This is a genomic window from Brucella sp. TWI559, from assembly GCF_039674265.1.
Lineage (GTDB): Bacteria > Pseudomonadota > Alphaproteobacteria > Rhizobiales > Rhizobiaceae > Brucella > Brucella chromiisoli.
The window spans coordinates 1-57,671 of sequence record NZ_JBDJNE010000017.1; the positions used below are offsets into that span (position 1 = coordinate 1).

Below are 57,671 nucleotides of genomic sequence, written 5' to 3' on the forward strand. Positions count from 1 at the left end.
GCCACCATCAAGCGCAATATCGCCCATGATTGAACCATCCGTGGTGCCGTCACCCAGCTGCAGAATGCCGCCGGAAACCGTCGTGCCGCCCGTATAGCTATTGGAAGCCGTCAGAACGAGCGTACCATTGCCCGCTTTGGTGAAAGCGCCTTTCGCCGCTCCGGCATTTTTGAAGACGCCGCTAAAGGTCGCAGTCTTGCTGCCATCAACAGAAATCGTCCCGCCACTGTTGGAAGTCAGAGTGATATCACGCGCTGAAATCATCGTGTTCGTGATCTTGAGCGTTCCACCGCTGAAGTTCAACCCACCAGACGCATCGCCAAGATTGCTGTCTGACGAAACCGACAATGTACCCGCGTTGATATTCGTACCACCCTTATAGAGGTTGGTGCCAGACAGAACCAGTGTGCCATCACCGAGCTTTGTCAGCGCACCGCCTGCTCCCAAGTTCTGATTGAGCGTGAACGTGTTGGACGTTTCGTCGATGTCAAATCCGCCGCCATCTGCGTCCCATTCAATGTTGCGGCTTGTAGTGTTCATATATGTCCCGGTGATCTTCAATATGCCGCCATCGAAACGCAATGCACCAGACGCTTCGCCAAGATTGTTGTCTGACGAAACCGACAATTTACCCGAATTGAAGTTGGTGCCACCTGTATAGGTATTATTCGCAGTCAGAACGGTCGTTCCAGTGCCTGCTTGCAAAACGCCGCCTGTGCCGGAAATAATACCGCGAAAGGAGATGGTGTCCATCCGGTTGAAGCCCAGCATACCGTTGTTCGTTGCATCCGTACCGGTATTCACACCGCCTTCAATACTGCCGGCTGTTCCACCATTGCCGATCTGCAGCACACCTTTTTTAATCATCCAATTCGCAGAGTTACCTGTCAACGACCAAACACTTGCGCCGTCTTTTATATTACTGGAAAATCCGCGATATTGTTCCGTACCAGATAACTCACTGGTTACATCAGCGGCGAATGTATCATTTAGGTCTCCGCCTAAGATGAATACGTTATTGGTACCATGCGCCACCACATCGCCGTTAATTTTCGAACCGGACTGAAGCTCAAGCGAATTGACACCGGAATCAAACCAAATGGCATAACCATCCGCACCGGCCATACCGTTGTTTTGCGAAGTCCCACCTTTACCTGCGGTAATTGTACCACTGTTGACTACATGAAGGGAATGCCCCATAATTCCGTTACCACCAGCGCCACCGTAACTTGTGGTAACTGTCCCAGCAGCTCCGCCATCCCCACCCATTATTATTCCGGCATTAGAGATAGTGGCAAGTGTCGCATATATTCCATATCCGCCTCTACCACCCCTACCGATCATGTACTGCCCTATTGGATTCGTTACTCCACCTGTGCCGGCGACTCCGCCATCCCCACCTTTTATTATTCCTGTATTGGAGATGGAGGTGCCTCCAATATATATTCCAGCTCCACCGTTACCGCCGAAACCATTTAGCCCACCAACATCACCTTGGGTATTCGTGTAACAGCACGAAAGAATCCCGCCTCCGTTACCACCTTTGCCGCCTTGAAGAACTCCAGCATTATCGATTAATTCGCCACCGGTATGAAAGTAAATAGCATGGCCACCATCACCACCACGACCTGCATCACCACCATAACCAATATTATCTATGGATGTATCGCCGCCATCTCCACCAGCCCCCCCCATTGCCACCAGTAACGTGAATGTCCTTATCATTTATAAGTTGAAGCGCTTTCATTGCAACAATACCATACCCACCAGCGCCCCCGCCCCCGCCGCCGCCAGCAAAGGCACTGTTTGAACTCGACATCATGGCAGGTGCGCCATAGATATTCCCTCCTTTACCACCGTTCCCCCCATTGCCAGCAACTAAATCTTGCTGATTTGTATAGTTCGTATTGACCGAATTTGCATTGGTACCTCCATTTCCTCCACCTCCTCCACCTCCACCTACAAAACGGGGTCCAGATGCCGCCCCATCTTGCCCCGCCAAACCGCCGCTATTAGCAATAACTGTAGATCCCAAACCCTGCGACGCTCGAGCATCAGCACCACGACCACCTGCACCACCGCCTGCCCCCCCACCTCCACCTCCAGATCCACCACTGCCTGACGCTTCACCATTCTTCCCATCTCCTCCTGCTTGATTGGGCGCACCACCAGCACCCGGCGCACCTGGATTACCTACTGCAGAACCGCCCCGCCCCCCTACTGACTGACTGAAAGTCGGGGTGACACACAGCAATGATTCAATGACAACGCCAAACAATAAAATGGAAAATACGTAACGCTTGCGATGTGATATATTAATCAATTTTACACCATTGAATTAGTGAAGATATAAACCTTGAATTACAACAGAATTGCGTATCTTTAAGTTTTATATAATTTAGTTCAACTAAAAATATAACTAACTAAATTAATACATATAAAAACGCATGTTATTATATTATATTTTAAATCAAATCTGTCAATAAAAATGAAATGTGCTTATATAAGTAAATTAATAAAATAAATTACATAATAAATTAGTTAATTATATATCTCCAATATTATTAAATATTCGAACTTTAAATTATGTTCTCATGGATCGTGATGAATTTTTGTCATGTGCAACAAGGATGAAAGCACTATGGATACCCTCCAATACTTCCAAAACCACGCATCTCATCAGAACAGAGCAACAGCAATCAAAAGCTCCGACCACAGGACGCGCGCGGCACTATGGGATCAACGAAAAGCCCTTGATGTCGTTGGCGACACGCAACCTCGCTCCATCCGGCACTCATAAAGATCGCTTCTGTTGAAACGGGCGTTGGCGCGCAGTCAGGTGATGAGCATCACGAAGTGATCGTCGCGGGCATGCCGAACCTGCATAGCCATGCGTTTCAATATGGCATGGCTGGCCTTGCTGAACGACGCGGCCCATCGGCTGACAGTTTCTGGAGCTGGCGCGAGATTATGTATAAGTTCGCGCTGACCATGACGCCGGAACAGGCGGAAGCGGTGGCCTTGCGGCTTTATGTCGATATGTTGGAAGCCGGATTTACGCGCGTTGGCGAGTTTCATTATCTGCATCATGATCGCGACGGTACGCCATATGGCAATATCTCGGAAATGGCGGGTCGCATTGTTGCGGCAGCGAAAAGCGCTGGCATCGGCCTGACCTTGTTGCCGGTGCTTTACGCGCATTCGACTTTTGGAGGTGCCCAACCCAATGAAGGCCAGCGCCGCTTTATCAATGATCAGCAGAGTTTCGCACGTTTGATTGAAGGTTGTCAGAAAGCCCTTTCTGGCTTTGATTGTGCAGTGCTTGGCGTGGCGCCGCACAGTCTTCGTGCCGTCACCCCTGATGAGCTGACATTCGCAGCATCGCTTTTGCCCGAGGCGCCGGTGCATATTCACATTGCCGAGCAGGTCAAAGAGGTTGAGGACTGTATTGCGTGGTCGGGCCAAAGGCCTGTCGAGTGGCTGCTTGACCATCAGGAATTGTCGTCACGCTGGTGTCTCATTCACGCAACGCATATGAGTGATGCGGAAACCACTCGCATGGCTCAGGCTGGCGCGATTGCGGGTCTTTGCCCAGTCACGGAAGCCAATCTCGGTGATGGCACGTTCAATGCCACCGTGTTCGACGCCAATGGTGGCCGGTTCGGTGTTGGGTCTGATTCCAATGTGCTGATCGGTATTGGCGATGAGTTGCGGCAATATGAATATTCGCAGCGTTTGTTGCATCGTGCGCGTAATGTGCTCGCGAAAAACGAAGGCTCGACCGGCCGTGCGGTGTTTGATGGCGCGCTGACAGGCGGCAATATTGCTATGGGCCACGAAGGCGATGGCTTGAAACAGGGTGCTTCGGCGGATTTTGTATCGCTTGATGTTGCGCGTCTGCCCCATGCAAAAGGCGATGCAGTGCTTGATGGCTGGATTTTTGCCGGTCGTGCGCGTGCCTCTGATGTGTGGGTGCGCGGCGTGAAACAGGTGGAGGGCGGACATCACCGCTTGCGCGATGCGGCAGAGCGTGCTTTCCAGAAAGTGATTGGCGAATTGCTGGATTAATCAAAGGGAACAAAGTGCAGGACAATTTATCCAGACCAAGTGAAGCGACCATATCGCTGCATCAGCGTATTCTGGATGATATTGAAACGCGCATTATTTCCGGCGAATGGCAGCCCGGTCATCGCATCCCGTTTGAGCACGAACTGACCGCGTATTATAATTGCTCACGCATGACCGTGAACAAGGCGCTGACGCAGCTGGCAAAAGCCGGTCTGATTGAGCGCAAGCGCCGTTCGGGCAGCTTTGTTTCGTTCCCGCAATCGCAAGCCGCGATTCTTGAAATTCATGATATTCGCGATGAGGTTGCAGCGCTTGGGCAACCTTATCGTTTTGAACTGCTGAAACGAAGTGAGCGGCTGAGCGGCCCTGCCGATGCCCGCCATATCGACATACCGCGCCATACGCCATTGATAGAACTCGTCTGCCGTCATTATGCAGGGAAGCGGGTCTTTGCGCTGGAAGAACGCATCATCAGTCTTGATGCCGTGCCGAGTGCAGCCGATACCAATTTTGCAGAGCAATCACCCGGTCCGTGGCTTGTTGCCTGCGTGCCTTGGAGCAATGCGCAGCATTCCATCCGTGCGGTTGTCTCAACCGAAGAGAACGCGTCGATCCTTGGCGTGCCTGCCGGTTCGCCTTGTCTCGTTGTTGAGCGCCAGACATGGAATGCCGACCAGCCCGTGACGCATGTGCGCTTCACCTATCCGGGCGATAGTCATGCACTGGTGGCAAAATTTACCCCTTCGCAAAGTTGAATTTAACGACATTATGTAATTCTATTTGCATAAGGTCTATTTTCGGTGAATTTTATTTTGAAATTCAGAATAAAAATTGGGGTCGCTTTAGCATATTTCATCGCAATTTTTATCAAGTTAAAAGCAATCATATATTTAGATGCACTTATGCTGCGATTTTCGCAAAGACTTCGAATGGCGAGCGGCTGTCATTTGCGAACTGCTTCTTACCTGTGCCCATAGTTTCAGGATTGTGTTTATAATCTCCACTCCAGCCAGACTAGCTCCGCCTTTATAAATGACAATTTTAAGCGCAACGCCATCGCTTGCGAGGGCTTTCTTAAAGAAGCACCATGCAGTATCGGGGTTTCCGCATTTTGACAGCATGAACTCAAGCGTTTATCCGTCACGACCACCAGCCCCGCGGTTCAATTTGGCATGGTCAACGTTCATACCACGATCAGCCATCATTTCCTGAAGATCACGATAGGAACCAGGATCGCCAGCAGAAATGAGAAATTCGCGACAGAATAACAAAACCGACGGCACTACACGCTGTCCAGATTGGTTCTCAAGGCGGACACCGACTTTAACGGCACTCGATCGGGCAATGTCGACAAAGCTCGCCCCGGAAATACAAAAACTGATTGAGTAATTTGTTCAGGATGCTGACCTAATGGGCGCTGCTGCTGATCTCACGGTCAAATCCATCACGAGCTTCATCCTGCAAGGGTTGGGTACTGTAACAGGCGGAACCGGAGCGGCTTGCGCGGGGAATGCTTACCAGAATAATGATCTAGGACCTCATGATTTGGAAGCCTATAAAAGGCCCCAGTTGTTTGATCCCAAACTCCCTAAATTGTCATCTCGGCTTAGGAACCTCCATTATTCCGCTCAAAATATTTTTCCAAAGATCAACTAATTTTCGACCAGTAGCTATTTCTGGATCAAAGCCCTGGTGAACCGCTATACCGCGCAGGACGGACAAAATGAGATGTAGCTTTAGGGTATCAGTCTCGTTCTCCGGTTCGAAGCCTACTAACAGCGATATGCGAAGATCGCGTATATCAACCCATCGCTTCATCTCGTCACGCAACCGCTGACCCAATTCATTGTCCAAGCGCGCTGCCAGCATCAATTCAATGGCAGCAATGTAACGAGTATCCGAGAAAATCGTCACCCATAGAGCTTCTGTCAGTTCAGGCAGCGTGTATCTGGTTTCATTGGGGTCAGCACCAAACGGATCAGCTATTTCCCAATCCTCATGAAGCTGCCGTAAAGCTGAAACGAGCAAATCGTTACGCGAGGGAAACTGGTGTGTAAGTGCACCACGCGAAACCTTTGCCTTTTGAGCGATCAAAGTCGTCGAAATGAGCCCATGTCCAACTTCAGCAAGCGCTTCGAGTGTTGCTTGGCAGACTCGTGATCGCGTCGATGACGACCGCTCCGCCTGTGTTTTTCTTCGGGAGTTTGTCGAATTTCGGACTCTAATCGGTTTCACGGAGCGATTCATACGGCGATATCTCTATAAATGACAATGCTAAAATTGCTGCCTCGATATTAAGCGAACTGCATCAAAAATCAACACAGGCAACCACCTGTATCCATTAAAATATAAGCTAAAACAAACATATAAGCGATTTTTCAACATAAAAACAAGCTGTACTGTTTTTATCTGGACAAGGCAATATCTCTGTGCAAGGATGCTGCCAATATACTTACTGTATACAAGTGCTGAAATGGGCGCATAATGGGGAACGAACAATGACGAGTTTTGTGTTATTTGGCGGCCAGATACTTGATGTTGACAACGGCGCTCTCAAATCAGGCATGGAAGTACTGGTTGAAGGCGAGCGCATCGCAGCGGTTAGCGACCAGCCTATTGATGCTCCTGGCGCTCAGAGAATTGATCTGGCTGGCCGAACATTAATGCCAGGGCTTGTTGATGCACATGTCCACGTAGCTGCGACCCTTGTCGATCTCGCTGAAAATGCCGCCTTGCCGACATCCCTCATAGCTTTGCGCAGCGTTAAAATCATGCGCGATATGTTGATGCGCGGCTTCACAACACTCCGCGATCTGGCAGGCGCTGATCTCGGCCTGAAACTTGCTGTCGATGAGGGCACCGTCGAAGCCCCTCGCCTCATTATCTGTGGCAAAGCATTGAGCCAGACAGTCGGTCACGGCGATTATCGGAAACGTTACGACAATCGTCCGCTGCATGAAGCCAGACTTGGAAGTCTCGGACGGATTGCCGATGGCGTCGATGAAGTACGCCGCGCAGCACGCGAAGAAATCAAGAATGGTGCGCAATTCATCAAAATCATGGCCAATGGCGGCGTCGCCTCACCCAATGATCCTATTCACGTACTGCAATATTCACGCGAAGAAATCTGCGCCATCGTAGAAGAGGCTGAGAACTACGGACTTTATGTTGCCGCTCACACCTATTCAGATGCCTCCATTCGCCGTGCGGTCGAATGCGGTGTTAAATCGTTGGAGCATTGCAACCTTATAACACCTGAGACGGCGCGACTGGCAGCAGAGGCCGGCGCAATCGCTTGCCCAACGCTCGTTGCCTATGAAGGGCTGGCGATGGAAGGTGCAAGCTTCGGTTTGAGTGCAGATTCCCAATCCAAAATCGATACAGTCCGCCGTGGTGGATTGGAATCTCTCGCAATCATGCGTGATGCTGGTCTGCCGATGGCATTTGGCTCAGATTTGCTCGGGCAGCTTCATAAATATCAGTCGATGGAGTTTTCGCTGCGTACGAGCGTATTGACGAACCGCGAAGTGCTGCATTCAGCAACACGCGTTTCGGCAAAGCTCTGCGGCATGGAAGACGAAATCGGTGTTATCAAGCCGGGCGCCTATGCGGATCTTCTGATTGTGGATGGCAACCCACTCGAAGACATCACCACACTCGAAAGACATGATGAGTGCTTAACTGCCATCATGAAGGGCGGCGTTTTCCACAAGAACACTCTGGCGGAGTAAGTCGAATGGTCCGGGGCAATTCTCTCACAGAACGCCTGGGACGATTGGGAGCAGCAACAATAATAGCATTCAGCCTTTCGCTGATGCTTCTGCCCCTTGTGCTTGTGTTCTGGCTCTCAGTGATCTCGAACGAGATACTGTCATTACCGGTTGAAGGCTATTCACTCCACTGGTTTTCAGAAGCATTTCGCCAACCTCAGTTTCTGAGTGGGTTTCTGCTTTCAATAGCTGTTGCGAGTTTTGCGATGCTGGCCGGACTGCTGGTATCGGTTCCTGCGGCAATGGTGATTGTCCGGCGCAATTTTCGTGGCCGCAGTGCCTTGATCCAGCTTTTGATGTCACCTCTCACTGTGCCAGCCATCGTGATCGGTGCGGCACTCTATGTGACGGTCGTTGAAATCGAAATTGCGTCAGGTGCGCCGATTGTCGGCTCAACCGGTGTTTTCGTGGCAGGTCATGTCTTGCTGACAATCCCCTGGTGTATCCGTTTGCTTCTCGCTTCGCTTGAGGGCGTCAACATGTCGGTTGAGGAAGCCGCAGCTTCACTTGGTGCCAAACCATCAACAGTTGTCTGGCTGGTGACACTGCCACTTATAAAACCGGGAATATTTGCAGCGGCTGTGTTTTCCTTCGTGGTCAGCTTCGGCAATCTTGAGGTTTCCATCTTCCTCTCAGGTCCCGGACAGGTGACGCTTCCGGTTGCGATGATGCAGTATCTGGAATGGAAAATTGATCCGACAATCGCTGCGGTTTCTGTCCTGCAGGTGCTCTTTGTGGCGTTGATGCTCCTGATTTCCAATCGCTTTGTAAACATTTCGAGGATGGTCTGATGGCTGACGTTCAAATTCAGAAATTGACCAAAACCTATGGGGCTTTCAAGGCCGTATCCGACATGACCCTTGACGTTCATGAAGGTGAGTTCCTTATCTTTTTGGGTCCATCAGGCTGCGGGAAAACCACAACATTGCGCATGCTGGCTGGCTTCATTGAACCGGATGCGGGAACGATGCGCCTTGGAAACAGAGACATTACCTTTGAACCGCCGCATCGACGCAATATTGGCCTCGTATTTCAGAACTATGCACTTTTCCCGCATCTGAGCATCTTCGAGAATGTAGCCTTTGGCCTGCGCCGCAGGAAAGTCGCAGAACCAGAGCTGAAAAGCCGCGTTAAGCACGCCCTTGAGCTGGTTGATCTTGCGCACCTGATGGACCGATTACCAAAACAACTTTCAGGTGGGCAGCAACAGCGTGTCGCTATTGCCCGCGCTATCGCAATTCGGCCCGACATGCTGCTTCTTGATGAGCCCCTATCCAATCTGGATGCACGGTTGCGTCTGCAGGTGCGTGACGAGCTTCGCAGCCTTCAGAAGTCGCTTGGCATCACGACAATTATGGTCACTCACGATCAGGAAGAGGCCATGTCGGTCGGCGACCGGTTGGTGCTTATGCGTTCGGGGTTGATTGAACAGATCGGCGATGCAGAGCAGCTGTATAAGCAACCCGCAAACCGCTTCGTTGCAGATTTTATTGGCCGTGCAAATTTCCTGAAAGGCAAAGCAAGCAGTGACGGCAACTTTATCACCGATGGAGGCGTGCGGTTTCAAGCAGCACCAAGCTCTAAGATAGCATCCGAGGTGCTTATCCGACCGGAAGCTCTGCGATTGAGCAAAGCGCCTTTACCTTCCACACAAAACAGTCAGACAGTCATTATCAAAAAGCATGTGTTCTTGGGCGGCATGGTCGAGATTGATCTGATGCTCTCTGATGGGCAGCATTTGACGGCCGTTACATCGCCGCGTGAACTCAATGAAGTGGGCATCGTTCTTACTCCTGAAAATTCAATCTCAATGAGCATCGCGCCGGAGGATGTCGTGCTGCTTTAGTCATTCATTCCTGAACGAGGCGATAGACCTCCGGGAATGCTTCATCAACGATCAATAGGGGAATTATCATGACAAAAATAAGCAGACGCACTTTTGGAATTCTCTCCGGCAGCCTTGTGGCTTCAACCATGCTGCCTTCGTTTGCCAAGGCCGCAGGCCGCGCTGTTGTTGGCACCTGGGGTGGCGATTACCAAAACCTGCAACAAATCAATATAGCAGATGGGAACCTTAAAGGCAGCGGGATGCAGGTCATATATGACCCGGCAACCGATACTGTACGAAAGGCAAAACTTCTGGCAGAGCGGCGTTTGCCACGCGGATCGATGGACATTGCGTGTCTCACCCGTCAGGGCAGCTTTGAAATGTTCCAGAACGGAATTATTGAAGAGCTGGATGAAACGAAGGTCCCTAATCTGAGCAAGGTTCTGCCGTTCATTCGCACCAACTACTCCATTCCGCATATCTATACGGGTCGGGTTATTCTCTACAATCCGAAGCAGGTAAGTCCTGCGCCAACGTCCTATGCCGACTTGTGGGACCCGAAATATGCAGGTCGCGTCGGTGTCATCGATCTTCAATATCAGACGACAATTGAATCTGCTGCAATGATTGCGGGTGGCAGTGCGTCAGATTACGAGCCGGGCAAAGCCAAATTGCTCGAACTGAAAAAGCAGGGCGTGAAAATCTACCCTACCAATGAGGCGCTTGCACAGGCACTGAAATCCGGCGAAATCGTCATGTGTATCATGTGGAATGCACGCGGCTATATGTGGAAAAATGCTGGCATTGATATCGAAATTGCCATTCCAAAAGAAGGCATCGCGCTCTATCTTTCGGATATGGCAGTGCCTAAGAACGCACCGAACAAGCAAGCTGCATACCAGTACTTGAACGCCATGCTTGAACAAGCACCGCAAACCGCATTTGCTGAGCAGATGGGTTATGCGCCAACAAATGCTGATGTAACGCTCCCCGCCGAACTCGCGTCTGCTATAGACTACACTGCGGAACAGCGTGAACAATTCGTGCTACCTGATCTTGAATACGTTGCGAAAGCAGATGCCGATCTGCAAAACTGGTGGAACAAAGAGTTCAAAGCCTGATGATCGCCACAACCTGTCTGGTTGAAGCCAGACAGGTTCCGCTCCAGCTTTTCTGGTACAGCCATGCAAAAAACATCTATCTCCGCTGCCGCACTTCTCATGCCTGCGACAGGGCTGGTCCTTATCTTCATGGCCCTGCCGCTGCTCTATCTGTTGCGTTATAGCTTTAACGACTTCGTGCCTGGCGAGTTCATGGTGCAAGGCTTTACTCTGGCGAACTTTGCAACATTCTTTACCGACACATATTACCTGAAAGGCATGGGCACGACCGTGCTCATGGCAGGATCAGTTACTGCAGTTTGCGTCATACTCAGCCTGCCTCTGGCAAACTGGGTTTCGCGACAAAGCGGTCGCCTCAAAACCATACTTCTTATGGCAATCATCCTGCCCCTGTTTATCTCAAATGCTGTTCGAGCGGCAGGTTGGATGGTTGCATTCGGGCAGACGGGCGTGCTCAATTTTCTACTCATGAAGATCGGCATTATTTCTACGCCACTGACAATCATGCAGACACCGACGGCTGTCTTTATCGGTATCACAGCGGTCAATCTTCCGTATGTCGTCCTTACACTGCAAAGTGTTTTTGAGGGCCTCGACGAAAATATTGACTACGCCGCAGCAAGCCTCGGGGCATCACCCTTGCAGAGCTTTATGCTCGTGAGAATGCCACAAATTATGCCCGGTCTTCTCGCAGCTTCGGTGTTGTCATTCATTTTGACAATGAATGCTTATGCCACGCCGGTGCTTCTTGGCGGCCCATCGTTCCGCATGATGGCTCCCATGATCGTGACCGAAATATTGAACAAAGCGAACTGGCCACTCGGAGCTGCCCTCGCTTTCATTCTTCTAACCGTAACGGTCACAATATCAGTGCTCGCAGGACTCTTCATTCGCCGACGCTACTAGCTTCTGTGAACCCTTAAGATCTTCAGATCTTCAATTTTGTGCTTCAAGCTTCCTTTTGATGCGGCTCGAAGGTTTTGTCATCTCTGATAGCAGCTGTGTGACTATGAGAACTATTGCTTCCCGGCAGTATCCGGTATCGAAGCCGGGACTGTGAAGGACAATCGAGCGTTTCTGTAGGCAGCTCTCGGGAAGGTGCAGGTTGGTGGTCCTTGGCGCGACCTCCCAACGGGGATGGACGAATGGAACAGTGTGTTTCAACAGATTTCGAGGCTGTATCAGGTGCCACACCGGCTTTGAAGACATTCTGGTCGATGGTACGATCATCCGTGCTCACCAAAAAGCGAGTAGCGCAGAAGGGGGCCCCCTATCAGGCAACCGGTCGCTCAAAGAACGGATTGACCATCAGGATTCTGACCTTCACCGATGCGTTAGGTAATGTGTGGCACTTCAGGAAGACGGGTGTCAGCTAAAAAAAACTCATTGTATTTCGCTGCCATGATCGTCAAATTGCGCTAAATTTCCGCAGGCTCTAGAGAATTCTTATTTTGGAGGCGTAAAATGCCTCTGCATAAGCTTCCGCCGCGCGGCACTCCATGCCGCGCAGGCGGGCAAGCCCACGGAATGTTTCTGCGTCGAACCAGTCTTTAGAACGCTGGGTTCCAAAATGGTGCATCAGCAGTTCGATTTTCCGCCCCAGAACGCTGGCCGAAAGCGCAACATAGGTATTTGGGCGGCCCAAATCTCCATCCCATTTCGGAATTTCATATTCAAGGATCAGTTGATCACGGAAAATGTTCCAGGTGAGTTCATGGACGGTGCGGTGGTCCTGATGTGCATCCTGACTGTGATGTGTGAAGACAATATCGGGTTGGACCCGGTCGCGCTGCGCGATCAGCCATTCCTTGATCCCTCTGCTTTGTGCCGGAAAGTAACTGTCTTCAAACGTCGCCAAATGAATATTGCTGCTATGCGCTCCCAACAGAAAATCGCGTGCTGACTCACGCGCTTCCATGCGCCGCTCCTCGCCGCCTGATAGCACGCACCAGTCAATATGCAGCGCCATTCCCATTGCGATCAGGCTGAGAAGCGTCCCGCCGCATCCAATCTCAATATCGTCGGAATGCGCGCCAAGACAGAGAATGTTAAGCGGCCTGCCGAGATTTTTGAGAGAGGCAAAATCGATCATAATGCTATCGCGATGTTGGCTGCACACCGTTCCGTCTTATGTTTCTTCCATGGCATATCGCCTTTTTCGACCATATCTTCGAGCGTCTGCCAGTCGCGCAATGTATCCATGGAACGCCAGAAACCTTCATATTTATAAGCCATAAGCTGGTTATCAGCGATCAAACGGCTGAAGGGTTCAAGAACCAGTTCCTCTCCTTCGCGCATGTAATCGAATATCTCTTTGCGAAACAGAAAATAGCCGCCATTGATCCAGATGTCGGAGGTGTTGGACGTCCTGAAAGCCCGCACATCGCCACCCGCTGCGATATCCGCAAGATGATAGGTTAGAGGTGGGCGGACGGCCAGAAAGCAGGCAATTTTCCCGCTGTTGCGAAAGCGCTCAGTCATATCATCAAGATCGACATCACTGAGGCCATCGCTGTAATTGGCAAGAAAAATGTCCTCGCGCTCAACATGAGACCGCGCACTCCACAAGCGTTCTCCGATATTGCGCCATATCCCTGTATCAAGCAGCGTGACGCTCCAGTCACGGTCAACTTCTTCAAGCAAACGCACATTGCGCCCACCATCCGACACCACGCAATCAGCGAATGTCTGCGGCCGGATGTTGAGGAAGAAATCTTTCACCACATTCGCTTTATAGCCAAGGCACAACACGAAATCATTGTGACCATAATCCGAGTAATATTCCATGACGTGATGAAGGATCGGCTGGTGACCAAGTGGGATCATCGGCTTGGGAACATTTTCGGAATACTCCCGTATTCTGGTGCCAAGACCGCCACAGAACAGAACGACTTTCATGACTTAGCGCTCCTCTGAAAATAATGCCGGATCAATCAGCGTGACATGCGGGATCGGAATGATGAACTTGCTGCCCCACTCAACCACGTGCTGCATCTGGCGGATAATCTCGTCTTTGAAGTTCCATGGCAGGATCAGAATGTAATCAGGCTTATAGCTGTCGATCATCGCGGTGTCGTAAATCGGGATATGCATACCCGGCGTGAAGCGGCCATGTTTGTAAGGGTTGCGATCCACTGTAAAATCGAGAAAATCGGTACCGATCCCGCAATAATTGAGCAATGTATTGCCCTTACCCGGCGCGCCATAGCCGCAGATACGTTTGCCCGAATTTTTGGCTGCAATCAGGAAAGACAGCAGATCCCGCTTTGTCCGCCGCGTCTTTTCCGCAAACTGTTCGTAGGTAGAAATCTCGTTGATGCCAAAGGAAAGCTCGCGTTTTAAAAGCGCTGCAACGCGCGGACCGGCCTTTCGCTTGCTGGTATTATGGGCGAGATAAACGCGCAACGATCCACCATGTGTTGGCAATTCATCCACGTCGATCACCTTGAGATGATGGCGGTGCGCCATATAGCGGATGGTCAGCAGCGAAAAATACGAGAAATGCTCGTGATAAATCGTATCAAACTGGTTGTATTCGATCAGATTGGTGAGATGCGGGAACTCTAGCGTGATCACACCTTCAGGTTTGAGCAGAAGCTGCATTCCACGCACGAAATCATTCAGGTCCGGCACCTGTGCCAGCACATTGTTACCGATGATCAGATCGGCCTTATCGCCCTCACTGACCATACGCGAAGCAAGAGCGGAGCCAAAGAAATCCACCCGCGTCGGCACGCCTTTTGAGACGGCCGCTTTGGCCACATTGGCCGCAGGCTCGATGCCTAAAATCGGAATGGCTTTGGGTAAAAAATGCTGCAGCAGATAGCCATCATTGCTTGCAATCTCCACAACGAAACTGTTGCTGTTGAGGCCAAGTTTTTCGGTAATTTCATCGCAGTAGATTTTCGCGTGATTGACCCAGCTCGTGGCAAAAGACGAGAAATAGGCATATTCGGTGAAAATCTCCGCCGGACAAAAAAATATTCTTTTAACTGCACCAGATAACAATGGTCGCACACATAGGCTTTCAGCGGATAATAAGGCTCCATATGATCAAGCTGGTCCGCAGTGATGAAACTCTCACATGGCGGCGACATACCAAGATCGACAAATGTGTGTTTGAGCAGCGTTCCGCACAAACGACAGCCTGCCTGTTCCTTGGCCATGCCTGCACTCCGCAATATGCCCGGCGTCTGGATGGTCATATGATACACCTCGTCCTGCCCGGCCCCTGGTTGGGTATGTTGGTCTGAAATCCGATCCATGCCGGATGTGTAAAACTATCCAGTGCCCTTGAACTTTCCGAGACTGTCAACAGGGGCGACCCGTATATACGATCGGGCGCCCCCATCACCTGTCGAATGAGTATGGGCAATCCCCTGTCTTCTCCCTATGTCGGAAGAGGGGTATGCGCCTAAGCCTTTGGGAGCATTTGCCGCTAACCTAAGGCCATTCGGCAGAGCCAAAAACGATACTATCTCGCAGGCTTGAAACTGTCAGAATGAGCGCGTTCAGCAAGTGAGGCTACACATGCGATTTACCCCCCTCAACATTGATGGTGCATGGTCGATTGAACCCGAAAGGGTTGAAGACGAGCGGGGCTGGTTCGCGCGCGTGTTTTGTGAGGCTGAATTTGCCAAGCGGAAACTGGAAATCCATTTTCCACAACACAGCCTTTCCTTCTCCCGCGAAAAGGGAACTTTGCGCGGCCTTCACTATCAGAATGAACCTTATGCAGAGACCAAGCTGGTCACATGTCTGCAAGGCGTGATCTGGGATGTTCTGGTGGATTTAAGACCGCAATCCCCAACCTATCGGCGCTGGACGGGAATGGAGCTCTCAGTGGGCAATGGCGTACAGCTTTATATTCCTGCGGGTTGTGCCCACGGCTTTCAAACACTCACCGACGACGTGCTTCTGCGTTATATGATCTCACAGCCCTATGCGCCTGATTTAGCAACCGGTTTGCGCTACGACGATCCTGCGCTGGGAATTTCATGGCCAGCTGCGCCCAGCGTCATGTCTGAAAAAGACAAATCCTGGCCGCATCTTTAGGCTGAAATCAGCAATCCCGCATCTTTAAGTCTGTCCGCCGCATCTGCAAGCTGCGCAAATGGCAAACCAACACGCTCTGCCATGTCCAGGATCGAATGACCTCCATCCGCCAGATTAAGCACCCATAACAGCGCCATGGCGCGTGCGGCAGCATTGTGATCCCCACCCGTATTGGCATAAAGCCCGCGGCGACCAAGTTGTGGCTCGCCCTTGGGCGATGTATTGATCGGCGTCCAGTTGCGCTCGGCAATCTCGATCGCCATCATAATAAAATTGTAAGACTGCTCCAAATATTCCGGCCTGATAAAGTCGAGATTGTCCGCCGAGGTATGATATTGCGGAAAAGCGCCGTAAAGACTGCGCTGAAACAGGCCAACCGGCAGATTAAATCCCGGCGAGCAGAACTGGCGTTCGTCATAACCATAAGGCCAGAAATCATGCAGCTTTGCGCCCACAAGCTCTGAACTTTCAAGAACCTGCGCCATGATACGATCAATTTGCGCATCACCACGCCGGCTCCGCTTGTAATGGGGTCCGCCATGATCACCGACACAGGATAAGACAAGGCCGTGTTTTATAAGTGCCAGATGCTCTTCGTTCTGCTTTAGCCAGGCAAGTGCTCCAAACGTGGCAGGGCCAAATAGAAGCTTGTAAGTGTACCGGGTTTTGCGCTGCTTAAGCGCTTGCCCCAAAGCGGTAAGAAGCGCCAGACCTGAACAATTATCATTGGCAAGGGATGGATGACAGAGATGCGCTGAAAGCAGGAAGACCTCTTCTGTTTCACCATGATGAATATGTTCACCAAAAGTCAGAAAGCCGTCGCGACGCTCCGCATCGATCACCACATCATAGAGCCCGTCTTTCATCTGCATCAGCGCATGATGCGCCATACAAAAACCCCATGCCTCCGTGTGATAGCAAGTCCGGTACGGTATGAGATCGGGCTGATCCGGCAATGTATGAATGTGCTCTTTGAGTGCAGCGAGCGGCAATTTCGTCCGCACCGGCACGCTGAAATTCACCACATGCAGATTGTGTCGGGCAAAATCGACAATTCGATTGCCCGCAGCATCCATAATGTAAGCTTCGCGGATCACCCATTCCTGAGGTGCCTGCCAGTCATAGAGCTGTGTTCCCGTTGGAATCTCATGGATTTTCAACGGCAAATGCTCACCGATAATGGCAAGCGTCTCGCGCACACCATCACCCGTGAGACTGCGGCATATCGGATAGAGCCGCTTTGCCAGCGCATAGATCCTTGCACCCTGCTGTTGAAGGCCCAGCCCATTATCCATTATGCGGATATCCTAAGTGGTTGCGGCTGCTCATCGAGACGGCGCAGACTGGCATCGAGTGTGCCTTCAGCAATCAGCTTGCGAATATGGGCGATGCGCTGAAAACGCGGCCCCTCAAACTCCTCAAGCGTCAGCGATGAACGGCTGTAAGCGGCGAGCAGCTCACGCGCACCGGCTGCGGCATCCCATTGTGGCTTTGCCTCCGGCAAGACCCGTGCCAGCTTTTCAAAACTAACCCGGTAGGAGCGCGTGTCCGGGCCTGCATCATCGGCATATTCAATCCGGCAATCAGGAACAGTCGCGGCAACGATGCTGGCAATATCGCGGATGCGATAATTGTGTTCGGTGGAGCCGACATTAAAGGCTTCATTGAACACTTTTTCACGTGGTGCCAGCATGGCGGCGTTAAAGGCGCGGGAAATATCCCGGATATGCACAATGGGGCGCCACGGCGTTCCATCGGATTTAAGATAGATCAACCCTTTGGTCACGGCCCAGGCAACGAGATTATTGAGCACAATATCAAAGCGCAAAAACGCAGAGACGCCATAGGCGGTTGCAGGTCTCAAATAGACCGGGCAGAAATTGGAATCTGCCAATTCGGCTATTTCCTGTTCAGCTCTTACTTTTGAGCGACCATAGGCTGTGACAGGCTTCAACTCACCGGATTCATCGATGAGATCTGCATCGCTGATGCCATAATTGCTGCACGAGGACGCAAACAAAAACCTGCCGACGCCAGCTGCTTTCGCGGCTTTCGCCATCGCCACACTGGCATGGTGATTGATATCATAAGTCAGGTTTTCATTGAGATTGCCGAGTGGATCATTGGACAAAGCGGCAAGATGAATCACCGCATCAAAGCCTTCAAGATCACGCGGCGACACATCGCGTACATCTTTCCGAGTGGTTGGTACATTGAAGACAGAGCCGCCCTCTTCAAAAAGACAATGCTGATAAAGGCCGATGTCATAGCCTGAAACCTGATGGCCCGCATTGATCAGCGTCGGCACCATGACCGACCCGATATAGCCCTGATGCCCTGTAACAAGTACCTTCATAACCAATCCCTCACCTTGTTTATTGACATAGGTTAGCGGGTGCACACAGGAGCGGCGAGTTGACCGATGGCATGTTTGCTTCGGACAAGCGTGGATAAAAGAAGCTAAAAGGCGTGCTGACTACGCCTTATGGATGAGCTGCAACTGTTCAGGGCTGCCAATGAGCAAAATCCAGTCGCTTTCACGGCCATCCCTGCGCTGTTGCGGCGCCTGATAGACGCTTGCATCTCCATCCATTTCGGGATCGCTGGCAGGCAAAAACTGACCCGAGACGGGATCGACCCACATAGCCTCTGCATCCTTGGCAAACGCGCTGCGCTTCACCCTGAAATTGCCAGCGTCACCATAAATCACGGCAAGGCTGTGATCGGGCAAAGCAGCGGCATAGCTGCCGTCTGAAAGGGCAATGCTCTGATGATGGTCTGCTTGCAATTGTGACCATGGCATCTTGTCAAAAAGTGCTTTCATCACGGCAATCGACCGCGCACCGGGGCTGTCCAGAGCATCTTGCCAGGGCTGGTCGGACGCAAAAACACCCGGTCCCGAAAAATGCCAAATCGGATTGTTGCCGAAAAACTGCCCGGCTGCGCCGCCAAGAACAGCGCCGTAGGCATTGCGACGGATCATGCGGGCTGTGGTTTCCCGCTCATTCTCATAAGCCGCTTCAAGCAGAACCACCGGCATCTTTCCTGCCTTGCTGCGCGCCAACACTGTCTTATGAACATCGTCATAGGTATAAACCGTATCGATCGCCAACCAGCGCTCATCGGCCCAAAATTCACCGGTATCGCTCTCCCGCCCGGAATGAACGGTTTGCAGCGCATCGGGTAAAATAGCAGCAATGCCTTCGGCAAGCTCAGACACCAGTGCGCGATCCGGCGCATCAAAATCGCCACCCAGAACCCAGACAATATTGGAAAATTTCGCAAACCGGCGCGCAATCGCCTCACCATAGGACTTCATTCTTTCAGGTCCCGCGGCGTCCGCCTGCGCAAACCACCCCTCATCCCCACCATTCACGCCAAGATAGGCAGGGGCCAGAAAGACAACCAGTCCTCGTTTTTGCGCCTGTTCGATCACCCATGCGGCATAATCGAAATATGCTGGGTTAAGCGCACCGAAGGACTCATTTTTAAACGGGAGCTCGCCATAGGCATTGGCTGGCGGATTGCTGGAAAACTGATGTTCGATCAGATTGACGAGAATGGCATTAAACCCACGCTTACTGCGATCCGCCAAATAGATTGTGGCATCGGCGCGCTTGAGTTCAGCGATCAACGACCATGCCGCATCGCCCTGTAATAAAAACGGTCGCCCTTGCGCATCCTCAAAATAACGATGGTCCGAACTCACCCTGATTGGAAAAACCGGTTCAACCCATGCGGCTCCTGTTGTGAACAACAGCAAGGTTAAAATTAAACCCGCCCGCCAAAACCTCATCGCGTGGCCGGTGGGTAGGATGATGCTTCGTTAAAGCGGCGATAGACCACCTGTGACGGGCGACCGGTTAGATAGGTCTCAACACCATCATGAAGCGCGCGCGCATAGACCCCAAGCGCGCCATCAATCGCCTCCACTGTGCGTGCAATATCCGTATCGCTATGCGTATAGCTGACAACCAGCGACGGCATCAGAACACCACGCCGGATCGTTTCCTGAAGAAACAATGTGCGAAATGCCTGTGACGCCTGACCATTTTGATCAAGCGTAGCATAAGCGAGACAACAGGGCCGACCAAGCAAGCGCACATGATTTTGCAATCCGTGGCTTGCAATTGCAGCATTGACGCCTTCTATAAGCTTTGTACCCTGCTCATAAAGCCTGTCGATCACCGGTTCATCGCGATAGACCTTCATGGTGGCAATAGCCGCCGCCATGGCATGGGTTTCAGCACCATGGGTTGTAGAAAGCAGAAACACGCGGGCATAATCCGTCTGCGTCAACCCGCCAAGCCGCATATATTCCGCCTTGCCTGCGAGCGCGGAAATCGCAAATCCATTCCCCAGCGCCTTACCGAAACACGAAAGGTCCGGCTCAATTTCATAAAGCCTCTGAGCACCGCGCATATGCCAGCGAAAGCCGGTAATCATCTCGTCGAGAATAAATAGAGCCCCATTTTCATGCGCGATGCGTCTTGCTTCATGCAGAAAATTATTCTGCGGCTCCTCAGCGCGTGCAGGCTCCAGAATAAGGGCTGCAATCATGCCCGGATAGTTTTCAAACAAAGTCTGCACACTTGCTATGTCATTATAGCGAAATGTCGTCGTCAATGCAGAGACAGACGCCGGAATCCCTGCGTTCATTTTGGTTGTACCGATAAACCAGTCATCGGTTGAGAAAAATGGATGATCAGAGCAAATGGCAATCATATCGCGCCCGGTATAGGCACGCGCCAATCGAACGGCAGCGGAGGTTGCATCCGATCCGTCTTTGCAAAACTTGACCATCTCAGCTCCCTCAATCAGTTCGAGAAAGCTTTCCGCACATTCAATTTCAATGGCGCTTGGACGCGTGAAATTGCAACCATCCTGTAATGCATCCCGCACAGCGTGAAGCACCCGCGGATAGGCATGGCCCAAACCCACAGCGCGATTTCCCATTCCGTATTCGATATATTGATTGCCGTCGACGTCGAACACATGGGAGCCGGAACCCCGCTGGATAAAACCCGGTGCCAGCACAGGATATTGGTCATCCCCTTTGGCATAGGTATGGCATCCGCCCGGTATCAAGGCATGCGCCTTGCTTCCGAGCAATTGCGAATTGCGAAACCGGGATGTGAAAAGGTTCATGACCCTCTCCCTTTTTAAACTGCTGGGCGTGCGGTATTCAGGCGTTCTCTCATCTGCCTGAGCCAGTTCTTGACGGGCTTGGGCAGTCGGCTGCGCAGGCTTGAATGCAATGCGGTGGGCATTTTCCATTGTGACAGCGGTAAAGCGGGTGCAATGGCTGGGGGCCTCTGCACCAGATTTTCTAAAAGCCCGGCATAAGTGCGTCCCACCACATCATTGTCGAAGGCGTCCGCCACTTTTAAGCACGCGGCCTCTGCCATTCTGGCGCGTAACGCGCTGTTCTCTGCAAGATGATCAATATGGCGCGCCGCAGCTCTAAAATCACCAACGGGAAACAAAAATCCGTCTTCTCCGTCTGTCACGATACCATCAGTGACACCCGCGATGTGCGAAACGACAGCGGGACAGCCTTCGCTCATCGCTTCAATCAACGTAAGTCCAAAACCCTCAAACCGCGATGGCATCACCATCACGTCATGCTGGCTGGCAAGCCTTGGCACATCGGATGGCGCAACCCAGCCTGTAAAGCGAATCCTATCGCCAAAACTCTTAAGCCGATGGCGTAACTCTGCAAGATCAGGACCGTCACCTGCCACTGTCAGATCCGTGTCGCATTTGAGTTCGCGCAGAATATGGGGCAACCAGAAGACGCCTTTTGAATTATCCTCAATGCGACCGAGATAAAGCAAACGCAATGGCTCGGAATGATCGCTTTGGATACGGCGATTTGGCTTATGAACCGTCCTGTTAAGCCCATGCGGAATTACCAGCGTTTGCGCAGGATCAAAACCATAATGGTTGACCAGATCATCGCGGCAACGTCTGGATACACCCACTGTTGCATGAACATGATCGCGGATTTCGCGTGCGGCGGCATAAGTACCGGGCGTAATATTATGCACGATCATCACGCGCAGAATATCGTCTGGTAGATAACGCACGAGATTGGTTTCAAAGCGACTGGACAAGACGTTGACAAAAACAGCCTTGAAATTGTTATCGCGCAAAAAAGCGATCATGCGTCTGGCCCGGGTTTCCTCATCAAGAACGCCCATGCGGTCTATCGCATCGCCTTTGCGCAAGGCATCACTCAAGCCCTGATCGGCAGAAGGAAGACTCATCGTCTCTCCGGCACTTCCTGCTGCCAGCCAGCGCAGTTCAACACCCGCCTGTCTGAGCGACGCGCTCAGTCGCGTAAATACCGAGTATGTCCCGCCGATATGGGGACGGACAAAGTAAGCACATTTCACGATCGTCACCCTTGCCCCTGGTTGAAGACTTCGAGGGAACAAATCCCTCGAAGCCTCACTCCGGCATATCGGGGGGCGTTTGATATACCGCTTCACAGTGTAGCGAAATTCCACGATGACGCAGTGTGTCTATGAGGGGTACATCGCTTCATACATAAGAGGATGGGCTTCACCCTTCTGCCAGTTTTCGCAAAATCGCATACAGGCTTAATTTCAAAAGGAAGCTGGAGACACTTTTTATGAAAATAGGTCTTTTCGGTCAGTTCGGCTCCGGCAACACCGGCAATGACGGATCGCTTGAAGCGATGCTGCAGCTGTTGAACCGCAACTGCCCCGGCGCGCAATTCATATGCATCTGCTCAAGACCGGACATTATTGAAGAAAAGTTTCAGATTGAGGCTGTTCCGGTCGGCCAGCCTGCATCAGACAACGCGTTCTTTCGGGTGCTCAATAAAGCTCTGTTACAGCTGCCGCGCCGCCTGAGCGGATTTTTCGCAGCCATTTCACTTGCGAGCGGCATGGATCTGATCATCGTTCCCGGAACGGGTATCCTTGATGACTTTAACGAAAATCCCTTTGGCTGGCCTTTTGCGGTTTTGCGTTGGTCTGTCGCGGCAAAACTTGCAGGCACACGATTTGCTTTTGTCTCAATCGGCGCTGGTCCCGTCACACATTCTTTGAGCCGATGGTTCCTTCGCAGAGCATCCAAAATGGCAACCTATCGGTCCTATCGCGATCAGGTTTCCTATGATTTCATGAAATCGCTGGGTGTGAACACCGGTAAAGACCGTATCAGCGCCGACATCGCTTTTTCGCTGCCGACACCGGAAGATGAATTGCGCAACTATGCCGACCAGCGCGTTGGGCTGGGCGTCATGACCTATAAGGGCTGGAAAAAACACGCCCGCGATGGGGAGGCGATTTACGATCACTATCTCAACAAGATGACCCAACTGATCAGCGAACTCTTGCTTGATGGGAGACAGGTGCGCTTACTCACCGGCGACAAAGGCGATCTCCAGGCCGTTCATGATCTTTTACAGCGCCTTCCGCCAGCCACTGCACAGAAAGTCATTTTTGAGCCGGTCGCTTCGCTGCATGATCTGATGCAGCAGATTGCCAAAACCGACATCGTCGTGGCCAGCCGATACCACAATATCGTTTCCGCGCTCGCCATGGGAAGACCTGCAATTTCAATCGGCTATGCACGCAAAAACGACGCGCTTTTGATTGACACGGGCTTACGCGAGTTCTGCCATCACATTGAAAATTTTCATCCGCAGACATTGCTCACCCAGATCGATACTATGTTCAGCCGCAGGGAAGAGCTTGCAAAAACGGTCAAAGACGGTGTGAAGCTTTACCGTGAGCAGCTGGCCGATCAGGAAGAGATGTTACGCGTCGATCTGCTTCAGGTGCGCAAATTGTGAACGTCGCTGCCGACGCTGGAACAGATAGTCAATAGGCGGCATAACGGCCATCGACGGATGACGTTTTAACGCGCAAGCCATGAGCGATGCGCCCCCCTTCTCTCCCCTGACCAGACTGGACAATGCCGACCAATAAGCCCGCTTTGTCAGGCAATCCCGAGCAGCCATAAAATTCCGCGCCGCCTGGGGGAAGGTCATACCCTCATTTTCAAAAAATGAGCGAAAAGCGTCTTCAAACTCATTGTTCCAATGCATAATGCCAGCAACATTTGCAGACTGGTTTTTGGAGTGAACACGCACATAGGCTTGCACGCTGTCAGTTGAGGCCACGCCACCCAGCAAAGCCAGCCGCAACCACATTTCAAGATCATCTGTGTGTGGGAGTTTAGGGCGATAATAGCCAGCCTCTTTTTGCGCTGACGTTCGCACCACAGCCGTTGGACCATAAACCGGATTAAAAGCATGTTTACAGGCGAACGTGATGAAATCGGCGCCTGAGCATATATTCCAGTTTCCCTTGCCAATATGTGGAAGTCTGTGCGGCGGTTTCTCGTTTTCCGAGATTTTCTCAATCGCGCCGTGCGCGAGATGAATGTCAGGATATTGCTCAAGCATAGAGACTGCACGCGCCAACGCGCCGGGAACAAGCAGATCATCTGCACACAAAATCAGGAAATAATCAGACCGCGCCCAATCAATCCCAGCATTGAAGGAGGCATGCGGCCCGACATTTTTTGACCGCAACAGCAGGTCGACCCGCGTATCATGCGCCGCCAGATCGCGGGCCAAATCTGCACTGTCATCCTCGGATGCGTTGTCAATAATCAAGAGTCGCAAATCAACGCCGGTTTGAGACAACACGCTGTTGCTGCATGCCGTGAGGTAACGTGCATAATTATAGCTTGGTATGACGACATCAATCGTTGGAAGATTGCTCATCAACGGCTCACTCTGCAGGTTCAGAAAGGTGTCTTGACGCGCTGAAACGGCTTGCAAATCTTCCAAGCAGCCAGCGCAAAACCGGCACCACTTCCTCCTTGAAAGGATGGCGTGCCACAAACAATGCCAGAAACCAGCTTGCGAGCGCAGTGACGCCCATAGCCAGCGCCCTTGACCAGTGCATTTCAAGACTAAACCCATCCATTGCGACCAGAAGCAGCGGGCCAGACAAGGCCAATATCGTCACCAGTGCGCTTTTCATCAGTTCTTTTCCCAGAACATGATAGGAGAAGGGCGCATGTTTTCGCACATAAACAACAGCAACAACCATCTGAAATGGCAGGCTGATGAACTGGCTTAATGCCACAGCCAACAATCCATGGAATGCGGCGAGGCATAAAATTGTTGTCGCAACCAATCTGGAGATAAGATTGGATACAAACGCTTCACGGTTGGCACCAAGCGCCATCAGAAGCGGATATGTCAGAATAACCGGAAACCAGAACAGGCTTGCAAGACTTGTGATGGAAACAATCAGCGCTGCTTCCGTCCAGCCCGATCCTAGAATAATTTGCACCGCCGGATAAGCCAGAAGTGCGAGCAAAACCTGTGCAGGCCAATAGACCACAGAAATATAGGACAAAGCGCGGACATAGGCGCGGCTGACATCGCCGCCTGCGCGCACATGTGCCGAAAGCATCGGAAACGCCACGGTAAACACCGCGGACAGAAAGATGCGATCCGGCAATCCGCTCAATGTATTGGCGCGATTATAAATACCAACCGATGCGATCGGCATGAATCGTCCAAGCATAAGCTGCGGGAAGGTTTCGCAGATTTTGTTCAAACCCGCATTGCCTCCCAGATAAATGCCGAAACGCCACGCCGTATGGATGCTTGCAAGGGAGGGACGCAGCAGGTGTTTTGGCGGATAGATTGCCATGGCAAGACCAGTTGTCATCAATGCGCTGGCCAGCAAGCCGAATGCAAAACACATATGCCCGAAGCCAAGAGCGGCCATCGCAATGGTGACGGCAGCGCCAAATCCTGATCCGGCAGTGCGAATACGGGCAAGTCTTCCAAATGCCATTTCGCGGCGCAACAGCGCCACCAAAGGCAATGACAGACTTTCGACCAGCGCGGCAAGGATTGTGATGTCAAGGAAAAGCAAAAGCGATGGCTCATGATAAAACGCGGCAAGATATTCCCGCGCCAGATAAAGCCCCGCTGACAAAACAAGCGTGACCATCATCAAAAAAGTCATCGAGGTTCTGATGTCGTGATCCCGAACCTTGTCGATGCGGATAAGAAATTCGGGGCTGGCAAATTCGCGAAAAGAAAAGACGATCGCGCCGATACTCAGGCCCACAACACCAGCACCCGTTTGCGCAGGACCTAAAAAGCGGGAAACAGCAATCACCGTCAGAAAGTTAAACAGCAGGCCTGCATATTGTTCGAGGGCTGCCATGAGAATGCCCCGGCGGCGTCCACTCATGACATGCTCCTGTTACAGGGCTTTATGCTGATCTGTGGGTTTGTTTTCAAAACACTCTACCCCCCGGACGGCGCAAAAGCAGCGAAGGCCGCTTTACTGCATGGCACAAGAATAGACATTTGCAGCCCATGGGAAATGTGGCCCTTGGTGTTAACCCTTACCTGAAAGGAGTATGGGCAGCACTTTATAGCCAAGTCGCCGGTGCCCGTCTGAGCCGTTAAAAATTGACTTCGTGTTAATTTTGCATGTGCTTGGGAGGAAACATGATCAGCCTTTTCTGGATCACGCTTCTGGCTTTTGCTTTATCGGTTGCATTCTGTCTGGGATTTCGCGGGTTAGCGCGCGAATGGCATCTCATCGATATCCCGAACACGCGTAAAACACATGACGGTCACGTTCCGCTGTGCGGCGGAATTGCGATTTTCCTGTCATTTTCAGCGGCCGCTTTTCTGACACCCGCCATGACGGGATCAGCCAATGCCAGTTTCTTGCTGCCCGGCCTTTTTCTGATCCTTGTAACCGGCGTGCTGGATGACAAGTTTAACCTGCCTGTTGCACCCCGCCTTGCAATACAGGTGCTGGCCGCTTTCATGATGATCGGCATGGCTGGGCTGACACAAGTCCATCTCGGCTTTTCTTCCGGTGTCATGGACGCCGTAGCGACGCAGGTTCTCACAGGACCACTCTTCGTGGTTCTGGTGCTTGCTTTTGTGGTTGGTGTCGTCAATGCGGTCAATATGAGCGACGGTGTGGATGGCCTGGCAGGATCTGCAAGTGCGGCTGCTTTTTTCTGGCTTGCCGTGATCAGCTTCAGCATTACGGAAAACCGCATCGGGGTGCAGAGCTTAGCGCTTTCGGCAGCCTGTATCGGCTTCCTTGTTTTCAACATGCGTCATCCATGGCGCGCAAAAGCCAGCCTCTTTCTGGGCGATGGCGGCAGCACGTTTCTGGGCGCGGCCCTTGCCGGTATAATCCTCATCCTTTCCGACATGCACGTAGCCACTGCCTTTCCGATCCTGATATGGGTGGTCATTGTGCCGGTCATCGATACGCTCAGCCTCATCGTGCGGCGGCTTGCGGCACACAGAAGTCCGTTTTCTCCAGACCGGCAGCATCTGCACCACCTTCTTCTTGATAACGGCTTTTCCGACAGCCAGAGCGCAATGGCTATCATGGCGCTCAACTTTTGTGCCGGTGCCGCAGCCTATGCAGCCATACGTTTTGAAATACCGGCATGGTCAATGCTCGTAGCGCTCATTCTGCCAGCCATTGCGCATAGTGCATTCGTGCTTCGCACCAACAGAACGCTACGCCCCATTGCGGTGGAAGCCGCCCCGCCAGCAAAAGCCAACATCACTTTCCCAGAGGCAACTTCATGAGTGTTTCCGTTCTCATCATGACATTGAACGAAGAGGCCAATCTGCCCGCTTGTCTCGCCTCACTTGACTGGTGCGATGATATTGTCGTGCTTGATTCATTCAGTGACGACCGCACAGTGGAAATTGCAGAAGCCGCAGGCGCGCGGATTTTTCAACGATGCTATGACACGGAAGACCGGCAGCGCATGTATGGTCTTACCGAAATCCAGTTCAAACATAGTTGGGTCTACACACCCGATGCAGACGAAATAACACCCATAGATTTACGCGACGAGATGCTGGCGATCGCATCCGATCCGACGCGACCAGAGGTCTTTTTCAAGGCGCGTTACAAAAACATGTTCATGGGACGCTGGATCAAGCACGCAAGTCTTTATCCAACATGGATTACGCGCTTGGTGCGCCCGGATCGTGTGCGTTTCGAGCGCTCGGTGCATTCACGCGCCAGCGGCGGCCCGGAAGGCGCGTTACAGGCCCATTTCATCCACTACAGTTTTAACAAGGGGCTTGAGGCCTGGTACGACAAACATAATCGCTATTCATCGGCAGAGGCTGATCTATCATCCAATCGCCTGCTTGAGCGCAAGATTGATTGGGGCGGTTTATTATCAAGCACGCCGGAACGGCGTCGGCGCGCCCTAAAATCGCTCTCTTATCACATGCCTTTCCGGCCCTCGCTGCGCTTTCTTTATATGTATCTGGTGCGGCGCGGGTTTCTCGATGGAAAGCCGGGTTATCTCTATTGCCGGCTTCTCGCGGCGTATGAGTTTATGATCATCATCAAGATGGAGGAGCAGCGGCGCAACCTCTTGCGTGTGAGGGCAGAAACGCCCGCCCGGCATGGTGCTGAGAGCAATGAACCGGAACGGCGTATGGTATGATGCTGCTCATTGTCTTTCCTTGTGCCGTTCTGTTCGGGCTTGCTGCAATGTTCTATGCAGAACCTTTGCTGACATTGCAGGATGACGGCAGCCGGGCAGATGTCATTGTTGTACCCGGCGGCGACGGTCCGCCACGCGCCGCACAGGCAGCAAGACTTTGGAAAGAAGGCCGTTCTCCCTATATTCTGATCACCGGCGATGGTGACTGTCTTTTCAACAAGCAGATCATGGTGCGCGATGGCGTGAACCCTTCGGCGATTTTTATCGAATGCCGTTCGGGAAGCACCTGGCAGAATGCCTTTTATTCAGCACACGTCATGCGCGATATACACGCAAAAAAGGCCCTTATCGTTACAAACTGGTATCATTCGCGCCGGGCCATCGCGAGTTTTCGCGCCGTCTGCCCGCAAATGCATTTCAGCTCGGCCCCTGTTGGCGGCGATGGCAGGCAAGTCGGTTTTCCGACCACCTCTGCTGATATGGAGCTTATCGCAAAAGAATATGTAAAACTTGGCTGGTACTTAGCCTCTGGCCGCATTTATCTTTCAGACCTTGTGGCGGACGCGACCTCGTTCAACGCTTCCAATCTCTGTGCGCTCTCCGGGAGCAGCGGATGAACATATCGCTTACATGGATTTTTGTCGGGCTGGTCGCATGGTTTCTGGCAGGCGGTCTGCTGTTTAAAGCAGAACGCATGTATCAGTTTCCGTTTCTGGCAGGCGTGATGACTTTCGGCTTCCTGTTGCCGCAGATCCCGGCACTAATGCACGATCCATTTTTGCCATCGGGCGCTTATGCCAAAACCATGCTCATGGGCATACTGTCGCTTTTAATGCTGGCTCTGGGCTGGCGCATGACCAACCGCCCTATCGGGATGCTTCGTATGAGTTTTAGCGAGCGGCGGCTGATATGGGCAGCCGTGCTGCTGTCGGCCTTCGGGGCTGTCTTCTATTTCCTGTTAAGCCGCCTCCCCGGCGATATATCCATCGGAATGCAAATGACGGGTATGCCGGTTGTTTATCTCTTCTTTGCGCAGCTCATGCCCTATGGCCTTGCGATCGCCCTGCTTTGCTTTGCACGCCGCCCTTCATGGCTTGCTCTCGCCATCATCATTTTCGATCTCATCTTCTATCTTGACCGCATTCTTGTAACCGGCAAGCGCGCCGAAGCGATTCAGCTTCTGCTGATGATATTGCTGCCTTTCTGGTTCTACCATCGACTGGTCGTGCCGCGCATTCTGATGGCGCTGGGGATTCTCGCAGGTACGTTTTTGATGACAAGCATGGGCGATTATCGCCAGATTACGCGTGCGGCCTCGGGCTTCGTTCTCGATGACATCATGCAGATCGACTATGCGGCTAACTTTACCGAGACGCTGGAGCGTGGTGGTCTCGAAATGCGCAATGCGGTGCAGCGCATCGACGAAATCGACCGGCGGCTTGAATTCGATTATGGCAAATTTCACTGGAACCGCGTAATTTTTACGTTTGTTCCCGCACAGCTTGTCGGCGCAAAACTGAAAGAAGCGCTCCAGTTCGACACGCCCAAACCGAGCCGCGATTATAATCCACTCACCGGCACCACTGAAACAGGCCTGGTGGATGCCTTTGCATCCTTCTGGTATTTTGGCGCGTTTAAATTTTTGCTTCTGGCCTGGGTCATGAGACGGCTCTGGGAAACCGCAATGGCGGGCGAAATGCTGGGACAATTGATCTACATGCTGTCCATTGTGCCAGCTATGCATGCCATTTCACATCAGACAGACTGGGTTATTCCGGTATGGATTCATATGGCGATCTTCCTCATTCCGGTTTTATGGCTTTGCCGCATACACAACCGCTCGGTAAGCCTGCCAACCGCTTTGCAACACACTCCGACAGTTCCGCAATTCATGTAAAGGATGAAATCAATGTCCATTGCATCGCGATCAGACAGCCACATCACGATAAGCGGTCGCAAGGAATCTTCCCGCCCCATGGAGGGAGGAGCGACTTTCACGCTCAACCACCGTTTGCAGCGCCTCTGCTGGCAGGTGACATGGCTTATGCTGGCAGCATGGACGCCGTCTTTTCTCTGGCGTTGGCGCGGGGCAATATTGCGCGCTTTTGGCGCCTCCATCCACAAAACAGCTATTGTGCGCGGCAGCGTGCGCATCTGGTGGCCTAAAAATCTGGTGATGGATGCACATTCTTCGCTTGGACCGGGAGCACTTTGTTACAATGTTGCGCCCGTCACGCTTGCGCCCTATGCCATTGTTTCGCAACGCGCACATCTTTGCACGGCAGGACACAACATCGATCAGCACGGCTTTCCGCTGACCGCCTCTCCCATTGTGATTGGGGCTTGCGCATGGATTGCCGCCGAAGCTTTCGTCGGACCGGGTGTAACGGTAAGTGAAGGTGCTGTTTTGGGTGCAAGGGCGGTCAGCTTCCGCGATATGGAACCATGGATGGTTTATGCCGGCAATCCCGCAAAGCCAATCCGTGCACGGCGGAAGTTAGCCAGTTAAAGCATTCCAGCAAAAGTACGAAGCGGCTTTGCGTGAGATGATGGGGAAAAACAAAGAGATAAAACTTATGCAGACGCAACTGAGTTGAGCCTGCCCAAACCGGAAACGCTCCCTTTGTTGGACACTTTACAGTTTTGATAGGCATCAATGGTCTGAAGGGCAATGCGCGGCCAGGTATAATTCTCACGCACCAGACGGCTGCCAGCAGCGCCCATCGCGCCCGCAAGATCCCGATTTTCAAGGATCGCAATCAACCCGGCTGCAACATCCTGAGCGGAAAGATTACACACAACACCAGCGCCTGCTTGCGCGACTTCCGGAAAGTGACAGGCCTCGGTGATGACCACCGGCACGCCACAGGCCAGCGCTTCGGTAATCGCAACGCTAAACCCTTCCTGACGGCTGGGGAGACAAAAACAGGCAGCATTTTTTAGTGCTGCAATCTTTGCCGGACCGTAAAGTCCACCGGTCACATGCACGCGATTTTCAAGACCGGCCTGAGCAATGCTTTGGCGAAATTCAGATTCCGCACCGCCATTGGGTCCTGCAACCACGAGGTCAATTTCAGGAAACAAAGGCGCGATCTGACGAAAAGCATCAGCCAGAATGTCGAGACCTTTCTTATAATGCAACCGGGACAGAAAAAGCACAAAAGGCCGATCAGGCAACCCAGCCCTGTCGCCTTCACCGCCCTCAACTTCATTGAGGAATATGCCGTTTGGAATAATGATTGCGGGCGGCCTCAATCCCAATGGCCGCATCAGGTCGATTTCGTCCTGATTAAGTGCGTGAATGAAGGCTGCACCATTGAGCATTTTGCGAAAACCAAGCTTTAAGGCGAGCTGCTTCTTCCATGATTTTTGCTGCATACTCCATAGATCGAGCATCCCGCAACAGCATATGCAATAAGCCACCGCATAACGCCGACAAAGCATCGCGGCTCTCAATAAGTTGGTTTCCCAAACGCCATGCATATGCACAAAATCTGCTGCGCATATAAGCGCCGTCATCGCCTTTGATGCGCGGCTCCCCAGCAATTTTTCCCGAATATCCGGCATGGGCAGCAGAAATGTCCGCACCTTGGCAAAGTCAGGGATCGTAGCGGTCGCCTTCGATGCACGGTAATTCACCTCGTCGTCGCTATAGCTGACAATCGTTACCTCATGTCCCAGCGCGGCTTGCGCCGCAGCCAGACGCACGACAACGGCCTGCGGACCGCCTTTGGCGGGATCAAAAGACCCTATCACATGCACAATATTCATGAAGCAGCCCCTGCTGAATAGTGAGATAAGGCTTCAACCAGCCGTTCGCCGTAGCGAACGACCGTAAAATCACGTGCTCTTTCACGGGCATTGACGCTCATTCTGGAGAGGGTTGCGGGACTGTCCGAAAACTCGCGCAGAATTTCGACAGTCTCATCAACATCGCGGATAGGCACAATGTACCCATCTGTTCGATGGCGCACGACGCTGCCGGTGTTTTCAGTACAAATAACCGGAAGCCCCGCAGCCAATGCCTCGTAGCAGGCAGTTGCCGAACCCTCGCACAGCGATGGCAACAAAAACACATCGGCCCATTGAAATTGCGCGCGCATTTCGCTGCGCGGGATTGGGCCAGTCAGTTCAACCACATTGCCAAGCTTTTCCTGTGCAGCCGGCTGAATATCGATGGGCCCCACCATACGAAACTGTGCTTGCCCGATGAGTTTTCGTGCAACCGCGCCCACATAGGGCGAGCCTTTTCGCAAACCCACAGCGCCCACTGTCAAAACCCGCAATGGTCCCGGTTCGCGCTGGCGCGGCCCGATCAAAAAACGGTCATCGACCCCATACGGCACAACAATCACTTTCTCGCATGCACAACCCGCTTCAATGACATGCTTTGCGACAAAGTTTGAAGGACAAATCACGGCATCCGCGATCTGCCATTCCGCCTTTTCTCTGGCAGCAAATGCCTCGGCGTTTACGTCATCCGCAACTGAGAGCTGCCAACCGGGGTTTAAAATCTCTTCTTCGCAGGCCAGTTGGTCCACAACGCCACGCGGAGCAATCATCTGTTCGACCGCCGTATAGAGACCCTGCTTTTTTGCAGCGCTTAACAATTCATAGGCTTCACCGCTAAAGGCATAGACCCCACTGGCTCCGTGAAATCCGCTTGCTGCAACCAGTTTGCCAAATGTTTCACCTGCCCAGATCGCATTGGCGGTGGATTGTGGCCCGGTCTGATGCGAAAGCCTGCGGACCGCTGAATGCAGGCCGAAACTTGGGAAGGTCGTCATCCTGTCCTGCGGAATATCCTGCGGCGTGCGCCCGATCAGCCGTCGCACCGATGCAGGCAACACCGATGAGGGCAGACCATTTAACAATCGCGGCCACCCCTGAAGCGCGCAAATATCGGTATAAAAATGCGCAAGTTTCTGATGACTGGCAAAAATGCGCGGTACAGCATAGTGCATACGCGCGCCGAGTTGACTGACAACAAACGAGCCATCCATCACAGTTTCTCCGCGTGAAACGGGCGGTCGAGAACAGGCATCGCCGTGAACCCGCTTTTCTTGCCGATGCGTCCGACAGCGGACTGCCAGACAGCCGCACCGATCTCTCTTGAATAGGCCGTCTCCATCAAATAACGGGCATTGTTGCCCATCGCGTTGCGATTGATCTGCGAGTTTCGCAGCAGCAGCACCGCGCTTACCAGCATCTCCACCTCACCCGGACAGAGCGACAGACCGCAGTGAAAATCACGCACGACATTGGCTATTTCACCCTCAGGATCACCGATGAAAATCGTTGGGCGTGCGGCAGCTAAAACGCCATAGAACTTGCTGGGAACAATGCAATGTTCAAGTGCGGGTTTCAGCGAGACAAGATGCACATCCGCCGCGCTCAAGCTCTCTGAAAGTTGTTCGACGGGCTGGAAAGGCTTCATGATAACATTGGTTAATCCGCGCCGCTTCACCTCGCGCTCGACATAGCCGCGTTGCTGCCCCTCGCCGACCATCAGAAATGCAATATCAGGGATCGTTTGAAGCTGTTCTGCTGCATCGAGCACAGTGCCAAACTCGTGCGCCCGGCCAAAATTTCCCGAATAACCAATCACGAATTTGTCTTGAAGGCCCCATGCATGCCGCAATGTATTTTCGTCGCGACGGACCGGCAGGATTTCGTTCTTGTCGGCCCAGTGATGAACAACGGCCAGCTTTTCTTGAGCAATGCCTTTGGCTGATAAAAACCGCGCCATGCGTTCAATCGGGCAGATCGTTAGCGCTGCTTGCTGCATCGACCAGTTGCGCAAAGCAACCGCAAGCCTGCCCGACACGCTCTTGGGTTTCATCAACCCAAGTTCAATGGCCGTTTCTGGAAACAGGTCCATAACCCAGTTGACAAGATGTGCGCTGCGAAACCGGATCGGCAGCGCCGCTGATACCGAAAGCAAAGGCGGGTCTGTGCAGACCACGCAAAGATCATCTTTTTTGGCGTGGGTCGCAAACCATGCGGCCGCGGAGAGGTGGAATGTCGCGTAATCGACCGCACGTCCCATAAGCTTTTTGCGGCCAAAACCCGACGTCCAAATCCTGTGCACATCGATACCGTCTATCGTTTCACGTGCGGGCAATGTCTCTTTGCTTTTATCGTGATAGCTGCGGCTGGCAAGAACCGTCGTCTGAACACCTTCGCGCACCAGTTCATGCGCAAGACTTGTCACCATTCGGCTCGTCGCAGATTGATCGGGATAAAAATACCGGTTGGCAAGCACGACACGCATGATTTTGGCTTCCTGTTGCTCGGTTGCCAACACCATGGCGATACCCTCTCCCATACCGCAAGAAGCCCAATCGCATAGGAAACATACTCCGCAGGCGAGATGCCTACTTCTTTGGTTGATACAGCGCATGTTCCGCGCTTTGTCATGCTCATCCTAAGTGGAATGGAAAGCGCCTCACATACCGTTTTGAAGCCGTTATGCCGGGCGCTCAAATCGCTATCATGGCTGTATCAAACTCTGGTCGGAGGAAAGACCTTGCAGGAAAAGACAGCTCTCATCATTGGCGTGACTGGACAGGATGGCGCCTATCTCAGTGAGCTTCTGCTCAACAAGGGATATCGGGTGCACGGGCTTAAACGGCGGTCTTCTTCGTTCAATACTTCGCGTATCGACCATCTCTATCAAGACCCTCATGAGGAGGAGATCCGCTTCAAGCTGCATTTTGGCGACCTGACCGATGCGACCAATCTATGCCGTGTCATTCAGGAAGTGCGTCCCGACGAGATCTATAATCTTGGTGCACAAAGCCATGTTCAGGTGAGTTTTGAAACGCCGGAATATACGGCCAATGCAGATGCACTGGGGACGTTGCGTCTGCTTGAATCCATGCGCATTCTGGGGTTGGGCGATAAATGCCGCTTCTATCAGGCATCAACATCCGAACTGTTCGGCAACAGCTCGCCCGATGCCCAGAGCGAGCAAACACCGTTTGCGCCGCGCAGTCCCTATGCCACCGCAAAGCTTTATGCCTATTGGACGACAGTTAATTATCGCCAGGCCTACGGCTTTCATTCCTCAAACGGTATTTTGTTCAACCATGAAAGCCCACTGCGCGGCGAAACATTCGTGACACGTAAGATCACACGCGCGGTTGCTGCCATCGAACGGGGGCTTCAGGACAAATTGCGGCTTGGCAATCTGAACGCGCGACGCGACTGGGGCCATGCCCGCGATTATGTTGAAGGCATGTGGCGCATTTTGCAGGAAGATGTGGCCGATGATTATGTGCTCGCCACGGGCGAAACCCATACGGTGCGTGAATTTGTTGAGCACGCGTTCAAAGCCGTGGACAAGCACATCGAATGGCATGGCGATGGCGTTGACGAGATCGGCCTCGACCGAAAATCCGGGCAATGCCTGATTGAGATCGACCCACGCTATTTCCGCCCCAACGAAGTTGATTTTCTGTTGGGCGATGCTTCCAAGGCAAAGAACCGGCTTGGCTGGCAGCACACCACCGGCTTTGAAAATCTCGTCACCGAAATGGTTGACTGGGATATGCGCAACATCATGCGGGAGGCTGGGCGCAATGATTTCTATGGCTAATGAAATGCCTCGACCTGTCTATGCGCTGTCGGGCAAGAAAATATTCGTTGCCGGTCACAGCGGCATGGTGGGGTCGGCAATTTTGCGACGTCTTCATTCGGAGGATTGTGACCTCATAACCATTGCGCATCACGATCTTGATCTGACGCGGCAGAGTGCGACGGAGCAATTTATTGCGCATCACAAACCCGATGTTATCATTGTTGCAGCGGCTCGGGTCGGGGGCATTCTCGCAAATTCTGAATATCCGGCAGATTTTCTTTACGACAACCTCGCCATCGGCATGAATGTCATTCATGCGGCCCATGTCTCAAATGTGAAGCGCCTGCTCTGGCTAGGATCAAGCTGCATCTATCCCCGCGATGCGCAACAACCGCTCACCGAATCCGCACTTCTAACGGGGGCACTGGAACCCACCAATGAAGCCTATGCCATCGCAAAAATCGCGGCATTGAAATATGCGGAAGCCTGTTCGCGGCAGTTTGGCAATCATTTCATGACCGCCATGCCGACCAATCTTTATGGGCCGAACGATAATTTCGATCTCAACACGTCTCATGTTTTGCCGGCACTGATGCGCCGCATTCATGAAGCAAAGATCAACGGTTACGATCACATCACGCTTTGGGGCAGTGGCAAGCCCTTGCGCGAATTTCTGCATGTCGATGATCTTGCGGATGCGTGTGTGCATTTACTGCAATTCAACGACAGCATTGAGCCCATAAATATCGGCTCCGGTGAAGAGGTTTCGATCCGCGAGCTTGCCTTGACGATCGCTGATGTTGTGGGTTTTGAAGGCAGGCTGGACCATGATCTGAGCAAACCCGATGGAACCCCGCGCAAGCTTCTGGACACGTCCAGGATGCATGCGCTGGGCTGGAAGCCGAATATTCGCCTCAGAGATGGCATTGCAAAGGTTTATCAAGCCTGGGTCAAAGACGGTGCGGCGTCCATCGCAGCGTGAAAGGCTCCGCACCAAATATTAAAAAGGCGCTTCATGAATGTGAAGCGCCTTTTGGTTCAGTGATTTTCAAATCAGTGCGTTATGACGGTGAACCGGTTAATTGGCTCATATCCAGCTCAACGCGCAGAATATCACCGGGTTTGATTTCGGTGCGTTCATTGGCAACAATATCTTCAAAGGCGCCGCTGACATTGCGGCTGATGGTGAAGACCAGTTTGCGGCGCATATCTGACGATGAAATATTACCAGATGACTTGGCAATTTCAGCCATGGTTTGAAGTTGTGCATTGGCACGCAATTCCATACGCGCAATGTTAAGATCCAGTTCCTGCAAACTGTTTGCCGCCTCGCTTTTGCGCACTTCTTCCAGATTGGCGATCCGCTGTTGAACTGCGAGTTGATTTTGTCTTGCACGGGCCAGAAACGATCCCAGTTCCAGTGCATCCCGGCGGGTTGCCGAAAGATCGCGTTCCATATCGCGAAGATTGGATTTCGCAGCCAGTCCACGATCAACAAGGGATTTGCTTGATTCAACATTTTCTTGCAGCAATTGAATTTCTGCATCGTGAAGCTTGATACTTTGCTGCAGCGTCTGGATTTCGTCGCCATAGCTTGCAACCTGCGCTTCCAGTGCCTGACGCTCCGCCGCCAGATTGCTGCGACGCACATTGAACAGGGTCTTTTCACCATCCAACATATGCTGACTCAGCGCAGTCGCCTGTTTATTGCCACCCGGTTGATCCGGCAGGTCATATTTAAAATCAACCCCGTTAAGCTCGGCCTGAAGACGCACCCGGCGGATGTTTGTTGTGGTGATCTGCATTTGCAAATCGGCATATTCCTGTTGCGCCGTGATAAGCTGCATGCCCGCTGTCACCGCAGGCGCTTCGCCTTTGCCAGCCCCGCCACCCAGCGCCATCAGTTGAAGCGCAACCATTCCCGGGCGAAATTCATATTTCCCCGGAGCCTTCACATCGCCAACGATGAAAACCGGCGCATATTGATTGATCGTCGCCGTCACGGTCAGTCCCGGAATGTGTTGTGAAAGCACGCTTCCGATTTTTTCACTGATCTGCGGGGTTGTCAGGCCGCTGACATTGATATTTCCAACCACCGGATAGCCAATATTGCCGTCCACATCGACAGGATAAAGCCCGGTGAGCGATGGCTGGCCATAAACGGTCACCTGCAAAACATCATTCGGGCTCACGCGATAAGCCTGTGCTGGTGCCTCCGTTTGTGCGTGCACGACATGGCCCACACCAAGAATGATAAAGCCTGACAGCATCGTCGCCCGGAATTGCGCCATCAAACGAGCGTGTCTGGATATGCTTGATCTCTTTAGCATTTTTGAACCCTCAGGCCCTATCTTGGGCGTTATCAGTAGCTCTGTTGCGCCGCTTTATTGCGGCGCGCAGAAATGCCCCTGTTCGTCTGCCCATGGGTCGGCAATAAGCCCAGACAATATTGATCCAGCTTCGATAGGAGGTCGAAACCTGGTTCACCACAGCAAGCGCAGGTTTGCGACCCATTGCCGCCATTGTCTGGATCAGCGCATGATTTGCATGTTGATCCTTGTGCCCCGGTTGCACGACCAGAAGCGTGGTATCGGTTGCCCGCGAGAGCAGAACCGCGCGCTTGTCTTCCATTACGGCAGGCAGATCGACGAGGATAATCTTGTGATCCGCACGCAATTGAGAAATCAGTTCTGCAAGCCAATCTCCCTCCCGCAGATGATCGCCCGGCGTAATGATGTCGATCCCCGAACCGTGATCATGAATAAGCGTTGCGCCTGAAATCTGGCGATCCGTTGAAACGCCCCCATAGCCAGTTCCGGGCAGCCCGAACGCTTCGGAAAGCCGCGAATGCCGGTTGGTGGCATCGATCACGGCGACGGCCACACCCGATGCCGCAAATTGTTGGGCGAGTGCTGTTATAAGCAGCGTTTTCCCTTCATTCTCAGTGAGAGACACCACGGAAAGAGCCAGTGAATCGCGGCCACGCGTGAGCAAGCGCAAACGATCATGCACCGATTTTATTGCACGTCCGAAAGCACTGGTCGGATCAAGTCCACGGTTGACGAGAAGCGGCACAGTCAGCTGGTTAGAAAGCGGCAGCAAAGTTGCAGCCGGAATTCCGGGCAGCGTAAAGGAAGCGGTTTGTGCCGGACGAATTTTGTCGAAGGTCTCCCGCAATACAGTACCCACGAGCGATACCATTGCGCCAAGCCCCAAACCCAGCAACAGCCAGTTTGCAAGATTGGGGCTGGCTTTGGCCATGGCGGGTTCGGCAGCCGAAATCATCTGTGCTTCGGGCACCGCAATGCCGTCCTGCTCGATGAGTTGCTTGTAACGCGTAAGATAACTCTCATAGACCGTGCGGCTTGCATTGGCTTCACGGTCAAGCTGCACGGCTTTGACCTGCGCCTTATTGGCCTCGCCCAGTTCTGCCTCAGCGCTCCTGAGCGCGGCTTCAAGCCCTGTGCGCCGTTGCCGGGCAATCTGAATTTCATTGCCGAGACTTTTGGTGATTTCATCAACCTGCGCGGTGATCTGCTGCTTGAGCGCCTCACGCTCCGCTACAAGAACCGGGATTTCAGCACTCTTCAAGGCGCCGTTTGAGCGCAGTTCATCCAGCTGGCGCTCGACCCGCGCCTGTTCGTTGCGCAGGGACTGAATGGCAGGCGACGCCAGAACCTCGGTCAGGGCTGGCGCTTCATTTTTGTTTTTAAGAGACTCTGCTGTACGAAGCCGTGCTTCGGCAAGCGATACCGCACCTGTTGCAGCCACGATTTCGGTGTTCAATGCGGCGACCCGCTGCGCCTGAAAACTGATCTGGCCCGGATCACCGGCAAGGCGCGATTTCTGTCTGAAATCTTCAGCAGCACGCTCGGCATCTTCAAGATTGCTGCGCAATGTCACAAGCTTTTCGCCGAGCCATTCACTGACACGTCGCGCAGCCGATTGCTGCACATCAATCTGATGTTCAAGATAAGCCGTCACAAAAGCATTGGCGACCTGGGCCGCATAAACCGGATCGGATGCGCGATAAGAAATGAAAATCGTATAGGAACGCCCATCATTGTTGACGCGCAAACGAGAAAGCAGAAGATCAATGCGCTGCCTTTCGCGCGCAACCGCATCGACGTCTCGCGCGCCCCTGTCCTGCGTCGCACTGTGTGCCGCAGAAGAAAGCACCGTGCGCGAACGAAACTCCGTCGGTACGAAAATATTTTCGGACTGCAGAATGTCGATAACCTTGCGTGCCATCATGCGCGAACTGATAATATCAAGTTCAGACCGCAGAACCGGGCTGTCCTGCGGCAAAGGTGTAATCGCGCTCTCATTTGGAAGCGCCTGCACGCGTCGCATATCGAGCACCAGTACCGATTCCGACACATAGCTGACAGGTGCCGTGAGGTAACCTGCAAAGCCGATGCATGCTCCCGCCACGACAGGGACGATCAGCAAGAGTTTTCTTCGTTTTACGGTTTCAAGCAGCTCAGCCAGCGGCTGACGCGCACTCCCTGATGAAACATCGGAGATGATCACAAGAAATCTCCTTTAAAGCGCAGCCCGAGGCATCCGAAATGATCTTCGGGTAAGAAGCGCGTTAAAACAATTGGTTAAGATTGTGCGGTGGGGACGGTCGACGCTTATTGCAGATCGGAAAAGGATGTTTCCGAAGGGAACATCTCGTTGATAATGCAGGCAACCTCTGTCCGGTTGGACGCCTTCAACTTCTTCATGATATTGCGGATATGGACCTTGACCGTGCTTTCACGAAGCTTGAGCTCATACGCAATAATCTTATTCGCCTTGCCGCGACGCAGCGCATTGACCACTTCCGCCTGACGCAGGGTAAACATACCACCCAGAGGCTGGAGCCGGTGCGAATTGGGGTCGGTCGCGTGACGAAGAGCCAGCACGCTGCTGGCAGGAACAAAGGTGCCGCCAGCCATGGCAAGCCGCAGCGCTTCCACGCAGACATTCACATTGACAGAGGTCGGGATATACCCTTTGACACCATAATCGAGCGCTTTGAGAACCTGCGAAATATCTTCTTTGTCCGCAAGAATAATCACCGGAGCGGGTCCGCAATCATTGACGATGCGGTTGAGATAATTGCCGACCGCAGGGTCCGAAACCTTCTGACCACCAATGTTGAAAAGGACCGCGCGGACAGTGCGTCCACGCCGCTGATGCTGCCATTGTTCAAACGAACTGAACGTGGCAATCGACATTTCAATACTGTGGTTGTTGAGCCCATGTGCAAGGCATTCACGGTCCAATGCACGGTTATCGATGATAACAAGTAACGGTAGAATACCATCAAAAGAATCTGCTGACTTTGATGATGAATCTTTCGCGATAACCTGGCTTTTATTATTATTTTCACTGGTTCTGCTGTTAAAACTCGGAGAAACGTTCATCTTTTTGCCCTCTAGCCCCTTTTAAGCGCACGATTCATTGCTCTTAAAACGCAATGAGTTAAGCGCAGCGGCCACCTGTTTATGATTTCCGAGAGGTTTATTTTAAACCTCGTAATCAATTCTTATTTTTTATTTTGTTACCTAGAAGATTGCCCGAATTTTAAAACAGTGTCATTAACCTAGATTAGGCAATTACGTGAAATATGGTTTAGGGAAATATTATAAATATACGCAATTAGTGGTAGAAATTACTACCTTGTCAAAATAGGAGCGCTCGCTGACATTTATGGAAGCGCTTCGGCCCCCAAACGATCACTAAAAATCGAATCGCTAAAGAAGCAATCTCCAATTTTTGGGCGGCGGCAGGACGAATGCCAATGATTGTGAATGTTGACGATTCAAAAACACTGCGCCATTTTCTGGAGAGCCCGCCAATTGGTGCGGTTTTTGAAGAAAACGACTTTAACGTTCTTGGTGCGCTGCCCGTATTGGTGAAAACCTATCCACCCCACACCATCGTCAGCAGTCAGGGCGACTGGGCAAACTCGCTTCACATTATCAAGAGCGGCTGGGGATGCATCTATCGTGATCTGGCCGATGGAGATCGCCAGATACTCGACTTTCCCATGAAAGGGGATTTTCTGGGCTTCCGCACGGGCATCGGCTTTAATTACTACACTTTGATTTCGGTGACCGAAATGTCCGTTTTTGAACTTTCTCTCGACCACCTGACGGAATGTCTTGTGAAATCGCCGCGCCTGGCCATGACTTTTATAGAGCTGATGGCGCGACAGCGCGCCATTCTTGTTGAACATGTCATCAGCATCGGACGGCGCAGCGGGCTGGTACGTGTGGCGCATCTATTGCTTGAACTCGGGCATCGCGCGCGTTTGAACGGCACGGGCAATGCGGTTTCCTTTTTTTGCCCCCTCACCCAGACAGAGCTTGGCGATGCACTGGGGCTAACCGCCATTCATATCAACCGTATGTTACGGGAGCTGCGTAGCGATGGCTTGCTGACTTTTCGCAACAATCTTGTTGAATTTCTCAACAAGCCAGCCCTCACGCAAATTTCCAGCTTCGATGAAGACTATCTCAATATGGAAATCTTCCCGCGCTTCCATTTGACCAGCCCGCGACACCGTTGAACACCAACACTGTGCGCCGGTTGAAACCTTTAACAACTCAGAGCATTCAATCGCCATAGCCAGTCAGCTTTCTTTGCCTCGTTTCAGACTGAAATTAGCAATTGGCACCGGGCGTCCAAACAGCCAACCCTGACCGACAGCATCCGGGTGGAGCTTTAACACATAAGCGGCCTGCTCCGGCTTTTCGATCCCCTCGACAACAATCTTCAAGTCGAGGCGGCGCGCAATGCTACAGATATTCTCGACAATTTCAGCGCTGACTGCCTCTGTTCCAATTGCCTGCGTAAACATTTTATCGATCTTAATACCGCTGATTGGAAGCTTTGCCAGATAAGCGAGATTGGAATAGCCTGTTCCAAAATCATCAATGAAAAACTCGTAACCACTCTCTCGAAACGACTTCATCTTTTCAATGAGATGGCTATGATGTGCCGTTGAACGTTCCGTCACTTCCAAAATGATCTGGCATGGTGACAAGCCATGGCGCTTCACTTCATTTTCAAGAAAAACACGCAATTCAGTGTCGAGAACATCTTCCGCAGACACATTGATACTCAAATAAAAATTGCCATTATTTTTCAGAAAAGGCTCCATCTCTTTCAGCGCATTGCGTATGATAAGACGCGTTACATCCCCGATGATACCAAGCTTCTCGGCGATCGGAATGAAAACGTCCGGTGAAATGGAGTTATGGAGATCATCAAGCAAGCGCGCCAGCACCTCAGCGCCAATCACTTTCTCATCATGCAGCCTTACCAGTGGCTGATAAACAACACTCATGCGTTCCGTAGCAATTGACCGCTTTATCTGCTGAGGCAGTGATGCATATCCCCGCCGCCAGCGAACCGCAGCAAGCCCCCCTCCTCCACCAACCAGTGCCCCAAAGCCTGCAATCGCCAGCAATACGCCAACCGGCTGCTGTAACACGCTGACCCCGGTAAGACTTGCAATCACACAGATATCAAAATCGTCATCGCATCGCGAAACAAGACGGCGAGACCTTAAATCATACCATGCAAGCTGGTGCGGCATATCCGTCTGCAGATGACTACCATCACCAAATGAACGATAGATGTAATGGCCGTCGCGGCTGATCACATGTGCACTCAAATTTGCATCTGCTTTCTCGTGTAGAGCGAATGCAATCGGCGATGTGAAGACGATGGCTGATCCCCTCGCGACCATATCCACATTGCCGGAGTGCTTGCCTATATTGGATGCATTCGCCCACAAATGATGTCCATTATCCACCACGCGATCTGGTTGCGGCAAAACTTCCGGCGGAGAGAAACGCCCCCAGAGCGCCGTACAGATGATCCGGTTGTTTTCCACACGCCCAACATCGCGTAAAAACGGTGCCTTAAATGCAAGACGGCGGATTTCTGTTAAATCCTCATCCGAGCACGGTTCGCGATCACTGCTATTGATTAAAGCAAGCGTATTGCGCCCATCATGGGCGACATCAACTGCATTGGACAGCACGTTATCGCGATAATCATTCAGTCGAGCATAAGACAGACGCACCAGCTCAATTTGGCCGAGCATAAGAGTAATTAAAATTCCCAGAATGGCCGCGAGCGCAATAAAGAGCCTGTCATTGCCATTACGAATGCTCAACATCAGGACTATTCCCCACGGCTATTGCGCTCAACTCTCTTATACAAAACCGGTGTCTGAATATTTAACAAAATCGACTATTTCACTAAATAAGCAAATATGTTAAATAATTAGATATAATTTCAATTTAAACTAATAAATATTTAAAATACATGATTAGAATACGTAAATTAATTGAATATTTTCAATACATAAAACTTCTATAGTGATTGATATTTTTTAGTTGTTTATAGATATTTCACGGGGAAAAATCGATAAAGCCGGAACGACTGTATAAAAATTTAAATTATATTCGACAGTTGACGTCTGAAAACTTACCAATAAATTATCAGGCATGACCAAAATTGCGATCAATCAAAACTATCTCCTCGAAAAATTAGCGGCCCTGCTGGCAATTCCAAGCCCGACCGGCTTCACAGACGAAGCGGTGCATTTTGTTGCACGCGAACTGGAGCGGCTCGGCCTCGAAGTCATTCTGACGCGACGCGGGGCGATCCGCGCACGTCGCAATGGAAAATCCCGCAAACCAGCGCGCGGTATTGTCTCCCATTTAGACACGCTCGGAGCGCAAGTTAAGTATCTGAAATCAAACGGGCGGCTGGAGCTTGTTTCAATTGGCAACTGGTCGGCACGCTTTGCCGAAGGTGCGCGCGTTTCGATCTTTTCCTCCAAAGGTATCTATCGCGGTTCCATCCTGCCGCTGAAAGCCTCCGGTCACACCTTTAATGAAGAAGTGGATACGCTCCCTGTCGGCTGGAATTATATTGAGCTGCGCGTGGATGCGCTTGCCCGCAACAAGGAAGACCTGATCGAACTTGGCATTGATGTGGGCGATATTGTTGCCGTTGATCCAATGCCGGAATTCATTGACAACGGGTTTATTGTTTCGCGGCATCTCGATGACAAGGCCGGCGTTGCCATCATGCTCGCTTCTCTTGAAGCCATGCAACGCCTGAATATTGAAACGCCCGTTGACACCTATTGGCTTTTCACGATTGCTGAAGAGGTCGGAGCGGGTGCTTCTGCTGTCGTTGTTCCTGAAATAGCATCGCTTGTGGCGATCGATAATGGCACAACCGCACCCGGACAGAACTCATCGGAGTTTGGTGTAACGCTTGCCATGGCAGACCAGACTGGCCCGTTCGATTATCACCTCACCCGGAAGCTATACGAGCTCTGCGGCGAGCACGATATCCCCGTGCAGAAAGATGTTTTCCGCTATTATCGCTCGGATGCGGCATCGGCTGTCGAGGCCGGACATGATGTGCGCACGGCGCTTCTGACCTTTGGTGTGGATGCCTCGCATGGCTATGAGCGCATTCATTTGAGCGCACTCACCTCCATCGCAAAGCTGAGCGTTCATTATGCAATGAGTGATGTCGAGATCAAGCGCGATGCTGAGGAAACAACCAAGGGTCTCAAGGGCTTCACCCATCAGACATCGACCACGGCTGAGCAGGATTTGAAGCCCGAAGACACGCCGACAGAATAGCCATTCAGGCGACGACATTGGCAAGGCGGGTTCATCCCGCCTTTTTTCATGCGCGTAAATTAATTATGATAATTTATTGATAAACTCTATTTTCTCCCTATAAATTAACCCAGACAGACTTGCAGGCAAACATGGCCAAACGAAAGGAACCGCTGATGAAGAGGTTATTTCGCGCCGTTTTAACCGCGGCCACTCTGGTTCTGGGTTCAGTGACATTTCACGCTGGCGCGCAGACACCGCCCGATGTGCTGATTGTGGGGCAGATCGCCGAACCACAATCACTCGACCCTCATACGGTGACAGCAACCAATGATTTTCGTATCCTTGTAAACGTCTATGATGGTCTGGTGCGCTATAAGGATGGGACGCTTGAGATTGAGCCAGCGCTTGCGGAAAGCTGGACCATCTCAGATGACGGAAAAACCTATAAGTTCAAGCTGAAAGAAGGTATCAAATTCCACGACGGCTCCGATTTCAATGCCGAGGCGGTCAAATTCAACTTCGAGCGGATGCTGAACAAGGATCACCCTTTCTATAATACCGGTCCATTCCCGCTGTCTTTCAACTTTGAATCCATCGAAAGCGTGAATGCCATCGATACGCAAAACGTCGAGTTCAAGCTGAAAGAACCCTTTGCACCGTTTCTTTCAAACCTTGCTTATCCAACCGGGCTGATTGTTTCGCCCACCGCAATTGAGCAATATGGCGCTGAATTTGGTCGCCACCCATCGGGAACCGGTCCGTTCAAATTTGCTGAATGGCAATCCGGTCAGCGCGTGGTGGTTGAGCGCAATCCCGATTATTGGGACAGGGCACCGACACTCAATGCGATTGTCTTCCGGCCTATCACCGATGCCAATACCCGCGTCGCTGAAATGATGGCAGGCGGTATCGACATCATGGTTGAGGTGCCGCCGGATAACCTTGCGACCTTCAAACAGGATGCGAATTTTGCTGTCGCAGAACAGGCCGGGCCCCATGTGTGGTTTAACATTCTCAACACGAAGAGCGGTCCGTTTGCAGATAAGAAAGTCCGTCAGGCCGCAAATTACGCGGTCAACAAACAAGGCTTGGTCGATAACGTCCTGCAAGGCTCTGCCACCGTTGCAGCCGGTCCGGTGCCGCCCGCTTTCAACTGGGTTAACGATACGACCGAGCCTTATCCTTATGATCTCGAAAAAGCCAAAGCCCTGCTTCAGGAAGCAGATCAGACCAATCCGGAATTGACCTTCTATGTCACGGAAGGCGGCTCTGGGATGCTTGATCCGATCAATATGGGTGCTGCCATTCAGGCCGATCTTCAGGCCGCAGGCTTTAAAGTGAAAATCGAAACCTACGAGTGGAACACCTTCCTTGGTCGTGTGAATTCCGGTCTTGATGGCAAGGCGGACATGGCCGAAATGGCATGGATGACCAATGACCCGGATACGGTTCCCTTCCTCACACTGCGCACCGAAGCATTGCCAGACAAGGGCGGGTTTAACTCCGGCTATTATTCCAATCCCAAAGTCGATGACCTGCTGGCCAAAGCGCGTCAATCAACGGATCAGGCGGAGCGCGGCAAGCTCTATGGCGAGATTCAGTCGATTGTTCACGACGATGCGCCATGGCTTTTCGTGGCCAACTGGAAACAAAACGCCGTCACCACCGCAGCCGTGCAGAATTTCAGGCTTCAACCTTCGTTTCTGCTGCATCTCAAAGATGTAACCAAGCAATAAAACATTGCGCCAGCAATCATGTGGCTGGCGCAAATTTGCCAAAGCCTTTGATGCAAAATATAAAGCGGAGGAGAGCCAATGCCAGTCTATATCCTCAAGCGGCTCGTCGCAGTCATTCCCGTGCTTTTCGGACTATCTGTCATCGTCTTTCTGGTGATGGCATCAATTCCCGGCGACACCGCAACAGCCCTCCTCGGCTCTTATGCCACGCCGGAAAATGTCGAGCGGATCAACCGCGACCTCGGTCTTGATAAGCCGTTGATCCAGCAATATTTCATCTGGATCAGCAACCTCCTGCATGGGGATTTCGGGCGCTCCTTCGTGTTGAACCGCCCGGTGCTTGATGAAGTGCTGGAACGGTTTCATGCCACGCTCATTCTGGCAGGCGTTGCGCTCGTGCTCTGTTCGATCTTCGGACTTTTCGCAGGCATTGTCTCAGCCGTTCGTCAGTTTGGCTGGGCAGATCGCACCATCACCTTCATCGTTCTGGCAGGCATTTCGATCCCGTCATTCTGGCTTGGGCTTCTGCTGATCTACCTCTTCGCGGTTCACTGGCGTCTTCTTCCCGCTTCCGGCATGTATGCGGTCTATGGCGGCGGTGATCTCAAAGATCTCATCTGGCACCTGATCCTGCCTGCTTCCACCCTTGCCGTGGTTGCGGCTGGTGTGATTGCACGATTAACGCGCGGTGCAATGCTTGAAGTGCTGCGGCAAGATTATATCCGCACAGCACGCGCCAAGGGGCTGAACGAGCGCCGCGTGATCTACGGACATGCCTTTCGTGCGGCTCTTGTCAGCGTCATCCCGGTGATCGGCATTCAGGCAGGCTTTGTGCTGGGCGGCGCGGTCTATATTGAAACCGTGTTTCAATGGCCCGGTATCGGCGCCATGCTGGTCAAGGCGATTTCTACCCGCGACATCCTGCTTGTGCAGGGCGGCGTGCTGATCGTGGCAGCCAGCTATGTGCTGTTTAATCTGCTTGCCGATGTCATCCAGACCATGCTTGATCCGAGGATACGCACATGAGCGCAGTTTCGGACACGCCTGAACGTCTGTCGTCATGGCAATTGCTGATGAGCAATCGCCTTGCAGCTTTTGGCTTTTTCCTGCTGGCACTGATCTGCGTTCTCATCCTCATCGTGCCCATCCTACCGCTGCCGAACCCGTATGCGACAGCACCCGCCAACAGGCTGCAACCCGTCTTTAGCGCGGGGCATCTTTTGGGCACCGATCAGCTCGGTCGCGATATTCTCAGCCGCCTTCTGTGGGGCTCGCGTGTTTCGATTGCGGTTGGCTTTGCAGCCACGCTGATTGCCGCAATCATCGGCTCAACCATTGGCATCGTTGCGGGTTATGCAGGCGGACGCACAGATAATCTGATGATGCGCGGCGTCGATATGTTGATGGCTTTCCCCTATATTCTGCTGGCGCTTGCAATCGTCGCAGCCCTTGGGCCGGGATTGATGAATGCACTTTATGCAATTGCGGTCGTCAATATTCCCTTCTTTGCGCGTAATGTGCGCGGCACCGCACTCGGCCTTGCCAATCGTGAGTTTGTTGATGCCGCACGGCTTTCAGGCAAGGGGCATATTTCAATTCTGCTCACAGAAGTGCTGCCAAATGTGTTGCCGGTGATTGTCATCACCATGTCGACAACGGCGGGCTGGATGATCCTTGAAACAGCCGGTTTGAGCTTTCTGGGTCTTGGGGCACAACCACCGCAAGCCGATCTCGGTTCTATGCTTGGCGAAGGCCGCGCGCAAATGTTCACGGCACCGCATGTCTCCATTGTGCCGGGCCTGATGATTTTTCTGATTGTCATCAGCCTGAATGTTCTGGGCGATGGCGTCCGCGATGTGCTCGATCCACGGCTTCGTTCCGGTGCATTGGCAAGACCCGGCGCACGAACCGCCATTGCCAAAAACAGAAACGTGCCCAAAGCCGCGATGCCCGACGCAGCTCTGGCCGTTGAAAAGCTCGAAACCGGCTTCGTCAACAATGGCAGCTATACACCGGCGGTCAAGCAAGTATCGCTGCATCTCAATCGTGGCGAATGCCTGGGCCTGATTGGCGAAAGCGGCTCTGGCAAAAGCGTGACAGCGCTTTCCATCATGGGATTGGTTGCCTCACCGCCTGGATTGATCCGCAATGGTGCCATCTATCTTGATGGGAACGACGTGCTGAATATGACGGAAACCGAACTGACTGCAACGCGCGGCAGCAAAGTTGCCTATGTGTTTCAGGATCCGCTGACCACGCTGCATCCGATGTATTCAATCGGCAAACAAGTAGAGGAAGCAATCAGCGCGCATAGCACGATGAGCGCATCCGAACGCCGAAGGCGGGCAATCGCTTTGCTTGAGAAAGTTGGCATTCCCGACGCTCCCGAGCGCGCAGACCATTATCCGCACCAGCTTTCCGGTGGTCAGCGCCAGCGCGTCGGCATCGCTATGGCGCTTGCCAACGACCCCGATATTATCATTGCGGACGAACCCACGACCGCACTTGATGTCACGGTGCAGGCACGTATCCTCGAATTGCTGCGCGATCTGCAACGCGAACGGGGTATGGCACTGTTGTTCATCACCCATGATTTTGGCGTGGTTTCTGAAATCTGTGATCGCGTTGCCGTTATGAAGGATGGCGAAATCGTTGAAACAGGCACCGCAAAGGCTGTGCTCGCAGATCCGCAGCATAACTATACCAAGCGGCTGATTGCCTGCGTGCCGGAACTGGGTCAGGGAGGGAGCTTTCACGACCGGGTTGCAAAGCTGTTCAATGATAAGCAGAGGGGGGTTGCAACATGACAAACGCAGCAATCAGCGTGCACAATCTGAGCAAAACCTTTGGTGGCGGACGCACAATTTTTGGCAAACAGCGCCACACCGTCGAAGCGGTCAAGTCAGTCTCGCTTACTCTGGCACGTGGTGAAACCCTGGCCATTGTCGGCGAGAGTGGTTCCGGCAAAAGCACTTTGGCGCGCATGCTGGTGGGCCTGACAGACCCAAGCGATGGAACAATGACAATTGCCGGTCAGGATGCAAGCGCTCTTCGACGTTCCGGGCCACGGGCTTTTGGCAAAGTTATTCAATATGTGTTTCAGGACCCGGTTGCTTCGCTTAACCCGCGCAAGACCATCCGACAAATCCTCGAAACGCCGCTGAAACTTCTTGGGGGGCTTGAGCAAGGCCAGCGCCAAAGGCGCATGGAAGAGCTGCTCGACGCCGTTCAAATGCCCAAAGACACCTTATCACGTTATCCGCATGAGTTTTCCGGTGGACAGGCGCAGCGCATCGCCATAGCCCGAACACTTGCAGCAAATGCTGAAATCATCGTTCTTGATGAGCCGGTTAGTGCGCTCGATGTCTCGGTTCAGGCACAAGTGCTGCTGTTGCTTGATGCGTTGAAACAGGAATTTGGCCTGTCCTATCTTTTCATCAGTCACGACCTTGCGGTTGTTGAGGCGATCAGTGACCGCGTGGCTGTGATGTATTATGGGAAAATAGTCGAGGAAGCCACGGCGGAAGACCTTTTTACCAACCCGCAACATGCCTATACACGTCAGCTTATCGATAGCGCGCCGCGTATAAAAAGAGAGTAGCAAGGCATGGCCCAAAACAGCCGCACCAAACTTCATGCTGCTTCGCCAGGCAAAGCGAAGCGACGGCCCGAGGTGATTGCTGAGCGTATCCGGCATGTCATTCAGACAGAAGGCCTGCAACCCGGTGACCGGCTGCCGCAGGAAAAAGACCTGATTGACCAATTCAAGGCGGCAAAAGGGACAGTGCGCGAAGCGATGAAAGCGCTTGAAACCCAGGGCCTGCTGTTCACGCGGACCGGCCCCGGCGGCGGTGTTTTCGTAGCCGAACCATCGGCGGAACATGCTATGGAAATGCTGGGGCATTATTTTTTCTTCGATCAACCGGGTCTTGAAGAGATTTATGCCATACGCAAGCTGCTTGAGCCGGAAATTGCGGCATCGCTTGCAGGCAAGCTGGACAGTTCCGATCTGGAAAGGCTGGAAAGCACGATGCGGTTTTACGACCGCGCGCCGAAAAATCTTGATGATCAGTTTCAGCAGCGCGTAGCAGAGCTCGATTTTCACAGCGAGCTTGCACAACGTTGCCCCAACCGGCTTCTCGGATTTATCTGCCGCCTTACCCATAAGCTGCTGCGTGATATGCCCCTCGCCCGCGCAATTTATGCCGATCCCACACCCAGCTCGCGCGAGGAAGGCCTGTTGTTTCAGCATCGCCTTTTGGCATCTTTGATTGAAAACCGCCCCGAAGATGCGCGCAAAATAGCCCTGGAACACATGATTTCAGCCGAAAAACACATGATTTCCAAGGCAAAACTGCTGTCAAAAAGCCAAAATCCGTAAAAAGCAAAAATTTCGGAACCATCCCGGCGCATGCGCATTAGCAATATGTGCAGGCCGTCGATACACTCATACGACGGCCTCATTTGTTGTTACTACAATGGAGGTTTCGACCCTTTTTATGTGTGGAATTTGCGGAGAAGTCAGGTTCGATGGTGCAACACCATCGGTTTCGGCAATCTCGAAAATGGCAGACTGCCTTGCGCCCAGAGGTCCAGATGCATCTGGCATCGTGGTGCGTGGTCATGTCGGTTTCGGACATCGGCGATTGCAGATCCTTGATCTGTCTGAAAAATCCCAGCAGCCCATGATCGACGCAGATCTGGGTATAAGCGTCGTCTTTAATGGGTGTATTTATAATTTCCGGGAATTGCGCACGGAACTTGAAGCGATGGGCTATCGCTTTTTCTCCGATGGCGACACAGAAGTGATCATCAAGGCGTGGCATGCCTGGGGCGAGGAATGCGTTTCGCGTTTTCACGGCATGTTCGCCTTTGCCATCCATGAGCGCGATACCGGCAAACTAATCTTTGCCCGTGACCGTTTTGGCATCAAGCCGCTCTATCTTGCGCAAGTCAATGGCGCATTGCGCTTTGCATCAACGCTTCCAGCGCTTGTTAAAGCTGGTGGCATCGACACGTCAATCGACCGCGCAGCCTTGCATAATTACATGAGTTTTCATGCCGTGGTGCCACCGCCGCGCACCATCTATAATGGCGTGCGCAAGCTGCCAGCAGCCACCATTCGCGTTTATCAGGCCAATGGTGAATTTCGCGACCGTATCTACTGGCAGCCCCCGCACAGCCGTCGGCCAAGCGACAACGCCATCAGCCGTGAAGAATGGCAAGAGCAGCTTCTTGATAAATTGCGCTTGGCCGTAAAGCGCCGCATGATCTCCGATGTTCCGGTTGGCGTTCTTCTGTCAGGTGGTGTGGATTCAAGCCTGATTGTCGGCCTGCTTGCAGAAGCTGGTCAGGCAGGACTGATGAGCTTTTCTGTCGGTTTTGAAGAAGCCAACGGCGAAAAAGGCGACGAGTTCGTCTATTCCGACCTTATCGCCAAACATTTCGGCACAGACCATCACAAGATCTTTGTCCCGTCTTCTGATCTGATGGATGCGCTTCCCGGCACCATTGCCGCCATGTCGGAACCCATGGTTTCCTATGATAATGTCGGATTCTATCTGCTTTCCAAGGAAGTCTCCAAGCATATCAAGGTCGTACAATCCGGTCAGGGGGCTGACGAGGTTTTCGCGGGCTATCACTGGTATCCGCCATTGGTCGACTCCAATGATGTGGTCAGCGATTATGCCAAGGCATTCTGTGACCGCTCGCATGATGTGCTTAAAACCCAGCTATCGCCCGACTGGATGACAGATCGCGACTATAGCCGTGATCTCATCGAAGAGCATTTGCTGCGCGATGGCGCTGATACGCCGGTTGACCGCGCACTTCGTCTCGACAGCAATATCATGCTGGTCGATGACCCGGTCAAGCGCGTCGACAATATGACCATGGCCTGGGGTCTGGAAGCGCGGGTGCCGTTTCTTGATCACGAACTGGTCGAGCTTGCCGCACGTATGCCACCTGAGGAAAAGCTGCGCGACGGCGGCAAAGGCATTTTGAAAGATGTCGCACGCAAGATCGTCCCAAGTGCTGTGATCGACCGCAAGAAGGGATATTTCCCGGTTCCGCAGCTTAAATATATCGCTGGCCCCTATCTCGATATGCTGCGCGATGCGCTTTCATCGCAAAAGGCGCGCGAACGCGGACTTTTCCAGCGCGATTATCTGGATCGTCTGTTTGCGAACCCGTCGGAGCACATCACACCGTTGCGCGGTTCGGAACTCTGGCAGGCTGGACTTCTGGAAATGTGGCTTCAGACGCAAGAGGCCTGAAATGGGGAGGCCTAAGATGAAAAAGACAAGTGAGGTTGACATGACCCGGCAGAAAGCAAGAGGGAGAAACGCTTTCTCGCACAGGCTGACAAGGCTGCGCACACCCGAAGGCGCAGGGTTTTATCAGGAGCATTCAAACGGCAACGCGCAGGGCGCGAGTGACACCACCAACCGCAATGTGATGCTTGATTGCGGTTGGGGCAGATTGCTTTTTGCACAAACCTTTGAAAGCAACGAGGCAATCATTGAGGCCTTGCGCGCCGAAGCACCGGCCAGCCGGGATATTCTGTTTTATGTCAGCGATCCGCATGTGCTGTTGTCACAGGCACCGCAGGAAATCTTTCTCGATCCATCGCACACTTACCGGCTTGATCTGTCCAATTATCGTGCCGGCGGTCGCCAGACGCGTGGCATCAGCATTCGCCGCGCTGTGTCGGAAATCGATGCAGACGGAATCAATGCCGTTTATGCGGCCTGCGGCATGGTGCAATTGCGCCCGGATTTCTTCTCATGTGAACGCGATAATCGAGCCGTCACCTATTTTGTTGCGCAGGATGACGCGAGCAGCGAAATTGTCGGCACTGTCACCGGCATCAATCACCAACGTTTGTTTAACGACAGGGATCAGGGCGGCTCACTTTGGTGCCTTGCCGTGCATCCGCAGGCGCGACAGCCGGGTATTGGCGAAAAGCTTGTGCGCAAGCTTGCCGAGCATTTTCAGGCACGCGGGCTTAATCACGTGGATTTGTCAGTGCTATACGACAATGACAACGCAATCCGCCTTTATGAAAAATTGAAATTCCGCCGCGTTCCGCTTTTCACGATCAAACGCAAGAACGCGATCAATGAAAAATTCTTTGCGCAACCGATCAACGCAATTGGCGCGCTCAACCCCTATGCGCGCATTATTGTCGATGAAGCGCTAAGGCGCGGCGTGCATGTCGATATTACAGACGCCAAAGGCGGCTTTTTTCGCCTGTCCCATGGCGGGCGTTCGATCCATTGCCGCGAGAGCCTTTCGGAAATGACATCGGGTGTTGCCATGTCCATCTGTGATGACAAGGCCGTCACGCGCAGAACCGTCGCAAAAGCGGGCCTGAGTGTGCCCGAGCAGATAGCAGCAAACGCCGAAGACAAGACGCTCGAAGCCTTTCTCGCAAAGCACGATAAACTGGTCGTAAAGCCCGCGCGCGGGGAACAGGGGCGTGGAATTTCAGTCGGCGTAACGACGATGAAAGACTTGCGCGCCGCCATCAAACAAGCACGCGAAGTGTGCGACCAGGTGTTGCTCGAAGCCTGTTTTGAGGGCGATGATCTTCGGCTGGTTATTATCGACTTTAAGCTGGTGGCGGCGGCGATACGCCGACCACCGCGGGTGATCGGCGATGGCAAATCCACGATCCGACGGCTTATCGAGGTCCAGTCACGTCGCCGTCTTGCAGCAACAGGCGGTGAAAGCCGGATTCCGATTGATGCCGAGACCAGACGTTGCCTTGAGCAGCAGGGGCTTACGCTTGACGATATTCTCGCGGATGCACACGAAATCACCGTACGCAAGGCGGCCAATCTCCATACGGGAGGCACGATTCACGATGTAACGGCAATGGTGCATCCGTCTCTCGTCGAAGCCGCCTGCAAGGCTGCCCGCGCAATCGACATCCCGGTTGTGGGAATTGATTTCATGGTGAAATCACCTGAAACGCCTGATTATGTGTTCATCGAAGCCAACGAGCGACCTGGATTGGCCAATCACGAGCCACAGCCAACCGCTGCGCGTTTTGTAGAATGCATGTTTCCGCAATTGCTCCATGTCCCCCAAAACTGGGAGCCAGCTTCGGGCGGATAAAACACCCAGGCGCATCGCACCGACAAGACCACGCTCTCAGCGAATGCGGTTCATTCTCGATGCCGGCTGTTTATGTTCCAATAATACAGTCGGCATCTGCGTGCTCATTTTACCAGTTTCATGGCAAGTGGGCTTCACACCGAGGCCATTGCTTTTCCAGATATTTTTGATGTTTTACTGCGAGCAGCGTCGTTTCAGATCGCAACTTAAATCCCTTAGAACAACGCGCATATGTATATTATATAATACTTAAATAATAACAAGTAAAAAATATTTTTTATACACAGATTGTTATTGAAATTAAAATACAACAAAAAATAGACCTAATCATTCAAAAAATGGTCAACATCGTGACAGTTTTCATGATCTAGAGAGATTTTTATGAGCATCAAATCATATTCTTTTACTAATTTTGCTCTTTCGCGTCGGAATTTTATAAAAGCGAGTTGTGCTGCACCCTTTGCCGTGTGTGGCTGCGCCTCCCACAATGCCATGGCGCAGAGCCGCTTTTACGCTGAAGCTGTTACCACTCTGGAGGAATCTGTTGTTCCAGGCGATTACCTAAAAAAAGGGAAACCATATCGCAAAACGGCTGTCGATAACGGCTGGCCTATTATCGTGCGACAAGACCTGTCAGAAGCATTTGACGGCAGAGAGAAAAGCAGAAAAGCACTTGTTTCCTTTGTCCAGATAACAGACTTGCATATTATTGATGCCTCTTCGCCGGGACATGCGGCATTTATGCGCCAATATGGTGGACCAAATGGCAACATTGACGGGGCACCGTTGGCGAACGCGTGGCGCCCTCAAGAAACGCTCACAGTGCATGTGCTCGATGCGATGATCAGGCGTTTGAACGCTCTTTCTAAAGGGCCTGTTTCCGGGCGAAAGTTTGATTTTGCCATATCAACCGGTGACAGTGCCGATACGCGCGCCATGCACGAACTTGAAACCGTCTTGGCACTGCTGAATGGCGAATGGGCCACCATGTCCGCCAGCGGAACGGAATATGTCGGCGTCCAGGGCAATCATGGCCTTACCGAAGAAACTTACGATGCTTACTGGCATCCAGAGCCCGTATCCAACGGACATAAAGACGATTTGTGGAAACGGGCATTTGGCTACCCTGAAATCGAAGGCTTTTTAGCTGCGGTAAGCCAACCCGTAAAAGCAGAAGGTTTCAAAATGCCATGGTATTCTGGTTTTGGAAATCATGATCAGCTTGACTATGGCGTTTTTGGCGCGGGAAACATCACAGATTTCATATCCGCGCTAAGCGTCTCGAACCGGGTGGTCACGGCCTTACCCAAAGCGATGCCGCCTGAAATGTTTATTGGCGCAGTCACTCAGGGAACAAACGCGCAAATACAGGAACTGATGTCTTCCCTGCCATCCATGGATACGGTCCCGTCGATAAATCGCCGCCCTTTTTCAAAGGAAGAATTTATACAGAAACATCTCGATGCGGCAGGCGCTTACGGCCCCGTCGGCCACGGGTTTTCAACTGACAATCTAGCCCAGCAGACAGCCTACTATGCATTCAATATGGCGGATGGCGTCATCGGCATAATGCTTGATTCTACCAATCCGAATGGCGGCCCTGACGGCTCACTTGATACGCCTCAGGCCGAATGGCTGGAGCGCCAATTGACGGAAAATTCGTCAAAATATTATGCGACTGACGGATCAATCGTTAATTCAGCAAATAAAGACGCGATCATCGTTATCTTCTCTCATCATAATTCGATTACATTTGATAATCTCAAGCGTGCGCCAGCTGGCCAGCCTGACAACACCCGTATCGGTGGAGCCGAGTTCATTGCACTGCTGTCCCGCTTTCCAAATGTTGTGCTCTGGGTGAACGGTCATACGCACTGCAACCGTATCTGGAGTCATTACGACCCCCGAAATAACCAGCACGGATTTTGGGAGGTTAACACCGCAGCACATATCGATTACCCACAGCAATCAAGAACGATTGAAATTTTTGACAATCGTGACGGCACCCTATCAATCTTCGGCACAATTATAGATCATTCATCGCCTGATTCAATCATTCGCGAAGGTCCCCAAACGGCAGCGTCGCTTGCAGCACTGAGCCTTGAACTCGCAATGAATGATCCCGCGCTGGACAGAGCCTATCGACTGGGGGTACCGGAGGATTTAAACGTCGAACTCATCGTTAAAAAACCTTTCTAGAGGTAAAATTGCCAGT

46 protein-coding genes and 2 pseudogenes are annotated in these 57,671 nt (G+C 52.3%); 28 read left to right on the forward strand and 20 right to left on the reverse strand.

What is annotated here, in order from left to right:
* Together ABE530_RS16515 and ABE530_RS16520 are read right to left on the reverse strand one after the other, a co-directional pair.
* Positions 1-1,269 (reverse strand): autotransporter-associated beta strand repeat-containing protein (locus ABE530_RS16515; RefSeq protein WP_499695233.1); only part of this gene is annotated, 1,269 nt, incomplete at its 3' end.
* 690 nt (positions 1,270-1,959) lie between these two features.
* A complete protein-coding gene (locus tag ABE530_RS16520) occupies positions 1,960-2,133 on the reverse strand; it encodes a hypothetical protein (RefSeq protein WP_265985859.1) in 174 nt (57 codons plus the stop codon).
* A 669-nt stretch (positions 2,134-2,802) separates the two neighbouring features.
* On the opposite strand from ABE530_RS16520, the pseudogene ABE530_RS16525 reads away from it, so the two are divergent.
* Both ABE530_RS16525 and hutC read left to right on the forward strand, forming a co-directional pair.
* Positions 2,803-4,068: pseudogene (locus ABE530_RS16525) on the forward strand (formimidoylglutamate deiminase); the annotation flags it as partial.
* A 14-nt stretch (positions 4,069-4,082) separates the two neighbouring features.
* Complete coding sequence (hutC, locus tag ABE530_RS16530; protein WP_499695234.1) at positions 4,083-4,823, forward strand: histidine utilization transcriptional repressor HutC; 741 nt, start codon at positions 4,083-4,085, stop codon at positions 4,821-4,823.
* An 841-nt stretch (positions 4,824-5,664) separates the two neighbouring features.
* Here hutC and ABE530_RS16535 read toward each other — a convergent pair.
* Positions 5,665-6,315, reverse strand: coding sequence for a TetR/AcrR family transcriptional regulator (locus tag ABE530_RS16535; protein WP_499695235.1), 651 nt, complete (start codon positions 6,313-6,315; stop codon positions 5,665-5,667).
* A 251-nt stretch (positions 6,316-6,566) separates the two neighbouring features.
* On the opposite strand from ABE530_RS16535, the gene ABE530_RS16540 reads away from it, so the two are divergent.
* The 6 genes from ABE530_RS16540 to ABE530_RS16565 all read left to right on the forward strand — a co-directional run bounded on the left by ABE530_RS16540 (position 6,567) and on the right by ABE530_RS16565 (position 12,163).
* Positions 6,567-7,799 (forward strand): metal-dependent hydrolase family protein, encoded by a 1,233-nt coding sequence (locus tag ABE530_RS16540; RefSeq protein WP_499695236.1) that lies wholly within the window; start codon positions 6,567-6,569, stop codon positions 7,797-7,799.
* A 5-nt stretch (positions 7,800-7,804) separates the two neighbouring features.
* On the forward strand, positions 7,805-8,629 hold the full coding sequence (locus ABE530_RS16545; protein ID WP_499695237.1) for an ABC transporter permease: 825 nt from the start codon (positions 7,805-7,807) through the stop codon (positions 8,627-8,629).
* The gene (locus tag ABE530_RS16550; RefSeq protein ID WP_499695238.1) at positions 8,629-9,684 is read left to right on the forward strand and encodes an ABC transporter ATP-binding protein; all 1,056 of its coding nucleotides are present in this window, start codon (positions 8,629-8,631) and stop codon (positions 9,682-9,684) included. The genes ABE530_RS16545 and ABE530_RS16550 overlap by 1 nt, the downstream gene beginning before the upstream one ends.
* Positions 9,685-9,752: 68 nt before the next feature.
* Positions 9,753-10,787 (forward strand): ABC transporter substrate-binding protein, encoded by a 1,035-nt coding sequence (locus tag ABE530_RS16555; protein ID WP_499695239.1) that lies wholly within the window; start codon positions 9,753-9,755, stop codon positions 10,785-10,787.
* A 63-nt stretch (positions 10,788-10,850) separates the two neighbouring features.
* The gene (locus tag ABE530_RS16560; RefSeq protein WP_499695240.1) at positions 10,851-11,693 is read left to right on the forward strand and encodes an ABC transporter permease; all 843 of its coding nucleotides are present in this window, start codon (positions 10,851-10,853) and stop codon (positions 11,691-11,693) included.
* 239 nt (positions 11,694-11,932) lie between these two features.
* Positions 11,933-12,163, forward strand: a complete 231-nt coding sequence (locus tag ABE530_RS16565; protein ID WP_499695241.1) for a hypothetical protein — start codon at positions 11,933-11,935, stop codon at positions 12,161-12,163.
* 59 nt (positions 12,164-12,222) lie between these two features.
* On the opposite strand, the gene ABE530_RS16570 is transcribed toward ABE530_RS16565, so the two are convergent.
* The 3 genes and pseudogenes from ABE530_RS16570 to ABE530_RS16580 all read right to left on the reverse strand — a co-directional run bounded on the left by ABE530_RS16570 (position 12,223) and on the right by ABE530_RS16580 (position 14,884).
* Positions 12,223-12,879 carry a PIG-L deacetylase family protein gene (locus ABE530_RS16570; RefSeq protein ID WP_499695242.1) on the reverse strand — a complete coding sequence of 219 codons (657 nt, stop codon included), beginning with the start codon at positions 12,877-12,879 and terminating at the stop codon, positions 12,223-12,225.
* Entirely contained in the window at positions 12,876-13,685 is an 810-nt protein-coding gene (locus tag ABE530_RS16575; protein ID WP_499695243.1) for a sugar phosphate nucleotidyltransferase, read from the reverse strand. Before ABE530_RS16575 ends, ABE530_RS16570 begins: the two co-directional genes overlap by 4 nt.
* Positions 13,686-13,688: 3 nt before the next feature.
* A pseudogene (locus ABE530_RS16580) lies at positions 13,689-14,884 on the reverse strand (methyltransferase domain-containing protein).
* Here ABE530_RS16580 and ABE530_RS16585 point away from each other — a divergent pair.
* Both ABE530_RS16585 and rfbC read left to right on the forward strand, forming a co-directional pair.
* Positions 14,837-15,040 (forward strand): hypothetical protein, encoded by a 204-nt coding sequence (locus ABE530_RS16585; RefSeq protein WP_499695273.1) that lies wholly within the window; start codon positions 14,837-14,839, stop codon positions 15,038-15,040. The pseudogene ABE530_RS16580 and the gene ABE530_RS16585 sit on opposite strands and share 48 nt — an antisense overlap.
* Positions 15,041-15,317: 277 nt before the next feature.
* Positions 15,318-15,842: a dTDP-4-dehydrorhamnose 3,5-epimerase gene (gene rfbC / locus ABE530_RS16590; protein ID WP_499695244.1), complete on the forward strand. Its 525-nt coding sequence runs from the start codon at positions 15,318-15,320 to the stop codon at positions 15,840-15,842.
* On the opposite strand, the gene ABE530_RS16595 is transcribed toward rfbC, so the two are convergent.
* From ABE530_RS16595 to ABE530_RS16615, 5 genes are all read right to left on the reverse strand, one after another.
* Positions 15,839-17,137, reverse strand: a complete 1,299-nt coding sequence (locus ABE530_RS16595; protein WP_499695245.1) for a DUF4910 domain-containing protein — start codon at positions 17,135-17,137, stop codon at positions 15,839-15,841. The two genes, rfbC and ABE530_RS16595, sit on opposite strands and share 4 nt — an antisense overlap.
* Positions 17,137-18,198 (reverse strand): NAD-dependent epimerase/dehydratase family protein, encoded by a 1,062-nt coding sequence (locus ABE530_RS16600; protein ID WP_499695246.1) that lies wholly within the window; start codon positions 18,196-18,198, stop codon positions 17,137-17,139. Before ABE530_RS16600 ends, ABE530_RS16595 begins: the two co-directional genes overlap by 1 nt.
* Before the next feature lie 120 nt (positions 18,199-18,318).
* Positions 18,319-19,638: a glycoside hydrolase family 140 protein gene (locus tag ABE530_RS16605; protein WP_499695247.1), complete on the reverse strand. Its 1,320-nt coding sequence runs from the start codon at positions 19,636-19,638 to the stop codon at positions 18,319-18,321.
* Positions 19,635-20,990 carry a glutamate-1-semialdehyde 2,1-aminomutase gene (locus tag ABE530_RS16610; RefSeq protein ID WP_499695248.1) on the reverse strand — a complete coding sequence of 452 codons (1,356 nt, stop codon included), beginning with the start codon at positions 20,988-20,990 and terminating at the stop codon, positions 19,635-19,637. Before ABE530_RS16610 ends, ABE530_RS16605 begins: the two co-directional genes overlap by 4 nt.
* Positions 20,991-21,004: 14 nt before the next feature.
* Positions 21,005-22,240 (reverse strand): glycosyltransferase family 4 protein, encoded by a 1,236-nt coding sequence (locus ABE530_RS16615; protein ID WP_499695270.1) that lies wholly within the window; start codon positions 22,238-22,240, stop codon positions 21,005-21,007.
* Between the two features lie 239 nt (positions 22,241-22,479).
* Here ABE530_RS16615 and ABE530_RS16620 point away from each other — a divergent pair, with 239 nt between their 5' ends.
* Positions 22,480-23,670 (forward strand): polysaccharide pyruvyl transferase family protein, encoded by a 1,191-nt coding sequence (locus ABE530_RS16620; RefSeq protein WP_499695249.1) that lies wholly within the window; start codon positions 22,480-22,482, stop codon positions 23,668-23,670.
* Here the strand turns inward: ABE530_RS16620 and ABE530_RS16625 are convergent.
* Positions 23,635-24,609: a glycosyltransferase family 2 protein gene (locus ABE530_RS16625; protein ID WP_499695250.1), complete on the reverse strand. Its 975-nt coding sequence runs from the start codon at positions 24,607-24,609 to the stop codon at positions 23,635-23,637. The two genes, ABE530_RS16620 and ABE530_RS16625, sit on opposite strands and share 36 nt — an antisense overlap.
* Positions 24,610-24,616: 7 nt before the next feature.
* Positions 24,617-26,104 carry an oligosaccharide flippase family protein gene (locus ABE530_RS16630; protein ID WP_499695251.1) on the reverse strand — a complete coding sequence of 496 codons (1,488 nt, stop codon included), beginning with the start codon at positions 26,102-26,104 and terminating at the stop codon, positions 24,617-24,619.
* Positions 26,105-26,367: 263 nt separating this feature from the next.
* On the opposite strand from ABE530_RS16630, the gene ABE530_RS16635 reads away from it, so the two are divergent.
* Genes ABE530_RS16635 through ABE530_RS16655 form a run of 5 tightly spaced genes read left to right on the forward strand, consistent with a single transcriptional unit; the run spans position 26,368 to position 30,873 of the window.
* On the forward strand, positions 26,368-27,483 hold the full coding sequence (locus ABE530_RS16635; protein ID WP_499695252.1) for an MraY family glycosyltransferase: 1,116 nt from the start codon (positions 26,368-26,370) through the stop codon (positions 27,481-27,483).
* Positions 27,480-28,364 carry a glycosyltransferase family 2 protein gene (locus ABE530_RS16640; protein ID WP_265986446.1) on the forward strand — a complete coding sequence of 295 codons (885 nt, stop codon included), beginning with the start codon at positions 27,480-27,482 and terminating at the stop codon, positions 28,362-28,364. The genes ABE530_RS16635 and ABE530_RS16640 overlap by 4 nt, the downstream gene beginning before the upstream one ends.
* Positions 28,364-28,981 carry a YdcF family protein gene (locus tag ABE530_RS16645; protein WP_499695271.1) on the forward strand — a complete coding sequence of 206 codons (618 nt, stop codon included), beginning with the start codon at positions 28,364-28,366 and terminating at the stop codon, positions 28,979-28,981. Before ABE530_RS16640 ends, ABE530_RS16645 begins: the two co-directional genes overlap by 1 nt.
* Positions 28,978-30,261 (forward strand): hypothetical protein, encoded by a 1,284-nt coding sequence (locus ABE530_RS16650; protein ID WP_499695253.1) that lies wholly within the window; start codon positions 28,978-28,980, stop codon positions 30,259-30,261. The genes ABE530_RS16645 and ABE530_RS16650 overlap by 4 nt, the downstream gene beginning before the upstream one ends.
* Before the next feature lie 12 nt (positions 30,262-30,273).
* Positions 30,274-30,873 carry an LbetaH domain-containing protein gene (locus tag ABE530_RS16655; RefSeq protein WP_499695254.1) on the forward strand — a complete coding sequence of 200 codons (600 nt, stop codon included), beginning with the start codon at positions 30,274-30,276 and terminating at the stop codon, positions 30,871-30,873.
* A gap of 65 nt (positions 30,874-30,938) precedes the next feature.
* Here ABE530_RS16655 and ABE530_RS16660 read toward each other — a convergent pair whose 3' ends face one another.
* From ABE530_RS16660 to ABE530_RS16670, 3 genes are read right to left on the reverse strand one after another with little or no spacing between them, the layout of a single operon-like run.
* Positions 30,939-32,135 carry a glycosyltransferase gene (locus tag ABE530_RS16660; protein ID WP_499695255.1) on the reverse strand — a complete coding sequence of 399 codons (1,197 nt, stop codon included), beginning with the start codon at positions 32,133-32,135 and terminating at the stop codon, positions 30,939-30,941.
* A complete protein-coding gene (locus ABE530_RS16665; RefSeq protein WP_499695256.1) occupies positions 32,132-33,367 on the reverse strand; it encodes a glycosyltransferase family 4 protein in 1,236 nt (411 codons plus the stop codon). Before ABE530_RS16665 ends, ABE530_RS16660 begins: the two co-directional genes overlap by 4 nt.
* Entirely contained in the window at positions 33,367-34,638 is a 1,272-nt protein-coding gene (locus ABE530_RS16670) for a glycosyltransferase family 4 protein (protein WP_499695272.1), read from the reverse strand. The genes ABE530_RS16665 and ABE530_RS16670 overlap by 1 nt, the downstream gene beginning before the upstream one ends.
* A gap of 255 nt (positions 34,639-34,893) precedes the next feature.
* Between ABE530_RS16670 and gmd the strand changes: the two genes are divergently transcribed.
* Together gmd and ABE530_RS16680 are read left to right on the forward strand one after the other, a co-directional pair.
* Positions 34,894-35,964: a GDP-mannose 4,6-dehydratase gene (gene gmd / locus ABE530_RS16675; protein WP_499695257.1), complete on the forward strand. Its 1,071-nt coding sequence runs from the start codon at positions 34,894-34,896 to the stop codon at positions 35,962-35,964.
* On the forward strand, positions 35,948-36,928 hold the full coding sequence (locus tag ABE530_RS16680) for a GDP-L-fucose synthase family protein (RefSeq protein ID WP_499695258.1): 981 nt from the start codon (positions 35,948-35,950) through the stop codon (positions 36,926-36,928). The genes gmd and ABE530_RS16680 overlap by 17 nt, the downstream gene beginning before the upstream one ends.
* Positions 36,929-37,007: 79 nt before the next feature.
* On the opposite strand, the gene ABE530_RS16685 is transcribed toward ABE530_RS16680, so the two are convergent.
* The 3 genes from ABE530_RS16685 to ABE530_RS16695 all read right to left on the reverse strand — a co-directional run bounded on the left by ABE530_RS16685 (position 37,008) and on the right by ABE530_RS16695 (position 41,360).
* Positions 37,008-38,276 (reverse strand): polysaccharide biosynthesis/export family protein, encoded by a 1,269-nt coding sequence (locus tag ABE530_RS16685; RefSeq protein WP_499695259.1) that lies wholly within the window; start codon positions 38,274-38,276, stop codon positions 37,008-37,010.
* Positions 38,277-38,286: 10 nt separating this feature from the next.
* A complete protein-coding gene (locus tag ABE530_RS16690; protein WP_499695260.1) occupies positions 38,287-40,479 on the reverse strand; it encodes a GumC family protein in 2,193 nt (730 codons plus the stop codon).
* Between the two features lie 104 nt (positions 40,480-40,583).
* Entirely contained in the window at positions 40,584-41,360 is a 777-nt protein-coding gene (locus ABE530_RS16695; protein ID WP_499695261.1) for a response regulator transcription factor, read from the reverse strand.
* A 377-nt stretch (positions 41,361-41,737) separates the two neighbouring features.
* Between ABE530_RS16695 and ABE530_RS16700 the strand changes: the two genes are divergently transcribed.
* Complete coding sequence (locus tag ABE530_RS16700) at positions 41,738-42,508, forward strand: Crp/Fnr family transcriptional regulator (RefSeq protein WP_499695262.1); 771 nt, start codon at positions 41,738-41,740, stop codon at positions 42,506-42,508.
* Positions 42,509-42,571: 63 nt separating this feature from the next.
* Here the strand turns inward: ABE530_RS16700 and ABE530_RS16705 are convergent, their stop codons facing one another.
* The gene (locus ABE530_RS16705) at positions 42,572-44,128 is read right to left on the reverse strand and encodes an EAL domain-containing protein (RefSeq protein WP_499695263.1); all 1,557 of its coding nucleotides are present in this window, start codon (positions 44,126-44,128) and stop codon (positions 42,572-42,574) included.
* Between the two features lie 331 nt (positions 44,129-44,459).
* Between ABE530_RS16705 and ABE530_RS16710 the strand changes: the two genes are divergently transcribed.
* The 9 genes from ABE530_RS16710 to ABE530_RS16750 all read left to right on the forward strand — a co-directional run bounded on the left by ABE530_RS16710 (position 44,460) and on the right by ABE530_RS16750 (position 57,655).
* On the forward strand, positions 44,460-45,617 hold the full coding sequence (locus ABE530_RS16710) for an osmoprotectant NAGGN system M42 family peptidase (RefSeq protein ID WP_265986458.1): 1,158 nt from the start codon (positions 44,460-44,462) through the stop codon (positions 45,615-45,617).
* Between the two features lie 155 nt (positions 45,618-45,772).
* Positions 45,773-47,335 carry an ABC transporter substrate-binding protein gene (locus tag ABE530_RS16715; protein ID WP_499695264.1) on the forward strand — a complete coding sequence of 521 codons (1,563 nt, stop codon included), beginning with the start codon at positions 45,773-45,775 and terminating at the stop codon, positions 47,333-47,335.
* A gap of 78 nt (positions 47,336-47,413) precedes the next feature.
* Positions 47,414-48,361 (forward strand): ABC transporter permease, encoded by a 948-nt coding sequence (locus tag ABE530_RS16720; RefSeq protein WP_499695265.1) that lies wholly within the window; start codon positions 47,414-47,416, stop codon positions 48,359-48,361.
* Positions 48,358-50,142, forward strand: coding sequence for a dipeptide/oligopeptide/nickel ABC transporter permease/ATP-binding protein (locus ABE530_RS16725; protein WP_499695266.1), 1,785 nt, complete (start codon positions 48,358-48,360; stop codon positions 50,140-50,142). Before ABE530_RS16720 ends, ABE530_RS16725 begins: the two co-directional genes overlap by 4 nt.
* Positions 50,139-50,936, forward strand: coding sequence for an ATP-binding cassette domain-containing protein (locus ABE530_RS16730; RefSeq protein WP_499695267.1), 798 nt, complete (start codon positions 50,139-50,141; stop codon positions 50,934-50,936). Before ABE530_RS16725 ends, ABE530_RS16730 begins: the two co-directional genes overlap by 4 nt.
* Before the next feature lie 6 nt (positions 50,937-50,942).
* Positions 50,943-51,716 (forward strand): FadR/GntR family transcriptional regulator, encoded by a 774-nt coding sequence (locus ABE530_RS16735; RefSeq protein ID WP_499695268.1) that lies wholly within the window; start codon positions 50,943-50,945, stop codon positions 51,714-51,716.
* 118 nt (positions 51,717-51,834) lie between these two features.
* Positions 51,835-53,610, forward strand: coding sequence for an N-acetylglutaminylglutamine amidotransferase (locus tag ABE530_RS16740; RefSeq protein WP_265986464.1), 1,776 nt, complete (start codon positions 51,835-51,837; stop codon positions 53,608-53,610).
* Positions 53,611-53,626: 16 nt separating this feature from the next.
* The gene (gene ngg / locus ABE530_RS16745) at positions 53,627-55,456 is read left to right on the forward strand and encodes an N-acetylglutaminylglutamine synthetase (RefSeq protein ID WP_265986465.1); all 1,830 of its coding nucleotides are present in this window, start codon (positions 53,627-53,629) and stop codon (positions 55,454-55,456) included.
* Between the two features lie 381 nt (positions 55,457-55,837).
* Complete coding sequence (locus ABE530_RS16750; protein WP_499695269.1) at positions 55,838-57,655, forward strand: TIGR03767 family metallophosphoesterase; 1,818 nt, start codon at positions 55,838-55,840, stop codon at positions 57,653-57,655.
* Positions 57,656-57,671: the final 16 nt, after the last annotated feature.

Coding starts and splice junctions, on each gene's coding strand:
- ABE530_RS16585 (WP_499695273.1), top strand. CDS start 14,837: ATGATCAAGCTGGTCCGCAGTGATGAAACTCTCACATGGCGGCGACAT.
- ABE530_RS16540 (WP_499695236.1), top strand. CDS start 6,567: ATGACGAGTTTTGTGTTATTTGGCGGCCAGATACTTGATGTTGACAAC.
- ABE530_RS16685 (WP_499695259.1), bottom strand. CDS start 38,276: ATGCTAAAGAGATCAAGCATATCCAGACACGCTCGTTTGATGGCGCAA.
- ABE530_RS16520 (WP_265985859.1), bottom strand. CDS start 2,133: ATGGTGAAGCGTCAGGCAGTGGTGGATCTGGAGGTGGAGGTGGGGGGG.
- ABE530_RS16720 (WP_499695265.1), top strand. CDS start 47,414: ATGCCAGTCTATATCCTCAAGCGGCTCGTCGCAGTCATTCCCGTGCTT.
- ABE530_RS16630 (WP_499695251.1), bottom strand. CDS start 26,104: ATGAGTGGACGCCGCCGGGGCATTCTCATGGCAGCCCTCGAACAATAT.
- ABE530_RS16715 (WP_499695264.1), top strand. CDS start 45,773: ATGAAGAGGTTATTTCGCGCCGTTTTAACCGCGGCCACTCTGGTTCTG.
- ABE530_RS16605 (WP_499695247.1), bottom strand. CDS start 19,638: ATGAGGTTTTGGCGGGCGGGTTTAATTTTAACCTTGCTGTTGTTCACA.
- ABE530_RS16650 (WP_499695253.1), top strand. CDS start 28,978: ATGAACATATCGCTTACATGGATTTTTGTCGGGCTGGTCGCATGGTTT.
- ABE530_RS16695 (WP_499695261.1), bottom strand. CDS start 41,360: ATGAACGTTTCTCCGAGTTTTAACAGCAGAACCAGTGAAAATAATAAT.
- ABE530_RS16550 (WP_499695238.1), top strand. CDS start 8,629: ATGGCTGACGTTCAAATTCAGAAATTGACCAAAACCTATGGGGCTTTC.
- ABE530_RS16560 (WP_499695240.1), top strand. CDS start 10,851: ATGCAAAAAACATCTATCTCCGCTGCCGCACTTCTCATGCCTGCGACA.
- ABE530_RS16670 (WP_499695272.1), bottom strand. CDS start 34,638: ATGCGTGTCGTGCTTGCCAACCGGTATTTTTATCCCGATCAATCTGCG.
- ABE530_RS16625 (WP_499695250.1), bottom strand. CDS start 24,609: ATGAGCAATCTTCCAACGATTGATGTCGTCATACCAAGCTATAATTAT.
- ABE530_RS16545 (WP_499695237.1), top strand. CDS start 7,805: ATGGTCCGGGGCAATTCTCTCACAGAACGCCTGGGACGATTGGGAGCA.
- ABE530_RS16730 (WP_499695267.1), top strand. CDS start 50,139: ATGACAAACGCAGCAATCAGCGTGCACAATCTGAGCAAAACCTTTGGT.
- ABE530_RS16725 (WP_499695266.1), top strand. CDS start 48,358: ATGAGCGCAGTTTCGGACACGCCTGAACGTCTGTCGTCATGGCAATTG.
- ABE530_RS16565 (WP_499695241.1), top strand. CDS start 11,933: ATGGAACAGTGTGTTTCAACAGATTTCGAGGCTGTATCAGGTGCCACA.
- ABE530_RS16635 (WP_499695252.1), top strand. CDS start 26,368: ATGATCAGCCTTTTCTGGATCACGCTTCTGGCTTTTGCTTTATCGGTT.
- ABE530_RS16705 (WP_499695263.1), bottom strand. CDS start 44,128: ATGTTGAGCATTCGTAATGGCAATGACAGGCTCTTTATTGCGCTCGCG.
- ABE530_RS16740 (WP_265986464.1), top strand. CDS start 51,835: ATGTGTGGAATTTGCGGAGAAGTCAGGTTCGATGGTGCAACACCATCG.
- ABE530_RS16665 (WP_499695256.1), bottom strand. CDS start 33,367: ATGGATGGCTCGTTTGTTGTCAGTCAACTCGGCGCGCGTATGCACTAT.
- ABE530_RS16570 (WP_499695242.1), bottom strand. CDS start 12,879: ATGATCGATTTTGCCTCTCTCAAAAATCTCGGCAGGCCGCTTAACATT.
- ABE530_RS16600 (WP_499695246.1), bottom strand. CDS start 18,198: ATGAAGGTACTTGTTACAGGGCATCAGGGCTATATCGGGTCGGTCATG.
- rfbC (WP_499695244.1), top strand. CDS start 15,318: ATGCGATTTACCCCCCTCAACATTGATGGTGCATGGTCGATTGAACCC.
- ABE530_RS16620 (WP_499695249.1), top strand. CDS start 22,480: ATGAAAATAGGTCTTTTCGGTCAGTTCGGCTCCGGCAACACCGGCAAT.
- ABE530_RS16610 (WP_499695248.1), bottom strand. CDS start 20,990: ATGAACCTTTTCACATCCCGGTTTCGCAATTCGCAATTGCTCGGAAGC.
- ABE530_RS16640 (WP_265986446.1), top strand. CDS start 27,480: ATGAGTGTTTCCGTTCTCATCATGACATTGAACGAAGAGGCCAATCTG.
- ABE530_RS16750 (WP_499695269.1), top strand. CDS start 55,838: ATGAGCATCAAATCATATTCTTTTACTAATTTTGCTCTTTCGCGTCGG.
- ABE530_RS16710 (WP_265986458.1), top strand. CDS start 44,460: ATGACCAAAATTGCGATCAATCAAAACTATCTCCTCGAAAAATTAGCG.
- ABE530_RS16660 (WP_499695255.1), bottom strand. CDS start 32,135: ATGAATATTGTGCATGTGATAGGGTCTTTTGATCCCGCCAAAGGCGGT.
- ABE530_RS16555 (WP_499695239.1), top strand. CDS start 9,753: ATGACAAAAATAAGCAGACGCACTTTTGGAATTCTCTCCGGCAGCCTT.
- ABE530_RS16575 (WP_499695243.1), bottom strand. CDS start 13,685: ATGAAAGTCGTTCTGTTCTGTGGCGGTCTTGGCACCAGAATACGGGAG.
- ngg (WP_265986465.1), top strand. CDS start 53,627: ATGAAAAAGACAAGTGAGGTTGACATGACCCGGCAGAAAGCAAGAGGG.
- ABE530_RS16655 (WP_499695254.1), top strand. CDS start 30,274: ATGTCCATTGCATCGCGATCAGACAGCCACATCACGATAAGCGGTCGC.
- ABE530_RS16535 (WP_499695235.1), bottom strand. CDS start 6,315: ATGAATCGCTCCGTGAAACCGATTAGAGTCCGAAATTCGACAAACTCC.
- ABE530_RS16735 (WP_499695268.1), top strand. CDS start 50,943: ATGGCCCAAAACAGCCGCACCAAACTTCATGCTGCTTCGCCAGGCAAA.
- ABE530_RS16645 (WP_499695271.1), top strand. CDS start 28,364: ATGCTGCTCATTGTCTTTCCTTGTGCCGTTCTGTTCGGGCTTGCTGCA.
- ABE530_RS16680 (WP_499695258.1), top strand. CDS start 35,948: ATGATTTCTATGGCTAATGAAATGCCTCGACCTGTCTATGCGCTGTCG.
- ABE530_RS16700 (WP_499695262.1), top strand. CDS start 41,738: ATGATTGTGAATGTTGACGATTCAAAAACACTGCGCCATTTTCTGGAG.
- ABE530_RS16595 (WP_499695245.1), bottom strand. CDS start 17,137: ATGGATAATGGGCTGGGCCTTCAACAGCAGGGTGCAAGGATCTATGCG.